At 60.5% G+C, this 57,270-nt stretch carries 46 protein-coding genes and 2 pseudogenes (1 of these 48 running past the window's edge); 18 read left to right on the top strand and 30 right to left on the bottom strand.

Annotation, left to right across the window (positions count from 1 at the left end; translation table 11 throughout):
• The 7 genes from tssH to tssB form a co-directional block, all read right to left on the bottom strand.
• A protein-coding gene (gene tssH / locus P0D96_RS23965) for a type VI secretion system ATPase TssH (protein WP_408315603.1) crosses the window boundary here: on the bottom strand, positions 1-1,257 show its 5' end (the start). Its footprint begins 1,434 nt before the window's first position; only the first 1,257 of its 2,691 coding nucleotides appear in the window; its start codon is at positions 1,255-1,257; its stop codon lies off the left edge, out of view.
• A gap of 21 nt (positions 1,258-1,278) precedes the next feature.
• Positions 1,279-2,424, bottom strand: coding sequence for a type VI secretion system baseplate subunit TssG (gene tssG, locus P0D96_RS23970; protein ID WP_408315605.1), 1,146 nt, complete (start codon positions 2,422-2,424; stop codon positions 1,279-1,281).
• Positions 2,379-4,142: a type VI secretion system baseplate subunit TssF gene (gene tssF / locus P0D96_RS23975; protein WP_408315607.1), complete on the bottom strand. Its 1,764-nt coding sequence runs from the start codon at positions 4,140-4,142 to the stop codon at positions 2,379-2,381. The genes tssG and tssF overlap by 46 nt, the downstream gene beginning before the upstream one ends.
• A 1-nt stretch (position 4,143) precedes the next feature.
• The gene (gene tssE, locus P0D96_RS23980; RefSeq protein ID WP_408183460.1) at positions 4,144-4,599 is read right to left on the bottom strand and encodes a type VI secretion system baseplate subunit TssE; all 456 of its coding nucleotides are present in this window, start codon (positions 4,597-4,599) and stop codon (positions 4,144-4,146) included.
• Between the two features lie 62 nt (positions 4,600-4,661).
• Positions 4,662-5,153 carry an Hcp family type VI secretion system effector gene (locus P0D96_RS23985; protein ID WP_408183459.1) on the bottom strand — a complete coding sequence of 164 codons (492 nt, stop codon included), beginning with the start codon at positions 5,151-5,153 and terminating at the stop codon, positions 4,662-4,664.
• 70 nt (positions 5,154-5,223) lie between these two features.
• Positions 5,224-6,720: a type VI secretion system contractile sheath large subunit gene (tssC, locus tag P0D96_RS23990; protein ID WP_408183457.1), complete on the bottom strand. Its 1,497-nt coding sequence runs from the start codon at positions 6,718-6,720 to the stop codon at positions 5,224-5,226.
• A gap of 51 nt (positions 6,721-6,771) precedes the next feature.
• Entirely contained in the window at positions 6,772-7,335 is a 564-nt protein-coding gene (tssB, locus tag P0D96_RS23995) for a type VI secretion system contractile sheath small subunit (RefSeq protein ID WP_408183456.1), read from the bottom strand.
• Positions 7,336-7,768: 433 nt separating this feature from the next.
• Between tssB and P0D96_RS24000 the strand changes: the two genes are divergently transcribed.
• On the top strand, positions 7,769-8,077 hold the full coding sequence (locus P0D96_RS24000; protein ID WP_408315610.1) for a hypothetical protein: 309 nt from the start codon (positions 7,769-7,771) through the stop codon (positions 8,075-8,077).
• A gap of 66 nt (positions 8,078-8,143) precedes the next feature.
• Here the strand turns inward: P0D96_RS24000 and P0D96_RS24005 are convergent, their stop codons facing one another.
• The gene (locus tag P0D96_RS24005) at positions 8,144-8,710 is read right to left on the bottom strand and encodes an ureidoglycolate lyase (protein WP_408315612.1); all 567 of its coding nucleotides are present in this window, start codon (positions 8,708-8,710) and stop codon (positions 8,144-8,146) included.
• A 48-nt stretch (positions 8,711-8,758) separates the two neighbouring features.
• Positions 8,759-9,703: a LysR family transcriptional regulator gene (locus tag P0D96_RS24010; RefSeq protein ID WP_408315614.1), complete on the bottom strand. Its 945-nt coding sequence runs from the start codon at positions 9,701-9,703 to the stop codon at positions 8,759-8,761.
• 296 nt (positions 9,704-9,999) lie between these two features.
• On the opposite strand from P0D96_RS24010, the gene P0D96_RS24015 reads away from it, so the two are divergent.
• Positions 10,000-11,154 carry a branched-chain amino acid ABC transporter substrate-binding protein gene (locus P0D96_RS24015; RefSeq protein ID WP_408315616.1) on the top strand — a complete coding sequence of 385 codons (1,155 nt, stop codon included), beginning with the start codon at positions 10,000-10,002 and terminating at the stop codon, positions 11,152-11,154.
• Between the two features lie 552 nt (positions 11,155-11,706).
• Here P0D96_RS24015 and P0D96_RS24020 read toward each other — a convergent pair.
• Positions 11,707-13,083, bottom strand: a complete 1,377-nt coding sequence (locus P0D96_RS24020) for a DUF1214 domain-containing protein (RefSeq protein WP_408315618.1) — start codon at positions 13,081-13,083, stop codon at positions 11,707-11,709.
• A 342-nt stretch (positions 13,084-13,425) separates the two neighbouring features.
• Between P0D96_RS24020 and P0D96_RS24025 the strand changes: the two genes are divergently transcribed.
• Together P0D96_RS24025 and P0D96_RS24030 are read left to right on the top strand one after the other, a co-directional pair.
• Complete coding sequence (locus tag P0D96_RS24025) at positions 13,426-14,889, top strand: DUF1254 domain-containing protein (RefSeq protein ID WP_408315620.1); 1,464 nt, start codon at positions 13,426-13,428, stop codon at positions 14,887-14,889.
• 766 nt (positions 14,890-15,655) lie between these two features.
• On the top strand, positions 15,656-15,907 hold the full coding sequence (locus P0D96_RS24030; protein ID WP_408315622.1) for a hypothetical protein: 252 nt from the start codon (positions 15,656-15,658) through the stop codon (positions 15,905-15,907).
• A gap of 238 nt (positions 15,908-16,145) precedes the next feature.
• On the opposite strand, the gene P0D96_RS24035 is transcribed toward P0D96_RS24030, so the two are convergent.
• Positions 16,146-16,448: a VF_A0006 family four-cysteine protein gene (locus P0D96_RS24035; protein WP_408315623.1), complete on the bottom strand. Its 303-nt coding sequence runs from the start codon at positions 16,446-16,448 to the stop codon at positions 16,146-16,148.
• Between the two features lie 364 nt (positions 16,449-16,812).
• Between P0D96_RS24035 and P0D96_RS24040 the strand changes: the two genes are divergently transcribed.
• Entirely contained in the window at positions 16,813-17,160 is a 348-nt protein-coding gene (locus P0D96_RS24040) for a BON domain-containing protein (protein ID WP_408315681.1), read from the top strand.
• Between the two features lie 317 nt (positions 17,161-17,477).
• Here P0D96_RS24040 and P0D96_RS24045 read toward each other — a convergent pair whose 3' ends face one another.
• Entirely contained in the window at positions 17,478-18,116 is a 639-nt protein-coding gene (locus tag P0D96_RS24045; RefSeq protein ID WP_408315625.1) for a dihydrofolate reductase family protein, read from the bottom strand.
• 356 nt (positions 18,117-18,472) lie between these two features.
• Positions 18,473-18,976, bottom strand: a complete 504-nt coding sequence (locus P0D96_RS24050; RefSeq protein ID WP_132381140.1) for a hypothetical protein — start codon at positions 18,974-18,976, stop codon at positions 18,473-18,475.
• Between the two features lie 239 nt (positions 18,977-19,215).
• Here P0D96_RS24050 and P0D96_RS24055 point away from each other — a divergent pair.
• Together P0D96_RS24055 and P0D96_RS24060 are read left to right on the top strand one after the other, a co-directional pair.
• Positions 19,216-19,349 (top strand): annotated as a pseudogene (locus P0D96_RS24055) (divalent metal cation transporter); the annotation flags it as partial.
• Between the two features lie 167 nt (positions 19,350-19,516).
• The gene (locus P0D96_RS24060; protein ID WP_408315683.1) at positions 19,517-20,230 is read left to right on the top strand and encodes a phosphonate utilization associated transcriptional regulator; all 714 of its coding nucleotides are present in this window, start codon (positions 19,517-19,519) and stop codon (positions 20,228-20,230) included.
• A gap of 19 nt (positions 20,231-20,249) precedes the next feature.
• Here P0D96_RS24060 and P0D96_RS24065 read toward each other — a convergent pair whose 3' ends face one another.
• The 5 genes from P0D96_RS24065 to P0D96_RS24085 form a co-directional block, all read right to left on the bottom strand.
• Positions 20,250-21,638, bottom strand: coding sequence for an FAD-dependent oxidoreductase (locus tag P0D96_RS24065; RefSeq protein ID WP_408315627.1), 1,389 nt, complete (start codon positions 21,636-21,638; stop codon positions 20,250-20,252).
• A gap of 94 nt (positions 21,639-21,732) precedes the next feature.
• On the bottom strand, positions 21,733-22,863 hold the full coding sequence (locus P0D96_RS24070; RefSeq protein WP_408315628.1) for a 2-aminoethylphosphonate--pyruvate transaminase: 1,131 nt from the start codon (positions 22,861-22,863) through the stop codon (positions 21,733-21,735).
• A 35-nt stretch (positions 22,864-22,898) separates the two neighbouring features.
• Entirely contained in the window at positions 22,899-24,626 is a 1,728-nt protein-coding gene (locus P0D96_RS24075; protein WP_408315629.1) for a putative 2-aminoethylphosphonate ABC transporter permease subunit, read from the bottom strand.
• Positions 24,623-25,714: a putative 2-aminoethylphosphonate ABC transporter ATP-binding protein gene (locus P0D96_RS24080; RefSeq protein ID WP_408179468.1), complete on the bottom strand. Its 1,092-nt coding sequence runs from the start codon at positions 25,712-25,714 to the stop codon at positions 24,623-24,625. Before P0D96_RS24080 ends, P0D96_RS24075 begins: the two co-directional genes overlap by 4 nt.
• A gap of 121 nt (positions 25,715-25,835) precedes the next feature.
• A complete protein-coding gene (locus tag P0D96_RS24085) occupies positions 25,836-26,891 on the bottom strand; it encodes a putative 2-aminoethylphosphonate ABC transporter substrate-binding protein (protein WP_132381150.1) in 1,056 nt (351 codons plus the stop codon).
• A gap of 227 nt (positions 26,892-27,118) precedes the next feature.
• Here P0D96_RS24085 and phnA point away from each other — a divergent pair, with 227 nt between their 5' ends.
• From phnA to P0D96_RS24100, 3 genes are all read left to right on the top strand, one after another.
• The gene (gene phnA, locus P0D96_RS24090; protein ID WP_408315632.1) at positions 27,119-28,354 is read left to right on the top strand and encodes a phosphonoacetate hydrolase; all 1,236 of its coding nucleotides are present in this window, start codon (positions 27,119-27,121) and stop codon (positions 28,352-28,354) included.
• A gap of 14 nt (positions 28,355-28,368) precedes the next feature.
• Positions 28,369-29,823 (top strand): phosphonoacetaldehyde dehydrogenase, encoded by a 1,455-nt coding sequence (gene phnY / locus P0D96_RS24095; protein ID WP_408315633.1) that lies wholly within the window; start codon positions 28,369-28,371, stop codon positions 29,821-29,823.
• A gap of 189 nt (positions 29,824-30,012) precedes the next feature.
• Complete coding sequence (locus P0D96_RS24100) at positions 30,013-30,507, top strand: LysR substrate-binding domain-containing protein (RefSeq protein WP_408315634.1); 495 nt, start codon at positions 30,013-30,015, stop codon at positions 30,505-30,507.
• A 250-nt stretch (positions 30,508-30,757) separates the two neighbouring features.
• Here the strand turns inward: P0D96_RS24100 and P0D96_RS24105 are convergent, their stop codons facing one another.
• Positions 30,758-30,934, bottom strand: coding sequence for a hypothetical protein (locus tag P0D96_RS24105; protein ID WP_408315636.1), 177 nt, complete (start codon positions 30,932-30,934; stop codon positions 30,758-30,760).
• A gap of 571 nt (positions 30,935-31,505) precedes the next feature.
• On the opposite strand from P0D96_RS24105, the gene P0D96_RS24110 reads away from it, so the two are divergent.
• Positions 31,506-31,724: a hypothetical protein gene (locus tag P0D96_RS24110; RefSeq protein ID WP_132381156.1), complete on the top strand. Its 219-nt coding sequence runs from the start codon at positions 31,506-31,508 to the stop codon at positions 31,722-31,724.
• 82 nt (positions 31,725-31,806) lie between these two features.
• Here P0D96_RS24110 and P0D96_RS24115 read toward each other — a convergent pair whose 3' ends face one another.
• Complete coding sequence (locus P0D96_RS24115; RefSeq protein ID WP_408315638.1) at positions 31,807-32,253, bottom strand: VOC family protein; 447 nt, start codon at positions 32,251-32,253, stop codon at positions 31,807-31,809.
• 1,065 nt (positions 32,254-33,318) lie between these two features.
• Between P0D96_RS24115 and P0D96_RS24120 the strand changes: the two genes are divergently transcribed.
• Positions 33,319-35,532 carry a beta-glucosidase family protein gene (locus P0D96_RS24120; protein ID WP_408315640.1) on the top strand — a complete coding sequence of 738 codons (2,214 nt, stop codon included), beginning with the start codon at positions 33,319-33,321 and terminating at the stop codon, positions 35,530-35,532.
• Positions 35,533-35,763: 231 nt separating this feature from the next.
• Here P0D96_RS24120 and P0D96_RS24125 read toward each other — a convergent pair whose 3' ends face one another.
• Positions 35,764-36,015: a TolC family protein gene (locus tag P0D96_RS24125; protein ID WP_408315642.1), complete on the bottom strand. Its 252-nt coding sequence runs from the start codon at positions 36,013-36,015 to the stop codon at positions 35,764-35,766.
• The gene (locus tag P0D96_RS24130; RefSeq protein WP_408315643.1) at positions 36,012-37,154 is read right to left on the bottom strand and encodes a LysR family transcriptional regulator; all 1,143 of its coding nucleotides are present in this window, start codon (positions 37,152-37,154) and stop codon (positions 36,012-36,014) included. Before P0D96_RS24130 ends, P0D96_RS24125 begins: the two co-directional genes overlap by 4 nt.
• A gap of 103 nt (positions 37,155-37,257) precedes the next feature.
• Between P0D96_RS24130 and P0D96_RS24135 the strand changes: the two genes are divergently transcribed.
• The 4 genes and pseudogenes from P0D96_RS24135 to P0D96_RS24150 form a co-directional block, all read left to right on the top strand.
• Positions 37,258-38,097, top strand: coding sequence for an SDR family oxidoreductase (locus tag P0D96_RS24135; RefSeq protein ID WP_408315645.1), 840 nt, complete (start codon positions 37,258-37,260; stop codon positions 38,095-38,097).
• Between the two features lie 57 nt (positions 38,098-38,154).
• Positions 38,155-38,628, top strand: a complete 474-nt coding sequence (locus P0D96_RS24140) for a (2Fe-2S)-binding protein (protein WP_408179482.1) — start codon at positions 38,155-38,157, stop codon at positions 38,626-38,628.
• 10 nt (positions 38,629-38,638) lie between these two features.
• Positions 38,639-40,885, top strand: coding sequence for a xanthine dehydrogenase family protein molybdopterin-binding subunit (locus P0D96_RS24145; protein WP_408315648.1), 2,247 nt, complete (start codon positions 38,639-38,641; stop codon positions 40,883-40,885).
• A 21-nt stretch (positions 40,886-40,906) separates the two neighbouring features.
• Positions 40,907-41,121 (top strand): annotated as a pseudogene (locus P0D96_RS24150) (Crp/Fnr family transcriptional regulator); the annotation flags it as partial.
• Between the two features lie 411 nt (positions 41,122-41,532).
• On the opposite strand, the gene P0D96_RS24155 reads toward P0D96_RS24150, so the two are convergent.
• Positions 41,533-43,308: a SulP family inorganic anion transporter gene (locus tag P0D96_RS24155; RefSeq protein ID WP_408315650.1), complete on the bottom strand. Its 1,776-nt coding sequence runs from the start codon at positions 43,306-43,308 to the stop codon at positions 41,533-41,535.
• A gap of 672 nt (positions 43,309-43,980) precedes the next feature.
• On the opposite strand from P0D96_RS24155, the gene P0D96_RS24160 reads away from it, so the two are divergent.
• Entirely contained in the window at positions 43,981-44,454 is a 474-nt protein-coding gene (locus P0D96_RS24160) for a ferritin-like domain-containing protein (RefSeq protein ID WP_408291805.1), read from the top strand.
• Between the two features lie 60 nt (positions 44,455-44,514).
• Here P0D96_RS24160 and P0D96_RS24165 read toward each other — a convergent pair whose 3' ends face one another.
• Positions 44,515-45,345: a 3-oxoadipate:acetyl-CoA acetyltransferase gene (locus tag P0D96_RS24165; protein WP_408315652.1), complete on the bottom strand. Its 831-nt coding sequence runs from the start codon at positions 45,343-45,345 to the stop codon at positions 44,515-44,517.
• 818 nt (positions 45,346-46,163) lie between these two features.
• The gene (locus P0D96_RS24170) at positions 46,164-47,381 is read right to left on the bottom strand and encodes a porin (RefSeq protein WP_408315654.1); all 1,218 of its coding nucleotides are present in this window, start codon (positions 47,379-47,381) and stop codon (positions 46,164-46,166) included.
• A gap of 1,159 nt (positions 47,382-48,540) precedes the next feature.
• Here P0D96_RS24170 and P0D96_RS24175 point away from each other — a divergent pair.
• Complete coding sequence (locus tag P0D96_RS24175; protein WP_408315656.1) at positions 48,541-49,506, top strand: alpha/beta hydrolase; 966 nt, start codon at positions 48,541-48,543, stop codon at positions 49,504-49,506.
• Positions 49,507-49,636: 130 nt separating this feature from the next.
• On the opposite strand, the gene P0D96_RS24180 is transcribed toward P0D96_RS24175, so the two are convergent.
• From P0D96_RS24180 to P0D96_RS24200, 5 genes are all read right to left on the bottom strand, one after another.
• Positions 49,637-50,707 carry a porin gene (locus tag P0D96_RS24180; protein WP_408315658.1) on the bottom strand — a complete coding sequence of 357 codons (1,071 nt, stop codon included), beginning with the start codon at positions 50,705-50,707 and terminating at the stop codon, positions 49,637-49,639.
• Positions 50,708-50,902: 195 nt separating this feature from the next.
• On the bottom strand, positions 50,903-51,931 hold the full coding sequence (locus P0D96_RS24185) for an ABC transporter permease (RefSeq protein ID WP_408179494.1): 1,029 nt from the start codon (positions 51,929-51,931) through the stop codon (positions 50,903-50,905).
• The gene (locus tag P0D96_RS24190; RefSeq protein ID WP_408315661.1) at positions 51,928-54,405 is read right to left on the bottom strand and encodes an ATP-binding cassette domain-containing protein; all 2,478 of its coding nucleotides are present in this window, start codon (positions 54,403-54,405) and stop codon (positions 51,928-51,930) included. Before P0D96_RS24190 ends, P0D96_RS24185 begins: the two co-directional genes overlap by 4 nt.
• A 74-nt stretch (positions 54,406-54,479) precedes the next feature.
• Positions 54,480-54,683 carry a hypothetical protein gene (locus P0D96_RS24195; RefSeq protein WP_408315663.1) on the bottom strand — a complete coding sequence of 68 codons (204 nt, stop codon included), beginning with the start codon at positions 54,681-54,683 and terminating at the stop codon, positions 54,480-54,482.
• A 1,240-nt stretch (positions 54,684-55,923) separates the two neighbouring features.
• On the bottom strand, positions 55,924-57,033 hold the full coding sequence (locus P0D96_RS24200; RefSeq protein ID WP_408315665.1) for a Gfo/Idh/MocA family protein: 1,110 nt from the start codon (positions 57,031-57,033) through the stop codon (positions 55,924-55,926).
• Positions 57,034-57,270: the final 237 nt, after the last annotated feature.

Below are 57,270 nucleotides of genomic sequence, written 5' to 3' on the forward strand. Positions count from 1 at the left end.
CAATTGGCGCCCGGAGATATAGCGCTGCGAAAGTTTGACCGCGTCGCGCACCGCTTCATCGAGAATCTCGACACCGTGATGCGCGGACAGCTTCGCCACCATGCCGCGCAGCATCTCGATCGCGACCGCTTCGGCCGGCTCTTCGACCTTGACCACCTGGAAGCGCCGCGCGAGCGCCGGGTCGCGTTCCACATACTTCTTGTATTCGGCCCAGGTGGTGGCCGCGATCGTGCGCAACTCGCCGCGCGCGAGCGCCGGCTTCAGCAGATTGGCCGCGTCGCCCTGTCCTTCGCTGCCGCCCGCGCCGATCAACTGATGCGCTTCGTCGATGAACAGAATCACCGGCACCGGCGAAGCCTTCACCTCGGCGATCACCGACTTGAGACGGTTTTCAAACTCGCCCTTCACGCCGGCGCCGGCCTGCAGCAACGCCAGGTCAAGCGAGCGCACCGAGACGTTGACGAGCGCGGGCGGCACTTGACCCAGCACGATCCGCTGCGCGAAACCCTCGACGACCGCCGTTTTGCCCACGCCCGCTTCGCCCGTGAGAATCGGGTTGTTCTGGCGACGGCGCAACAGCACGTCGATCAGTTGACGGATTTCCGCGTCGCGTCCGTAGATTGGATCGATCGCGCCCGAGCGTGCTTGCGCGGTGAGGTCGATCGTGTATTGCGCGAGCGCGGACGCGCGGCCGCCGTTGTTCAGATCGGCGGACGGCATCGCCGAAGACTGGGCCGCTCCGGCCGGTGCCTTCGACGCGCCGGCGCCAGTCGCCACGCTGCCTTCGGACGATCCCGCGAGAATATCGGATAGTCCATCACGCAGCGCGCCACGCGCGATCTTGAGCAAGGCCGGCGCCGAGTCCATCAGCATGCCGCGCAGGCTGTCCACCTCCAGCAGCGCCAGCACCAGCGTGCCCGAGCGGATCTGCTGCTCGCCGAGCAGCATCGAACTGAGCAGCCACGCTTCCTGGAAGAGCGGCGAAAAGTTCGGCGACAACGCCGGCGTGCGGCCATTGCCGCGCTTGAAATGGTCCACGGCGTTCTGCAACTGCGCGGTGAGATCGGCGGCGCGGATTTCAAAGCGTTCGAGAATCGCTTTCAGATCCGGTGCATCCGATTCGATCAACTGCAACAGCAGATGCTCGATGTCCACGTTGTAATGCGTGTGCCGCACGCACAGTTGCGCGGCCTGTTCCATTGCCAGTTTGCAGACCGGGTCGAGCCGGCTCAGCAAGGTTCGAATGTCGATATCCATGGGGTCTCAGTGGCCTTCGTCTTATCCGCGACCCATGGCCGCGGCCATGGAGTTCGCTGCTGCTCGCGTGTTGGTGTGGGCCGCCGTGGCGGCATGGAGCGGCGCCTCGGCCGTGCGCATCGCCAGCCGGACCGCTTGAGGCCGGGCATTGGCGGCGCGCGAAGTGTCACGCTGGCCGCCCACCCACGAGGTCCAGCCCAGCCGTGCCGCCGCCGCGCCGCCCAGCGTGCCCGCGCTCGCCGGTTTCGCGCGATGCAGCACGAACGACACCTCATGGTCCTGTTGCAGATAACTGCGCACGAGCCACGCCGCGAGTTCGTGCGCGTCGCCGCCCGGCAGAAGCGCGGTGAACAGCGTCTCGGACAGATCGAAGAATTCGATGCGCAGCCCCGCCGACTGACTCCACGTGCGCCGCCCGAGCACCGCGAGTCCGCCGAGTCGCGGTGCGCGCGTGCCGGGACGCGCGAGGCGCAGCGAATCGGCTGCATCGACCGTATGCCAGCCGCCGACGAATTGCGCACCGCGCACCGTCACGCCGAGCCGGTCGGAGAGCAGCGCGAGCAGGCCCGTCATCGAACGCGGCGCGCCGCCGAGCAAGCCGGCATGACGCAGCCACAACGACGCGCCGCGCGGACCACGCGGGCCGCCGTGCAGTCCGAGGTTGCCGAGCGCATCGAGGCACGCGGCAAGTTCGGCGTCGCGCGGCGAGCGGCTCGCCAACGACGGCGCAAGCTTCTGCCGGCTGCGGTAGAGAAACGACAGAAAGCGATGATTGAAGATGTCGAGCAGGTCGCCCATCGCGGTTTCGCGCGCGGCGCGGCGGGCCAGCACCATCTCCGTGAACGGCATCGGCAACGGACCGTTGGCACCGGCGAGCGTCATCACCGGCGTGGTCAGCGTGTAGGTTTCGCGCGGCTCCTGCGCGTCGTTCGCGTGCGGATGACACTGCGCGCTGCGGATATCGCTCGCTTCGAACGCGAGCGAGACGAAGCCGCGCAGACGCACTGCCTCGTCGGTGCCGTCGCCATAGCCGAGTGCGCGCGTCCACGGCTGCGCGCGTTCGAGCAGGTGGATCGCCTGAAACAGGTCGAAGCCTTGCGGCTGCGCGACGAGACGAGCGATCAGAGCGTTTGCTGGCTGCCGGTCATCGGCGCCCATTGCTTCCATGTCTCGTCTCCGCGGCGCACGACCAGCCGCACAAAGGAATTGACCGACGTGTACATCGCGAAGAAACGCGCGAGTACCGCACCCATCAGCAACGGCGAGCCGCCGACGAAGGTATCGGCGTCGAACTCGATGCTGACCTCGGTGCCACGACAGTAACCACGCCAGGCTTCGGTGCCGACGTGCGCGGTGATCGGGCGCGCGTCGATACTACGAATGCCGCGGATCTGTGCCTCTTCGCGTGGACCGTCGGATGCGAACAGCCGCAGCATGTCCTGCAGCTCGCGCCGGCCGGTCGCGCCGCCCACCAGCGAGTGATAGTTGCGCGTCAACAGCGACACCAGCCGCCACAGCGTCGCGCTGTCGAGCGGAGGATTGCGCTGCGAAGTCGGCTCGTACAAACAGCGCGCCCGCGCATTCTGTGAGACGCGCTCCACCAGCATGCGCGCGCCGACCGGCACCTGTTCGGCCAGGCGCCGGTTGGTGCACAGCACGTTGGCATATACCACCGGCGTATCCGGCTGGCCGGTCACGTTGCCGGCGTCGACGAAACCGAGATACAGATCGATGCCCGGCGCGTTGCTGCGCACGCTCTGTTCGCGGCGCGCCGACCAGTACATCGTGTCGGCCGCCGCGCGCGGATCGTCGAGGCGATCCGCCGCTGTAAAACACGGCAAGGTGACGGCGCGATCCTGCGCGGGATCGGAAGCGATCACCGACAGGATCGAATGAATTTCTGTGATCGCTTCGCGCTTCTGGTCCGCGACGAGACGGTACTCGTAATGGCGCCGGTCGATCACGATCGGCTCGCTCGTCTGCGAGAACAGGTTGACGATGGGCGTGCAGCCGAGCCGGAAATGCTGGGCGCCGAGCATGCCGAGTCCGCGCGGAACGCGATCCAGATGCAGGACGATCTCGCAGGTGCGCCCGGTGCCGAGCTTGCCGGCGGGCACGTGCAGATCGAAGAAATGAAACTTGCGCGGAAACGCGAAATACTCCTGCATCAGCGTGTACGCAGGATGCGCGTGCGAAGGCTGCGGCAAGACGGTGTCTTCCGGCGCATAACCGACTTCGCGCCACGCCGAGGGCGGCAGCATCGTGGCCGGTCCTTGCTCGGGACGCACGCCGACATCCGTCACGTTCGCGACCAGCAGTTCATAGAGCGGCATGGTCACGACCCAGTCGCCATGCAGATGCACGCGCAATTGCGTGAGTTCGAGTTCGGAAAAATCGACGCCCGCGTCGCATTCCAGCGTGAGCCGCAGCGTGGAGTCGTCGCCGAATGCAGCGCGGCTGATTCTGAGCGGCCACAACACGGTTTCCCACGCGGTACGAAAGCGGCAGGCATCGCCCGTCTCCGTCATCGCGGCAAGGCCGGTGTGGCGCGGTACGCGAAAGCCTGCCGTCACCTTGCCCTGCGTCGGATCGAGCTCGAACTGCGCGACGGTCATGGACGGCACCGTCTGAATCATCGAGGGGCACACGTTGTCGAGCAGCGCGCTGGCAATTTGCGGCGCGGCCTGGTCGAGGTCGCGATGCACGCGCGCGGCGAGAAACGCGGTCGCCTCGATCAAGCGCTCGGTGTGCGGGTCGAGCGATTCGGTGCCATGCAGCGCGAGGCGCGACGCGACCTTGGGATAACGCTGCGCGAAATCGGAGCCCTGGGTGCGCAAGTACGACAGCTCGCGCTTGTAGTACTGGAGAATGTCTTCGGCGGCCATGTCAGTCTGCGTCCTTCCAGCGTGCATCGGCGCTGCCGCGCGCGCCGCCCTGCAATTCGAAGAAGACGTGTTCGACCGACCGGTTCACGCGCATCTTGCCGTCCACCGTTAGCACGGCGTGGCGCTCGTCGCCGGATGGAAAGTTGAAGTCCACCTTGACGTCGGCCAGTCTCGGCTCGAAGAACGCGATCGCCTGGCGCACGGCGGCGACGATGGCGTCGCGGTCGCGCTGCGAGCGCAGCGACAGATCGGAGAAATCGGGCAGCCCGTAGTCCAGCACGGTTCCGTCGCTCATCGCGAAGGTTTCCATCGTCAGGCTCGAACGCGCATTGAGCAGACGCGACAACTCCCGCGCGACGGATTGCCGAAGCGCGTGCTCGCCTTGCAACCACGCGTCAGCGTCTTCTACAAGACGCTCGAACAGAGGAAGGGGAAAGCCGTTGGCGATTGCCGACATACGCAAAACCGGTTGAACCCTGACAGAGCGAAAACGCCCGCCTCGCGGCGGGCGGCGAAGCGTTACGCAGCGGGGCTGATCGCCTTGTTGGTGGTCAGATCCCAGCCGAACGGCGCGGTGCCGGCCAGCGTCGAATCCGCGTTCTGCTGGGTGTATTGCGAGGTCATCGCCGTGAAGTTGATGGTGAACGAGTCCATCATGCTCGAGCCGCCACCGCTCGTGGTGATGTTCGCAATCATCGCGTTGGTCAGCACGTACTTCATTTGCAGCATGAACTTGCCGCCTTCGTTACGGCCGATCGAGATCGTCGCGTTGCCGAGCTTCGTGCCGGCCGTACAGGCGGCGTACAGCGCGGGCGTCGACTGATCGGTGTCCTTGCTCAGATTGAATTCGCTGAACGACGGACGGCCGAGGGTGCGCTCGGTGTTCGACGTGTCGGGGTTCATCGTGATCGCCACGCTTTGCGAGAACGACGTCAGCTGAATGCCGTCCTTGAAGCCGTCGATCAGCGAGTTGCCCTTGACGTCCTTGAATTGCAGGATGATGGTATCCATAACTTGCCTGAATCAGATAGGTGAATGAAAGCGGTATGACGCGCGCGTGGCGCGCGTCATACATCGACGATTAAGCAGCCGCGCCCGGCAGATCCGCCACGAGGCGGATCGAGGCCGTCAGCTCTTCCATCTGGAAGTGCGGCTTCAGGAAACACGTGGCGCGATACGCACCGGGCTTGCCCGGTACTTCGGTCACGTCCACGCGAGCCTGGCCGAGCGGATAGCGCGCCTTCTGCTCATGCGAGGCCGACGCGTTGATCAGCACGTACCCTGCAATCCAGTTGTTCAGATAGGTCTCGACATCGGCGCGGGTCTGGAAGCTGCCCACTTTGTCGCGCATGATCACCTTGATGTAATGCGCGAAGCGCGACGCGGCCAGCACGAACGGCAGACGCGCGGAAAGTTGCGCGTTGGCGTTGGCTTCGTCCTTGTTGTAGGCCTTCGGCTTGTTGACCGTCTGGCCGCCGAAGAAGGTCGCGAAGTCCGAGCCCTTCGAGTTGACCAGCGCGATAAAGCCGAGATCGCTCAGTTCCTTCTCGCGGCGATCGGTGATCGTGACTTCCGTCGGGCACTTCAGCGTGATGTCGCCTTCATTCGTCTTGTACGCATGCGCCGCAATACCGTCGACCTTGCCGCCGCCTTCCACGCCGCGAATCGCCGTGGCCCAGCTGTACTTTGCGTAGGCGTCGGTAATGCGCAGGCCCAGTTGATAGGCGGAGTTCGCCCACAGGTACTTGCTGTGATCCGTACCGTCGACGTCCTCTTCGAAACCGAACGATTCGACCGGGTTGGTCTTCGCGCCGTACGGCAGACGCGCCGCGTAGCTCGGCAACACGAGCGACACGTAACGCGAGTCTTCCGATTCGCGGAAGCTGCGCCAGGCGGCCAGTTCAGCGCTTTCAAACGTCTTCGACAAGTCGCGCGCGACGCCGAGTTCAGTGTACGACTTCAGGTCGAACAGGCTCGGTGCGGCAGCGGCGATGAACGGCGCATGCGCCGCGGCGGCCACGCGCGAGATGCGCTCGAGCAACGCCATGTCTTGCGGATGACGGCCGAACGAATAGTCGCCGACCAGCAGCGAGAACGGGTGGCCGCCGAATGTGCCGTACTCTTCTTCGTAGATCTTCTTGAACAGCACGCTCATGTCGTGGTCGACAGCCGTCTCGAGGTCCTTGTGCAGTTCCTTCTTCGTGACGTTGAGCAGTCGCAGCTTCAGGTTCGTACCGGTCTCGGTGCCGAACACCATGTCGTGCAGGCCGTACCACGACGCTTCCAATCCCTGATAGGCCGAGTCATGCATGATCGCGTTGAGCTGGTCGGTCAGCAGCTTGTCGATTTCGGCGACGCGTTCGTTGATCATTGCCACGACGCCCTTGTCCGGGCTCGTGCGCATGCCTTCGTCGAGAATCTGCGAGGCGAGCTGGCCGATGAGCTTTCTCGCGTAGCCGCCTTGCGACGGCTCGACGGCCATGTTGCCTTCCTGAACGATGCGCTCGAGCAGGCTCAGCTCGGCGACTTGCGTGCCGGCGTGTGCGCCCGCGGCTTCGGCGGAGATATTCGTTTCCATCTGGGTCAGTCCTGAGAGGAGTGTCGCTTCAGCGACGCTGAAAATTGGCCGTCACTCGGACGGGGTGTCTTCCGTCGTCGGTGTGACTGCGCTTGCCTGGGCCGCCGTGGCCGCCGGCGCATCGCCGACGTAGGCCTGGCTCTTCAGCTTCTTCAGTTCTTCCGAGTTCTGAACGATGCGCTCCAGCATCGAATCGAGTTCGTCGTTGCCATCGAGCTTGGCAAGCAGATCGCGCAATTGCTGACGCGCTTCGAGCAGCTTGGCCAAACGCGGCACCTGACGCACGAGGCTTTCCGGATGAAAGTCGGCGAACTGCTGAAACTTCAGCTCGACCTTCAGATTACCTTCGCCTTTCATCGTGTCCGGCACCGACAGCTCGAGGCGCGGTTCGATCTTGCCCATGATCTCGTCGAAGTTGTCGCGGTCGACATCGACAAAGCGGCGCTCTTTCAGCTTAGGCAGCGGCGTGGCCGGGTGGCCGGAAAGATCGGCCATCAGCCCGACGACCATCGGCAATTCACGCTTCTCGATAGCGCCGCCGAGTTCGACGTCGTACGTGATCTGAACGCGAGGCGGACGATTGCGGCCGACCCATTTCTGCAAACTATTGGACATGAACATCCCCGAGATAAAGAGAACTCGAATTACGTTTTGACAAGGCGTCCAGAAGCACGCCCCTGACTCGATTCAGGTGCAACACATAGCGGGGATAAGTTGTAAAGCGAAGGACTCGCACTACGTCCTTAGGGTAATACCGAATACGCGCATTACTTCGGACTGCGCCCTACTGGTCCGCCCGTTGCCGTGTATCCGGTATGGTTGCAAGTCGATGCGAATCCCCGTCACGCATCAGCTCACGAATAGCAAATAAATTAAAAAAGTCCGGGAGGTTTATGACACGCGTTGGTCACGCGCGCGACATTTTCCTTTTGTCTGATGTTAGGCCTGGTTTATTTTTGATTACCAATTTTTTCCGATACTTAACTTTTTTTGATAACCGCCGCAAATAGCGCTGCAGTGGCGACGTATCGAGTCTCTCTCAGGCTGTTTGACTGAGAGCGCCAATTCTAAAGAGAAATTTTTAGGATTCAAGGAGAATTTATTCCCGCTTATCACACCGTCTCCCCCCTGTTTTCGGCACGGCGCGCGAATCCTGAAGGCCTGGAGTGCTAATCATTTTCGGCACGGCCGTTCTGAAAAAAGCGAGCGAGCCGACGTCTATGCACTTGCTGTTTATCAGAAAGCCAGTGGCGTCGATTCGACCGGCAAGGCTGCGGTGGCTAGCATTGCTAGCGTCACGGCGGCGTCTGGGAATCACGCGGTGCTGGCGCGTGCGGGGTTGCGCTTCAAGTTCTGAGGATGAGAGTTGGGACCGGCGGGGATATAGCGCTCTCCGCCTTCCCCGCGTGAGATGATGGACACTTCATCGAGATATAGGCGTCTGTTCGAGACCAGACGCGCCCACAACGCAATGAGGCGGAATCTGCCGGATCGCGCTTTCACCGGCGGGCGCACCTGTCAGCAGATGAACCGCCAGGTCGAATGTCGTGGACCGGCGCGTCAGCACCAAGCAGGTCACTTCGCTCTGCAATGCACGCGTGGCATGCCAACAGCGCGGCCGCATGCAGATTCCTTCGCCGACCGGCACTTCGAATGCCGCCAGTGAATCGAGGTCGGGGTGTCCATCCGAAGTACACGTCGCGACGATCTGAACGATTGGCCCCGTAAGCGGCACGACGGCCTGCTCGGTCAGCCAATGCGCTTCGAGTCTCGCCACCTCGGGTTGACGATCGCGATATCTGACCCAAAGAATCTCCGGATCTCCAGACACGCCAGCATCGAACAAATGCTCGCGCCAGAAATCGGAAGACGGGCTGCTGAACGATGGCGCCGCGCCATCCTCCGGGAACGGTTTGCCCAACATCCGGCCATAGGGGGCGAACGCGTCGGGGACAAGCGGCTGAACGGAAAGCGATGCGGTAACCGACATGTAATAACACTCGTTGATGATCGAAGGAAAAGACGCCCACTGCGGCGCTTATTGACGCGACAGCGCTTCGTCGGTATCTGGAAAGAGCGCTATATCCGGCCCGTACTCGAGGCTAAACTCCCGCATGACTTTCAACGCAAGATGCGTGATCGACTCGCATAGCAAACTATCGGGACTTCGGCGGAAGGATGCGAAGAGCGGAAGTTCCGGGACTCGATGCGTCACTTTCAGCAGTTGCAGATGACCCGACTCCAGTTCTCGCGTCACGAAAGCTGTCGGCAGAACCGCGATACCGAAGCCGTCGAGCACAAGCCGGATGATCGCCGCGACCGACGACACGCAATTGATCTGCACGCGCGGTTCGCCAGCGGCTGCGAACAACCCTGCAACGAACACATGTGGCGACGAATGGCGAGCAAAACTCACGATCGGAAAGCTCGCCAGTTCGACTTCCGATAGCGCTTCCGCCGACAGATTCAGCGACGGACTCGCCACCCATCGCATGGGCAATGCGCCGAGCGAAACATTTTCCGAGTCGGCTCCGGCGACCGCCGTGCTCAGGAAGGCGATATCCACATTCCCATTGACCAGTTGCACGGAAAGGTTCGTCGAGGTGTCGCAGGTCAGTTCGATCGTCAGGTTCGGGTATTCATCGCGCACTCTGCGCAGCAACTCGGGTAGCCATGTGTGCACGACTGATTCGATCACGCCGACCCGTAACAACCCGCTCACGTCCGAGCGGTCGCTCACGCTCGCGAGCATGTCGTTAGTGAGTTTGAGAATCTGCTCGGCAAAGACCAGCGCTTTGGTGCCTTCCTGCGTCAGCTTGACGTCGCGCGGGCCCCGATCGAATAGACGCACGCCGAATTCCTGCTCGAGCGCGGATATCCGACTGGAGATTGCGGCTTGGGTCGCGTGCAAGCGTTCCGCGGTCAAACGAAAATTGCGGAGCTTGGCGAGCCATACAAAGGTTTCCAGAAAGCGAACGTTCATCAGATACTCAGTGTAGTTACCGGACCTACCGACACATTCGACATACCACGCGGCATCAACCGAACTTCCTGAGCGCGCCAACGGAGTTTAGCGCTGCAAAATCGCTCGCGTGACAATAAAAACTGGCCGCCTGCGTCAACTTTTCGTTGTGACCGTTCCCGCTCAATCGCTGAGGTCAATCACGGGTAATCCCGCAGACCATCAAGTTTTATCTATTGCCGGTCAATAGAAAAAATCGTTGGACGGAAGAATTTGGCGTTCGAATACTGGCTTCACTGAAAAAACGGAGCCGCGTCATGTCACTCTCTTTCGACAAATTCAACCTGACACTGAAGGTCACCGCCGTGACGCTGCTGCTGACCAGCGGCGGCAGCTTCGCCGCGGAACCTGTCGTGGTTCTTATCGGCCATGCCGCTCCGTTGACCGGGCAACTCGCTCATATGGGCAAGGATAGCGAAAACGCCGCGCGACTCGCCATCGACGAGATCAACAGCCAGCATCCGGTCATTGGCGGCAAGCCGGTCCGTTTACAACTCGACGCCCAGGACGACGCCGCCGATCCGCGCACCGGCACGCAGGTCGCGCAAAAGCTCGTCGACGACGGCGTGGTAGCTGTGGTTGGCGATATTAATTCTGGCGTGTCGATTCCCGCGTCGAAGATCTATAGCGAGGCCAGTCTCGTTCAGATTTCACAGGGCTCGACCAATCCCGCCTACACGTTGCAAGGCTTCAAGACGACCTTCCGTGTCGTCGCAACGGACACATTGCAGGGACCGGCGCTGGCCCACTACGCGATCGATTCGATGCACGCCAAGCGGATTGCCATCGTCGACGATTCCACCGCGTACGGTCAGGGTCTTGCCGATGCCTTCGAGAAAGCCGCAAAGGCGCGAGGCGCGACGATCGTGACGCACGAATCGACCAACGACAAAGCTGTCGATTTCCGTGCGATTCTCACGAAAATCAAAGGAATGAAGCCGGACGCAATCATGTACGGCGGCTCCGATGCGACTGCCGGCCCGCTAGTGAAGCAGGCCGCGAACCTGGGCATTGCTGCAAAAGTACTTGGAGGCGACGGCGCGTGTACGGACAGCATGATCCAGCTCGCCGGTAGTGCGATCGGCAACGTGACGTGTTCTGAAGCTGGCCTCGCCTTGTCGAAGATGCCCAAGGGTCAGGAATTCGACAAACGCTATGTGGCACGTTTCGGGACGACGATAGATGCCTATGCGCCATTTACCTACGACGCCGTCTACGTGATCTACGACGCCATGAAGCGCGCGAATTCGGCCGAGCGGGCAAAAATTCTAGCGGCGATGCCCTCCACCAGCTATGAAGGCGTAATTGGACGCATCGCGTTCGACCCGCATGGCGACCTCCGCGACGCCGCGATCACGATCTATCAGTTCAAGGACCGAAAGAAAACCGTGATGGATGTCGTTCGGATGTGATTGCGGCCTAGTGGCTGCAAACTGAAGCCGCGTTTCACCGATTTCCTTGGTATGGGTTGAAGGACCGCGGGAATACGAGTCGATCATCAGTTCGTCCAATGTCGCTCGTAACGCAAGGATCATCAGGGATTTTCCAGACGACTGTTAGCGGTTGCTCGAGGCGTATTCACGGTGCTCGCTTTCGCCAGATAATGCCTCGACCTCGCAACGGCGGCACAGCGCTGCCCGGCAAGAAACGGCGGGCAGACGGCGAAGGGCGAATGCGAGCGCACAACCGAAGGCAGTCCCGGATGACGATCCGACTCATACAAGCGACACGAGAACGGCCATTGTCTGAGTTGCAGGTGACACTCGAACATCCGTAACTGGCCCCGGTGCCGCCTCATGCACTGGACGCTCGCGGCCGCTTCCGGCGCCGAAATCCCTACGAGCCGACCCCCGTGTCATTCCGGCTTGCAGCAGTGACCCCCGCCTGGCAAACGACAGAGACATCCGGTTCAGTCTATCGAAGTCGCACCTCGACAAACTGAACCGCGATTGCACGTTGCGTCGTTATTTCACGTTCACGATCGGTGCCGGAAACCACTGACCTTGCTGGACCTCGTCTTTCGGCACATAAGTACGGAAGTTCAATGAGAATCCCTTGCCATCCGGCGTAGGCAGCCAGTTGCCTTGCGGCACATTTTTCGGTCGAACGGGTGCGAGCCAGATACTCGTGCTTCCATCCGAATTTGCCTTCAGATGCGATACATTGTTCAGGTTATACCGATGCAGCGCGTTGGACACCACGCGATAATCCGGCACGCTATACAACGTGATGGACCAGAATCCATTGACATGTGCATCCGGCCTTTCACCCTTCGGAAAACGGATCTCGTAGGTCTTGCTACCGTCGAGGGGATGGTTATCGCTATCGTTTAGGCCGACAAAGTAGATTGCTTCACTGATGACATTGGCCCACAGGCCACCGTAGTTGACGATGTCACGTGCCACGTAATCATTGCCGAACTTGCCCGCGACATAAGTGACCGACCAGCCGCCCTTCTGCGTCCCAAATCCTTTGGCATGCTGTAAGAAGCCCGGAACCGCCTTTGCCTTGACGACCTCGTTCACCCGCTTGCGTGCCGCGTCACTGCTCTTCGCATAGTTAGCGACGTTGATTGCCGACGCCTGAAATGCGGCGGCCTTCGGCATGGCGTCAGGATACGTGGCCAGTGCTTCGCTCACGTGATCGAAGATCTCGGCTCCAATGGGCGCGGCCGGCGTGAAGGACGGCACGGGAAAAGGCGCGTCGATCTTTGCGTCCGGCGACGCAACGACAGTGAACTGATGTTGCAACTTCACGGCCGTTTTTGGCGAGCCTTTGAGTTCCACTCGCGCCAGCAATTTGGCCTTCGCCGACGGCAATTCGATCTTGACCGCGTCAGGCGGCACCGGCGGATTGGTACCCTTGATCACGAGCGCAAACTTGCCATACGGATGATCGGGATATGTGCGCTCATTGATGTTGGTAATGACTTCGCCCCACCCGTCTAGCAACTGCGCCGTGTAGTAGCGGCCCGTCACTTTGGGCACGTTCAGGATGACTGCGTGATCCGGATCGGCCGCCAGCCAGGCTTCCAGATAAGCCACGTCGAGATTCGGATTGACAAACTGGGCCGAGCCAAGCGGATTGTATTTAATTTTGTTGTAACCCGCCTTCTCGACGTTGATGTCGTAATTCTCCTGCTGCAACACCAGATAGCGCCCATACAGATAATTCCATGCGGCCACGATCTGTTCATCAGTCGGGGCGCTCGCATTCGCAGTCGTGCTTGCGGCCGGTGCCTGACTTCTACCCGGCGAACTGCAGGCCGCCACGCCCATGCCAATCAAACCTGCTGCAATTACGGAGAACGTCAATCTCGTCGCATTGGTAGTGCTTAGCATTGAACTAGTCCTCTTCTGGATGGATGACGGAAAGCTTACATTGATTAAGAAAATCTTGATAGAGTGTCACGGCAGTGAGTGCCGATATCCAGATCACACTATGCGACTCAGCTAAATTCGCAAAAACATCAAGCTGCGGGCGGGATCGGTGTTAATTGAACGACAGTGTTCTTTGCACTGCTTTCATGATGGATAACGCAACGGTGATAAGGGGTGCCCATCGAGCTTCAGTGCTGATCCGGCAATGCTACGAGTCCCCGTAATCCGAAGGGCGGCTTGCCGTTAGCTGCGGACATGACGACGCCTGGCCTGGCGTTCCAACATTCTCAACGAGGAGTCAATGTGAATCTGAGGCATATGATCGTGGGCTTAGGTGTGGGTGTGGGCGTTTCAACGATGTGTGTGGCGGCTGCAGCGCCGCCCTCTGTTGCGCAGTCCGCGTCCGAAATCCTTGGGACGCCCACCGGCACGGTGATGACCAAAGAGTATGTCGCTACGGTTGGCCGGTTCGCCTATCTCTGGGGCTGGGCGCTGGTGAATAACTACAACCGCTCGCTTGCCGTGAAAGACCTGCCGGAACCCGGCCGGATAGGCGGTGTGATTCCCGGTTCGCCGCACAACCAGGTTTCCATGCTGACTGATTACATTGATTCGGCCGAGAATTTTGTCACGTGTCCCAATCAGGATACGGTGTATGGCGCGGGATTTATGGAACTCGACAAAACCCCCGTCATTATCCAGGTTCCGGATTTCGGCAAACGCTTTTATACCTATCAGCTCTCCGACGCGAGAACTGATTCATTCGGCGAAATCGGCACGCAATACAGAACAAAGCCCGGGCTCCATTTACTGGTTGGCCCCGAATGGAAAGGGAATGTCCCGAAAGGGATTGTCGCGGTTCACCGTGCACCCACCAATCTCGTGGCCATATTTCCCCGGGTTTTTCAGGACGACACACCCGAAGACAAAGCAGCAATTCAACCTCTGTTAAGTCAGGTCATGGTGTATCCATTAAGCGAATACACCGGGAAGATGAAGATCAAAAACTGGAAGAGCACCCCCTCTTTCCCGCCGCCGGCTACCGACGGCAAGGGCGAAGTGAAGTGGGTCATCCCGGACAAGTTCTTCGACGAGCTTCCTCTGGTCATGAAGATGGTACCGCCTCGGCCCGGCGAGCAAGCGCTCTACGCGACGATCCAGTCTGTGCTGGACGCTGCGGCAAAAGACCCGCAAATCAAGGCAATGTTGAACGAGACGGCGGCGGCCTCGGAGGCCGATCTGATCAGCCCGCTCTTCGAATTTCGCAACAACGGCCGGCCGGTAGGCAACGGCTGGACGTCTCCGCCCAACGGGGCGCGCTGGGGTACCGACTACCTGTCGCGCACGGCATCGGCAAAGTCGAATATGTACGACAACGCGCCGCAGGAAACCCGCTATATCTATACGGACTTTGACGCGAGCGGACAACGCCTGGCGGGGGCGAATCGCTACACGGTGACATTTCCGAAGGGACAGTTGCCTCCGGTAAACGGATTCTGGTCATTGACGGTCTATAACAAGGAGCATCTGTTCGAGGCGAACAGATTGAACCGCTTTTCGCTCGGCACGAAGAGCAAATCACTGAAGTACAACGACGACGGCTCGCTCACGCTCTATTTCCAGAACGACTCGCCTGGCGAAGACAAGGAATCGAACTGGGTTCCTGCGCCGAAGGACGTGTTCTCGCTGTACATCCGCGCCTACTGGCCCAAGGCCGCCATACTGGATGGATCGTGGACGCCGCCACCGGTGGTACGCGTCAACTGAAGCGAGGTTCACGGGGCGCGTCGGCGCCTCGTGAACTTGTTGAACGTCCGCTTCCGGTCGCGAAGGTTGACTGTCTGCTCATGGCCGCCTTGGACGCGCGATCAGTTATCGCTCCGCCTGTTGCTCTCTCCGATGTCGAATCAGCACTGCCGCTAGCCGGACAATGATTGTCGCTAAAACGAAGATCATAACGAGTAACGCGCCGCGCAATGCGCTTTCTTCGCCCTCAGAACCGATGACGCCAAATAGATCGAACACTAGCGTCAGCGCAGCCCATACGGCATCACTACTGCCCCGAATCCGCTGCCTACGAGCGTCGAGAGCTTCTGGCCGTTGAGTGCAAAAGTACAGTGCCCTGGCATACCGATCCTTTGAGCCTGTGAGTGCCGTAAATTATGACAAATTGCGCGGTTTGCGCATTTGGTGTGTCGCGGTGCGCGAGAATATGCAGGGCGCATTGATAATCTACCGGCTACGAGACCACGCGACTCGATAGAATCGGCCTGAGGCGCCTTTCCAATGGCCGTTTTCGGGAGATGCAAAGGACCGGGGCGGGCCGTGAGCGGTAGGTCGCCCCCAAGGGCGCGGGCACTCAGACGCTGCCGGTAATTACAGGCCCGGGTGTGAGCATGAACGGTTTCTCGCTATCCATGGCGGGCGTCTGCTGACGAGCGGGCGGGGCGCGGCCATCCTGTACGGGAGCGGCGTTCTCAAGCAGTCCGGCTGACTATCGTGCGTACCAAACTTATGTGGGAAAACTAAAGTAATGAAGAAGACGAAAATTTCGATCATTCTGTTTGCGTTGACCCTGCTTAGCCCGCTGGCGTATGCGAGCCTGGCTACAGGCGCTCACGAGTTCAAGAACGATGTCAAGACGGCAGGAAAGAAGAGCGGCCACGCTGCGCGCGATGCCGCGCACGCGGTCGGCCACGGTACGAAGAAGGCCGGTCATGCCGTTGCCGATGCAACAAGGCACGGCTATCACGCGACGAAAAAATTCGTGACAGGGCACGGATAAAAGTCGCTTCGCGGCAACTGAGCCGGTGACTGCGGAGGCGGCCACAACCGCCAGCTTCCGTGGCATTAGGGGCCCTGCGGCTACGTCTGGTGGGGTTGGGTGCCCTGCAGTTGGTTGTGGCGGCGTCATCGGCAAAAGCCGACCCTCACCAGACCTTCGATTCCGCCGATAGCGATCGTTCAAAATCCTCTCGCGGGTCCCTTCCCCGTCTGGCGCTGTCCATCCCGGCTGACATAACTCACATCTGATTCTGGCGCTGGCATGCTCGCAGGATCTGGTTAACCGCATATGCGGCTCTCACGTTCTGCATATTCTGCAAAACACACACGTGATACGACTTTTCGCGCGGCAAGAGCAGCGCGCCGTTTCTGTAGAGCGCTTCGCACGAGCGTCTGATCACGTTTGCCGCAATGTTGCTTTGGCTGTTCGCCAGCGATTGCAGGATGCATTGATCGTAGTCTGGATTTTCGGTGCCCAGCGCCAGCGCCGAGAGCGGCGAGGCGAGCGTGATCGAGAGAAGCAGATAGGCGAGGTTGCGCATGATTGTGGGCAAGACGCAGGGATGACGGCGGCCAATCGTACCATGTCGCATTTTTCGATGCGAAGGGTGCAATTTAGACGACGCGAATGTCGCTCTCACTATTGAAATGCTGTGTCACCGTCATCGCTTCATCGGACAAGCATTGTGCGATTGTCGACAATTCATGCGACAAGGCCGACCGGCCGGAGCCGGCCGAACTGAACAACAAACTCACCTCGGAGCATGAACAGACTTGGACAAGTCGGCGCGGTCAAAGTTCACCACTCTGCACTATCATGGTGGACTCAAGGAGGGCGCACATGTCTACCTGCCAAGCCAACCCGAACGACGCCCGTTGTGCACGAATCGGGATGTCATAACCGACATGCGAAACGGTCGATACACCAAGAGCCGGTTGCTGATCGTCGCGGCGTTCGCGTTGCCCGCGTTCGTGTTCATCAACGGCTGCAAGTCGACGACGACGACGCCTGCCGTGACCGCGCCGGGGGAGATCGCCACTGACGACGCTGCGCTCGCCGCCCGGGTGAAGCAGGCGCTCGTCGCGGACCCGGGGCTGAGATCGTTGCCGATGAGCGTCGCGACGTATCGAGGCGTCGTGCAGTTGTCAGGATACGTGGATTCAGAGGTACAGATTCAGAAGGCGCTTGCCGTGACGCGCGGCGTGCCGGGGGTCCAATCCGTGAGCAACGATCTGCACCTCAGGCCGAAATGACGCGCATTCGCCGGAACACAGATGACGAACGAGTGCCGCAGAAGAGCGTGTCGAAGCGGGGGCTGCTTCACAATTAACAGAATTCGCGAGCGAGGTATCGATACCCGAATTGCGCGTGATCGGCAGTCCCGCCTTCGGCTTACTGCATCTGCGCGTTGACGACCATTCCCCCGCGCCATCACAGTCACCGGCATCAGGGCCGACCGTGATCGGCCCACAGCGGACAATTCAACAATTGGGAAGCAGACATCCAACGCTCCGGTTCAGCCGCGGGCCGCGCAGCGGACCGCCCGCTGCAACCGATTGTCAGGCCCCCCTCACTGACGCACATAGCGCAAGTGTGTGGCAGCTGGGCCATCAAGAACCTTGTCGATGCGAAACTGCGGCCCGGGCTCGCGTAGGTTCTCGAAGAGACGCCGCCCACCGCCGAACAACACGGGTGACAAGGCGATTTCCAGCTCGTCAACAACACCCATGGTCAGGTACTGCTGGATCACATCGGCTCCTCCAGCGATACGAATATCACGACTGCCTGCGGATCCCCGAGCCAGCTCAAGAGCACGCTCCGGCCCGTCATTGATGAAGTAGAAGGTCGTCTCACCCGGGCGCACCCAGGGTTCGCGTTTCTCATGGGTAAGAACGTATACCGGTGTGTGAAACGGAGCCTCCTCTGGCCAGGCGCGCTCGCCTTGGTCGAACATTCGCTTGCCCATAATGTTGGCACCGATGCGCTCCGTGGTGCTGCGAAGCAGGTCATTGACCGGGCCGGTCTCTCCCCCTGGTCCGAGCTTGAGGTTCTCGCGGAAGTACTGTTGATTGAGGATCCACGCCATCAGGGCACCCCACTTGGCACCCCAGCTCTTGTACTCAGGCGTGTCCCAATTCTCCATGGTCATTCCTTCCGGTGCCATGTAGCCATCGAGGCTAAGTCCAATGTTGACGAATACTCTGCTCATGATTCTCCTCTCGCATGTTCGGATGTCGGCCTAACTTCGACGACTGCCGGCTAACTCGGCAGCTAGAACTAGAGATATATTGAATTGGATTAGATCGCTGCGCGATTTTTGACTTCTGCCAAGTCCACTAAATGAAATGCATAAAGCAACATATCGGAGAATGGTCTGCAAATCATCCCTATATCCGCTCTGGAGCGATTGACTGAAAGCCGCCTGGTGGCCCGGTTGCTGCCACACTGTCTACCGACCCCATTGCGGTCGCCCGACAAACCAGCCTCACCGTGACAGAAGCTTTTCCGTACGAATCAGGCGCTTCGTGTCACGGCGGGCATTCGGGCAGCAGATCCCGCACTGGCCTATTGCACTTTCTTGTCTTCGCGTTTCGCGTCCTCCATGGCCTCCGGCTCTAACTCTTCCGCGGACCGATTCAGGTGGACGAACAGCCCCCATGAGGCAAGAAGCAAGGCTGTCGAAGCAAGCAGCCCGGCCGCATACCGAAGCTGCGATGGATCCTGGTGCAGCGCTTTGAACGTTGCCACGAGCCCTTCGATGGCAAGCGCGACGACGACAACCACTAAGAATCGCGACATGAAACGTCGTACCCGCGTCGGCGCGCTCACGTCAGCCTCCCGTATGACCTCTTCCTCTACGATGGTCTCGGCGATCTGCAAAGCGACAACGGCCCCAGCCAGCAGCCCCACAGCTTCAATGACGGATTGCGCGCTTGCCTGGTCCCATTGACTCGCAAATGCAGTCGAACCGATGCGAGCAGCAATCGCAATCAACATCAGCGCCGCGCAGGCGAAGAGAGCAGCCATCAGCCCATGGACGATCGTAAAGAACCGCAAAAGGAACTTCATTTCTTTTGGCTCCCTTGAATTGCAAGTGGGTGATTCGTGCCGTGTTCCATACATTCCTGAAAGTCGCGGCGACGACGGCTGATTGTAGAAGCGGACCGGATGGCCCTGGCAATGGGGCCAAACCCGCGCTTGGCAAATTATCGTGCCGGGGCGCCAGCGCCTGGCACAGGTCTCGGGCCTTTCCTCGCGTGCGCCCGATGCGCACCAGAGTCATCTGCCGTGCCAGTCTGGGATCAAACCAGGCGGGTGCCGACTACGGCTACGCGCTGCTGTGGGTGGCGACCGCACCAACGTCCTGGCGATGCTGGTCCGGTCGGTGTCGGCCAAACTCGGTCTCGTGACAGGGCGCAATCTCGCCGAACTATGCCGCGAGCAAGCCGCGGCGCAGCTCCCTTGCAGGCCGTCACGCCGACATCTTCGAAGATAAACGCATCAGTAGAAAATTGTCGTCCGATGGTTGTTGACAATAAACAACTTGCCACGCTATGTTCAGGAGACTCGATATATGCCCCTCCATTCACCGTTGCCAACCGCTCATCAATGACCACGCCAACTCCATCCAGCGCGATTGACTTGCTGCAGCGGCACTCCCTTGCCACGCTTGTCCAGGAAACACTCGAACGCGGCATCGTCTCTGGCGAATTCGCCCCGGGGGAGAAATTAAACGAAGTCGAAGTTTCCGCCCGGCTAAACGTGTCTCGCGGACCATTGCGCGAAGCGTTTCGTGCGCTGGAACAGGCGGGCTTGCTAAAAACCGAAAAGAACCGCGGTGTCACGGTGCGCGCGCTGTCGCTGCGCGAGGCGGAAGAAATCTACCAGGTCCGCGCGATGTTGGACGAGTCGGTTGCCCGCTCGTTGGCCGAACGGATGACACCCGAAACGCTTGCAACGCTCAAACGCATCATTGCTTCGATGAAGGCGGCCAAGAAAGATCACGACCTCACCTTGTACACGACATTGAATGTCCAGTTGCATGACGCGATGGTGTCGGGTGTCGGCAACCAGCATCTGATCGAAACGTACCGGCATCTCGTCCGCCAATTGGGTCTGCTGCGTCAGGCCGCCATCGAATCGGAAAAAAGCGCGCTGGCTACGTCGGTCGCGGAACACGAGAAGATCGTCAACGCGCTCGCAAAAGGCGACGCCGAGCGCGCGGTCGCCCTCGTGCGCGAACACGTTGCCCACGGCCTCGCCAGAATGCGGCGTGCCCACGAACGGTGGGCCGCATCCGTGGGCGGGGCAGCCAAAAGTTGAAACAGACTGAACGGCTGCGCTACGCTTTATCCGACTTGCCGGCCGCGTTGGCCAGCTTGCTGAGTAAGCGATCGACAAACCACGGCTGACGGTCTTCGTCTTCCGCGCGCTCTTTGCGCCGAATGGCGTCGCGCACGGTAATCGAGCCCACGAAGCGAATCGGTTCGGGCGGGAAATAGCCCAGAGGACCGTTTGTCAACGGACTGCGCGTCCACTCATTGTCGAGTTCGAGCACCAGCGACGACAAAATCTGGCCGCCCATATAAGTCGGTCCCACTCCGTTGCCGGAATAGCCGAAGCCGTAGAGCACGTTTGGCGCATTCTCCAGACGCCCAAAAAATGGAAAGCCGGTGACCGACCGATCCGACGGCCCGTTCCAACTCGCCGTCACCGGCACGTCACGCAGCGCCGGGAAAAAATCGTGCAGACCGCGCGTCAGATCGGTTTCATAAGGCGAGCGTTGATCGAACACCGGCGCGATCCGGCCGCGCCAGGCAAACGTATTGCCGCCCTTGCCCAGCATCAGTCGACCGTCCGGCGTGCTGCGATAGTAGTAGACGAAGATCCGCGAATCGAGCACCGACACGCCATCCTTCAAGCCCATTCGATGCAGCAGTTCGGGGCATTTCTCGGTGACAATCATGTCGCTGGAGACGACTGCCAGCGTGCGTTCGAACTGGCGGAAGCGGCTCGCCATCCACGCATTGATCGCGAGCACCAGTTTCGGCGCAGTCACGCTGCCGGCCGGCGTGCGTACGGTCACACGGTCACCCGCGGCAAAGTCGAGCATGGGCGTGCGTTCATAAATGCGAATACCCATTGCCATTGCGACACGGCGCAGTCCGCGCACGAGCTTGCCCGGATGAACCGTTGCGGCGACCGGCGAATACACGCCGCCGAGATTGCGCGCGGATCCGGACCGGCTCGCCACTTCGTCCGGTGAGAGATGTTGGTACGAGTTGATGCCATGCTCCTTCAACGCGGCTATGACCGGATCGAGCAAGCCGATTTGCGCGCGTGAAGTCGCCGTGTAGAGCGTGCCGTCGAGCCGAAGTTCGGCGTCGATCGCATGCTCGCCACAGAAGTCGCGAATCCGCCCGACAGCCGCTTCGGACGCTTTCACGAGACGGATCGCTTCTGCTTCGCCGAACAGACGACGCAGCGTGAAGAACTTAGTCGACCACGTGAGCAGACAGCCGCCGTTGCGGCCGCTTGCGCCCGCGCCACACAGATCGCTCTCGATGATCACGATGTCGAGATCGGGTTTTTTCTGCTTGGCCTGGATGGCAGTCCACAAACCGGTGAAGCCGCCGCCGACAATGCAAACGTCGGCAGTCGTGGCGCCTTGCAATGCGGGCGCCAATGAACCATCGGCAAAGAGTGCTTGTTCAATCCAGAAGGGACGCATAAATGGCTCACATTGATACAACGGTTTGACTCCGGGCACGAAGTCGGAGGCTTCTTCGCGTTTCACGCGCAATGAAGCCTCCGCGTCGGCTCGTTCAGGCCAACGCTTTCGCGGACACCCGCGTGATTCCCATCGCTTTCAGCGTGTCGGCAATCGCCGCGACCGCGCCCGGAATGCCGGACTCGCCGAAATGTCCAATACAGCCGACGCGGAATGTTTCCAGCTGCGTCAGCTTGCCCGGGTAAAGAATGTAGCCACGCTTTTTCACTTCCGTGTAGAACGTCTTGAAGTCGTAATTAGGATCGTCGGGAGCATGAAACGTGACGATGATCGGCGCCTGGATCGACGGATCGAGAAAGGTCCGAAAACCGAGTTCGGCCATACCTTCGATGAGCGCCCGGCAATTGCTTGCATAGCGGCCACCACGCGCTTCGAGGCCGCCCTCTTCCACGTATTGCGCAATGGCCTGATCGAGTGCCGCCACGACGTGCGTGGGCGGCGTAAAACGCCATTGTGTCGTGCGGTTCATGTAGACCCACTGGTCATATAGATCCATCGCGAGCGAAGGGCTATTGCCCTCGCAGCGCTCCAGGACGCTGCGGCGAATGATCACGAATCCCATGCCGGGCACGCCCTCCAGACATTTTCCGGAAGCGGCCACGACGGCGTCGAACGGGGTTCGGCGCGCGTCGATGTCGATTGCGCCGAAAGAACTCATCGCGTCGATGATCAGACTGCGTCCATGCTTCTCGACAACCTCGGCGATCTCGTGAAGCGGATTGAGCACCCCCGCGCCTGTTTCGCAATGCACGAGCGCGACGTGCGTGATGCCCGGATCGGCCGCCAGCGCGCAATCGACGTCGATCGCTTTGACCTGCGTGTCTTCAGGATAGTCGATGGTCTGGTGACGACGACCGAGCGCCCGGCAAATCTTCGCAATGCGCTGGCAATACGCGCCGTTGTTCGGCACTAACACGAGACCGTCACGCGGGACCAGCGTGCCGATCGCGGCTTCGACGGAGAAAGTGCCGCTACCTTGCAACGGTACGCATTCATGCGTGTCTTCGCCATGCACGATACGCAGCGTCTGCTGGCGGATACGGGCGGTGATCTGATTGAAGTCGCCGTCCCACGATCCCCAGTCACGCAGCATTGCCTGACGCGTGCGCTCGGAAGTCGTGAGAGGACCGGGTGTAAGCAGAATGGGTGCGGACGGCAGATTCACGGTGGCTCCTTGTAGATTCTGATAGAAGATTTGTTTCAGGCGCGGCGGGATGTGCGCCATGCCTGGGTTCTACGCAACACGCCATGCGACACGCCGGCAAACAGCAGGCACGCGAATGCCGCCGTCACGAGGACCAGCGTGGCCATCGCCGCGGCCGGTCCGATCTGTCCAGCGTCGTCGAGATTGAGAATGGCAACCGAGGCCGGTTGCGTGTCCGGTGAATAAAGGAACGCGACCGCCGACACCGTCGTCATACCGTTGACGAACAGATAGCGCGCGATCTGCAGGATCGATGGCAGGCAGACCGGCACGGTGACGCGCAAAAACGTCTTGTAGAAAGGCACTTTCAAGGATGCCGAGACCGCCTCGAACTCGTTGTCGATCTGACGAAGCGCAGTGACCGCCGTCAGGTGACTCGACGAGTAGTAGTGCACAACCGTGACGATAGCGAGCAACGCGAGCGTGCCGTACAGGCCGTTCAAAGGATTGGCGGGCGAGTTGAACAGAAAGATGTAGCTGATACCCAGCACGAGCCCCGGCACGCCCATCGGCAGAATCGCGCACAGATTGATAAAGCCACGCAACCAGCGCGGCCCACGCGTCTTCTCGACGAGATACGCGCCGCCGAACACGATGACGGTGCCGCCAATCGCAACGCAAGCGGCCATTTTCAGGCTGTTCTTGTACGCATCGAAAATCCCCGCGCCGATCAGCCCCATCTTGTAGTGCTGCAAGCCGAGGCTCATCTGATACGGCCAGAACTTCACGAACGAGGCGAACACCGAAATACCGACCACCGCCAGCAGCAAACCGCACACAACGCCGCAGTAGCCGAGCATCGCCATGTCGAATCCACGCGCGGGTTTCGGCTGATACGGCGTAGAGCGCGCACCGAGTTGCGATTGCTGCTTGCGCCGAATGAAGAAGTCGACGGCGAACGCAACCAGCGCCGGACAGAGCAGAAGCAGGCTGACCACCGCGCTTCGGTTGAAGTCCTGCAAGCCGATGATGAGCTTGTAGATGTCGGTGGAGAGCACCGAATAGGGTCCGCCGATGACGACCGGCACGCCGAAGTCGTTGATGCAGATCGTGAATGACACCATCGTCGCGCTGATCAACCCGTACTTCGCACCCGGCAACGTAATCGTGAAGAACTTGCGCGCGCGGCGTGTGCCCATCGCGTCCGCGGCCTCATAGAGACGGCCATCGGATAGCGACAGTGCCGTCACGAGAATCATCAGCACATGAGGAAATGCGGCATAGACCAGACTGCAGACGATCCCCGGCAGCCCGTAGATGGAATGGCCTTGCAGCAACGGTTTCAGAATGCCCGAGTTGCCGAACCAGTAGATGAACGACACTGCGGAGAGCAACGTCGGCGCGAGCAGCGGCAGTAGCGCAATCGTGCGGACGGCGTTCTTCATCGGCATGCATGAACGGGTTAGCGCGTACGCAAACGTGAAAGCCATGGGAATCACGATTGCCGTCACCAGGCATGCGACCGTGACCGAATGCAAGGTCGATTTCCATACGCCTGAATCCACCAGATAGCCCGTGAAATTGGCCATTCCAACAAAGTGACCGTCCGCATCGACGAAACATTTGCCGACGACCAGAGCAAGCGGCAATAGCAGAAACACGCCGAGGAACGCGGACATCAGTACGAGCGCCAACTGCGCGACACGGTCATGCCAATGGCTTTTCTGGCGTACCTCGGCGTGACTTTCGTCGCCGCTGCGACGCTCTATCAGAACGGCACTCATTGAAGTCGCTCCTTCGCGGCGGAAAACACGCATACGTGTTCGCGGTTGATGGCCAGATTGAAGCGCGCGCCTGCCCGCAGACTCGTGCGATGCATTTCATGAAACGACAGATCAGCGACGATCTCCTGCCCGCCTAGTCCGTCCACCTTGAAGCTGACCCGGCAGAACGCGCCGAGAAATTCCAGCTTCTCCACGGAGGCCGGTAGCAGATTGTCCGCTGCGCTGCCCGGTGCGCTGATATGAATGTCCTCAGGGCGCACGAAAGCTGAGACCTTCGAACCGAGCAGTGCTCGCTCCGTTCCGCACCCGTAGCGCAGCGCGACGGAGCCGGCTTTAAGACTGCCGTCGAGCGTCACCTCGGCGGGAATCAGGTTGACCTTGCCAATGAAGTCGGCAACGAACGGCGACGCCGGTTCGCGATAGATTTCGTGTGGCGTGCCGATCTGCTCGATCACGCCATGATTCATCACCACGATCCGATCGGCCATGGAAAGCGCTTCTTCCTGGTCGTGCGTGACCATGATCGTGGTCACGCCGAGCCGCTGCTGTAACTGGCGGATTTCCTGACGCAACCGCACACGCACGCGCGCATCCAGCGCCGAGAGCGGCTCGTCGAGCAGAAGCAATCCCGGCGACGTGGCCAGCGCGCGCGCCAACGCGATACGCTGCTGCTGGCCACCCGATAGCTGGTTCGGATGTTTGCGCTGCACATCGGGCAAGCCCACCAGCGCGAGCAGCTCGTTCACCCGATCGGCGATCGCCGCGCGCTTCATCTTGCGATTCACGAGACCATAGGCCACGTTGTCGAAGATGGTCAGGTTCGGGAACAGCGCATACGACTGAAAGACGATGCCATAGTCGCGAAGCTGCGGCGGGAGCCGCGAAATATCGCGGCCGTCCTGCATGATCTGGCCGGCGCTCTGCGTTTCCAGTCCGGCGATAATGCGCAGCAAAGTGGTCTTGCCACATCCCGACGGCCCGAGGAAGCAGAGCATTTCGCCCTTCTTCACGCCAAGATTGATGTCCTCCAGAACCGGCGTGTCGTTGAACCGCTTGTAAACGCTCTGCACGCTCAAATACGCTGTCATATGCTCCTCCGCTTGCCCTGCCTGCATGGCGGCGATGCACCGCCGAGCGCTGCTTCACCGTATCGATTGGGACGCGCGCGCGGCGCGCCCGGCATTCGTCAAGACCCGGCTGAATCCGCCCTCACTTCTGCTCCTTGCTGCCGTAGCGCTTCTGCCAGTCGCCGAGAATCGCGTCGCGGTTCTTCGCCGACCACGTGAAATCGTTCTTCACCAGAAGTTCCGAATAGTTTTCAGGTATGCCGGAGAGCTTCTTCGCGACACCGGGGTAGGCAACGATCGCCCACCATTGCGCGGTAATTTCATTGGCTTCCTTGCTGGCCATGAAGTCCGCGAGCTTTTTGGCCGCGTCCGGCTGCTTGGTGGTCTTCATGATGCCGGTCGCTTCCATATCCCAGCCGAGCCCTTCCTTCGGGAAGATCAGGTCGATCGGCGCGCCCTGGGCCTGCAATTCGTGTCCACGGAATTCGAACGAGATACCGATCGGAAACTCGCCGGTGCCCGCCAGCGTGCAGGGCTTCGATCCCGAGTGGACGTATTGCGCGACGTTTTTGTCCAGCGCGTCCATGTACTTCCAGCCTTTGTCGTCGCCGAACGTTTGCAGCCATGACGTCACGTCCAGATAACCCGTGCCGGACGACACCGGGCTCGGCATCACGATCATCCCTTTGTAGACGGGCTTAGTCAGGTCTTCCCACGAAGTCGGCTTAGGCAGGTGGCGCTTTTCCGCTTCGACGCGGTTGTAGCAGACTGTCGCGCCCCAGACGTCCATGCCCACCCAGTGCGGCGGCGTGTTGGCGTCGCTGTATTTGCGCGTCAGGCTGTCGAAGCCCTTCGGCGCGTACGGCATCAGCATTCCCTGCAGATCGAGCAGCGTGAGACTGGATGCCGCGAGTCCGAGCACCACGTCGGCGCGCGGATTGCTCTTTTCGGCGAGCAGCTTGGCGGTGACAGCGCCGGTCGAATCGCGCACCCAGCGGATTTCGATATCTGGATTGGCTTTTTCGAAAGCGTCCTTATACGGCTTCATGGCCTCGTCCTCGAGCGCCGTATAAACGAGCAACTGTGTTTTCGCATGCGCGAACTGAACCGCGCCGAGCGTGACGGCGGCGGCAACGAGCCAACGCAGCGCCACGTTCAGACGATTGCTGCAACCGTTCAACCCCTGCTTTTCCTTCATTTCCAGACCCCTTGAGAAAGTGGCGTCGCGGCCAGCGACGAAAACGACCGGTGCTGCGGGACTACTGCCTATTGCGAGCTTCGTGACGACTACTTTTTGTGGACTCGAGAATGTTGTCTGTTGTTGACAATCTACAAAGCATCAATTTTAATGTCAAGTATTGCCACACTTTGCCACATAACGCCTCACTCACAACACCCGACTTACCCTAGCCCAGAGGACACGTCATGAGCGAAACACCGGTTTCCATCGAAGTGAACGGCCGCAGCTACAACTGGATGCATCGACCCGTCGTCGTGGTCTGTGTGGACGGCTGCGCATATGAATATCTGGAGATGGCGGCAGCGGCGGGCGTTGCGCCGTTTCTCGGCAAACTGCTGGATTCCGGCACTGCGCTCAAGGGTGAGTGTGTCGTGCCGAGCTTCACGAACCCGAACAATCTGTCGATCGTGACCGGCGTGCCGCCCGCTGTGCATGGCATTAGCGGCAACTACTTTTTCGATCGCGACAGCGGCACGGAGGTGTTGATGAACGACCCGAAGTACCTCGTCGCTCCGACCGTGCTGGCCGGTTTCGCCGAAAAGGGTGCACACGTCGCGGTGGTGACCGCAAAAGACAAACTGCGCCGCCTGCTTGGTAAGGATCTCGCGGGCGTGTGCTTCTCGGCGGAGAAAGCCGACGAAGCGACGATCGAGGAAAACGGCATCGACAATCTGCTGGAGTTGGTCGGCAAGCCGGTGCCGAGCGTGTATAGCGCCGAGCTGTCGGAATTCGTCTTCGCGGCCGGTGTGCGTCTGCTCGAAACCCGCGCAATCGACCTGATGTATCTGTCGACCACCGACTACGTCCAGCACAAATGCGCGCCGGGTACGCCCGGTGCGAACGCGTTCTATCAGATGATGGACGGCTATCTGCGACGGCTCGACGAGCTGGGGGCGATTGTCGCAATCACGGCCGATCACGGCATGAACGCGAAGCACAACGAAGACGGCGAGCCCAACGTGATCTATCTTCAGGAACGCTTTGACGAGTGGCTCGGCAACGACGCCGCCCGCGTGATCCTGCCGATCACCGACCCGTACGTCGTGCATCACGGCGCGCTTGGATCGTTCGCGACCGTCTACCTGCCCCCTTCAGCCGAAATCGAAGAGATGCGCCGACGGCTTGCAGCAGAGCCCGGCATCGAACTGGTGCTGACGGGCGCCGAAGGCTGCGCACGTTTCGAGCTACCTCCCGCGCGCATGGGCGATCTCATCGTGATCTCGACGCGCGATGTGGTGCTCGGCACGCGGCGCATCAAACACGATCTGTCCGGCCTCGACGTGCCGCTGCGTTCGCATGGCGGCCTTGCCGAACAGATCGTGCCGCTTCTGTTCAACCAGCCGGTCGCGAAGTCGGTCGCCCAGCGCGCACGGCTGCGCAACTTCGACATAATCGACATCGCACTCAATCACCTTCAATGACCGGGGAAACGGAAATGAACGCCATTGCGGAAACGAAAACTCAATTGCAGGTGCGTCATGAAGCGCTGCGCATCGGCGGCGAAAAAATCTTTCGCGACGAAGTGATCGAAGTGCGCAACCCATACGACGGCACGCTTGTCGGCACAGTGCCAAAAGCCACGCTAGAGGACGTGCGTCATGCGTTCGAATTCGCTCGCGCCTATCGCCCCGCGCTGACCCGTTATGAGCGCGCCGCGATCCTTAGGCGCGCAGCCGATGCAGTGCGCGCGCGCACGGAAGAGATCGCCGCCGTCATCACCGCGGAAGCCGGCCTGTGCTGGAAGGATTCGACGTATGAGGCCGGCCGCGTGGCCGACGTGCTGGTTTTCGGCGCCGGCGAGGTGCTGAAAGACGATGGTCAGATTTTTTCTTGCGACCTCACACCTCACGGAAAGAAGCGGCGTGTCTACACGCAAAGGGACCCGCTGCTCGGTGTGATCTCCGCGATTACGCCGTTCAACCACCCGATGAATCAGGTCGCGCACAAGATCGTGCCGTCGATTGCGACGAACAATCGCATCGTGGTCAAACCATCGGAGAAAGTGCCGCTGTCCTGCTATCTGCTTGCCGACATTCTCTATGAAGCCGGTTTGCCCGTGCAGATGCTCCAGGTGTTGACGGGCGACCCTCGCGTCATCGCCGACGAGTTGATCACAAACCCCGCGATCGATCTCATTACCTTTACCGGCGGTGTCTCGATCGGCAAATCGATCGCCTCGCGCATGGGCTACCGTCGCGCGGTGCTCGAACTCGGCGGAAATGATCCGATCATTGTGATGGAGGACGCCGATCTCGACGAAGCCAGTTCACTCGCCGTGTCGGGCTCTTATAAGAATTCGGGCCAACGCTGCACGGCAATCAAGCGCATGCTGGTCCACGAGTCGGTCGCCGATCGCTTCACCGACCTCGTCGTGGACAAAACTCGCGCGTGGAGATATGGCAATCCGGCGGATAGTTCGGTGGACATGGGAACGGTCATCGACGAGGCTGCCGCGCAGTTCTGCGAACGCCAGGTCAACGACGCGTTGTCGCGCGGCGCCCGACTGCTCGCGGGCAATCGTCGCGATGGCGCGCTCTATTCACCGACCGTCGTCGATCGTGTCACGCCCGATATGCCACTCGTCAAACACGAGACATTCGGCCCCGTGTCGCCGATCATGCGTTTTTCCAATATCGACGAAGCGATCCGCATGTCCAACTGCACCGACTACGCGCTGTCGTCGTCGGTCTGCACGAACCGCTTCGATTACATTACGCGGTTCATCACCGAATTGGAGGTGGGGAGTGTGAACGTGCGCGAAGTGCCGGGTTACCGGCTTGAACTCACCCCGTTCGGCGGCGTAAAGGATTCGGGGCTCGGCTACAAGGAAGGCGTGCAGGAGGCGATGAAGAGTTTTACCAATACGAAGACCTACTCCTTGCCATGGTGAGTGCGAAACGCTAATGCGTCTCTCGTGACGAACTGTCTCTGCGCGCTGCGGACCACGAATATCGGTCGCTGCGGGCAGGGACATTAATTGATTTTGGAGGCTTACGCAGACTGAGACACGGCAAAGGCCTGCGCGACAGACCCGTTCGTTGCGCAGGCATCAAGCCTCGCCGGGGATCGACTGCTAAAATTGCGTCCCATCGACACCTATCACGACGACCGGTTGCGCGACAATGGCATAAAAGAGTACCGACATGCCCTCTTCAATCGGAACACTCGCGGGCTCAGCCTGACCGAAGCAGGCGAGAACTACTTTCAACGGATACTGCCCGCAGTGCGCGAACTCGCGCTGGACTCGGAGGAACTGGGCGCCGTCGCCGATCGCCCTGCCGGGCTGCTACGCATCAACGTAGCGCGCGCCGGGCATATGATCGTGCTTCAGCCTGTTTTGCGGCGGTTTCTGGATCGATACCCGGAGATACCGCTCGATGTCTGTATCGAGAACTCACTCGTAGATATCGTCGGTCGAGGATTGGACGCTGGGATCCGTTTCGGTGATCTGGTCGAGCGCGACATGGTGGCGATCAAGGTCGGGCCGCCGATCCGCGCCTGGATTGTCGCATGCTTGCAGCGCGCGGCGATGCGATCAGCGCATCCATCTGCTCGCGCGAAGGGATCGCCTTGAGCGCGCTCAAGGCGTACTTCCGCGAATTCGTGACGCCGCAGTTTTCGTTGGCAAGCGAGACAGCGGGACTGATGCTGTCCTCCGCAATGACATCGATGCACCGCCAATGATTCCCGCGTTCGCAGCTTGAATCATCGGCATGGAGCGATTCCCTACGCCGTATCCGTCGGCAACGGATTCGATGGTTTTTCCAACCCGAGCCGAGCGGCTATGTCTCGTAGTTCAAATCACAGGTGCCACGGCTACCACACTAGATCGAATTATTCTCGGGTCGTCGCTCCGCAGCTTCCCGATTCTCCGTCACGACTCGGCGAACGGCTTCCAGAAGGTCGGGGCGCGCCTCGGGGTCGGGGACTTCGATCAGCTTGCGTGGAGCCTTGGCGTGGGGCTTCAGCGTCACACCGTCAAGTTTTTGCGGCGCAGTCATAGTTCGTCTCCGGCTTCGATCACAGCTAATTCGGACGGCAGGCTCGGTCTTGCTTCTGGTTTCCGAAAATCACGCCTTCGGATCTTTACTGACTGGGGAACTGTGGACTCCGTGCGTCGCGCGTCTCCAGGCTTCGTCGGCGCGTTGCTGGGCCGATCTCACGGTATATGCGACCCCTTGCTTGCCTTTCGGAGCTGGCGAAAACGTCGAAGTCAGACCGGAAAATGTCCGGCGGACGGTCTTGCTGACCATGGCGCGCTCCGCGTTTGTGTCGGAATGGTAAGTCTAGGCCTTTACGCGCAACTCGCGATACTGTACGTTTACACAGTGCTTTGGCGAGTCCACTTTGGACGCGAGGGAACGCCTCAAGCGAAACCGCACCCGTACGATCACGTTGCGCCAAGGGAGTTCGCGTCAATCCACTACGCCCTTAAGAGAGTGCTAATGGGAATCAGGGAAGCTCGCCGGATTATCCGCAGCCTTTGGCATCAGCAACGAGAGTCAGGCGCACTGGAGTCGGTGGAGCGTGTCCAGTACGAAGAGGATGCGTTCGTCCGTCGGGAGGATTGAAATGACCGATGAGTTGCGACGGCAACTCCGCGAAGTTGAGCAAGCCCTGGTGGCGCTTGAAGGCGTGATTGCAGTGCGACGAGAGTACATCTCGCTGCTTCAGCGTCTGGGATCTCGTGAGAAGGAGCTCGCGTCCCTCGACGCGCTTTTGACCGCCTGGTCACGTCTGCAGTCGCAGCGAGACTGCCTTGCCGCCGCTATCGCCAGTGGGGCCCGGTGATTAGCGTCGGGGATGTCCAGGTCGCATGTCGATTGATATCGATTGCGGTTGAGCGCAAGGTGATGGCATGCGCGCCCCAGGGTTAGGCGCCATGCCCGAGCTCTTGAGCGAGCCCGATGAGGATTCCTTCGGGGCCCCGGATGTAGCAGAGCCGATACGTGTTTTCGTACCGGGTCACTTTGCCGACGAGTTCCGCGCCGCGTTTACCGAGACGGGCGAGCGTATCGTCGATGTCCTCCACGGTAAACATGACGCGTAAGTAACCAAGGGCGTTCACCGGGGCGCGACGGTGATCGGCGACCACAGGTGGCGCAAGGAAGCGGGACAGCTCGAACCGGCTGTGACCGTCCGGCGTACGCATCATGGCAATTTCGACGCGCATGCCGCGCAATCCAGTGACGCCATCTGCCCAGTCTCCTTCGATTGGGGCGCGCCCCTCCAGCTCAAGGCCAAGTTCAACAAAAAACTCAATTGCGGCATCGATGTCTTCAACCACGATGCCGACGTTGTCCATACGCTTCACCGTCATGATGTCTCCTTGGCGCCTGGCTCAAGCGCCGATCGTAACGCTGCAGACCTGAGCTACCGCTCAAGCCCTAGGGTATCCACGCGAGTGTCCTTCGGCTCACCGCCAGGCATCATCAGCAGAAACGTGTCGCCAATATCGATGTTGCGACAGTTCCCACAACTCCAATACTGAGCGTAGGGCTCGTTGTTATTGACACGGTAGATACCATCCGCTTGGTCTACCCAAGTCCGCCTTTTTGGATTCCAAGTGAAGATATATGCAGCCATGCCTTATAACCTTTGTTTTGATTTACCGTTTTACACGTTTTAATTACGAAGGCAAATGATCAATCCATCGTCCGCACTTTCGTGTGCATTGTCCCTCGAACCATGACGACATGCCTCACGCCGGATTTAGCATCGCCTTTAAGCCAAATGCGGCCCCAGACCGAATCTCCATCTCCGATTCATATGCACGTCTGCTTGTCTCGACGACAGCATATTGCTATTCAAAGTTACGGTGTATGTATGCCTTGGTTAGCCCTTCCAGCGTATTTTCACCCGACGCGAACTTTCGCAACTCGTCCAGCCGCAAGCTTGGGAGAACAAGTCGATTCGCCACATAGACGCAGAACTGGACGCCACTGAGCCGCCCTGACGCGTGACTTGTCAGCCGTTCGATGATTTCATTCATTTCGAATCTTCAAAGTCAACGGAATAAGGCGTCTCTGCTCATAACCTTCGCCGTCGCATTCCTCTTCCCTAAGTCTCAATCAGTACTCGTCGTGCTGAATGCACTGGGCTTTGTGCGTTTAACGCATTTAATCCCCAATAATTTTTAACGGCGACCATCATTCAGCATAAAAACGCATCGTATTAGTAAAAGTACTGATGCTGTAGTCAGACTACATTCCTACATTACTCAGCACGGAGAGTCGCTACAGTCAATCAGATGGTCCCGATTTCGTTCGGGCCGGCAAACGTTTGCGCAGCCACCCTGCGTCGCCAGCCTTCGTGTCCGGTATGAACCTATCGGACTCGCTCCGCTTCCGCATTCCAACAAAAGCAGAATCTCGGAGAGACACATATGCAGAAGAAAATATGGCCAGCGGTCGCGTTAGCGGCCGCCGTGTGCGTCGCGGCCCGTGCGGATGCACTCGACTTTCCACTCGATTTCGCGCCCACTTCAAGTGCGGTGAACGCGTTCGGATCGGCGGCCGCGCATCGGCGCGCCGACACCCTCGTCAGCAAGATGACGCTCGACGAAAAGCTGCAGTTCATTCATTCGGAATACGCAATGTCCGCCGTGCCGGGAGGCGGTGCGGGCTTCATTCAAGGGGTACCGCGCCTCGGCATTCCCGACCTGAACATGGTCGACTCCGCGACGGGCTCCGGCAGCACATCGCAGGCCAGCACGACCTTCCCGGCAACGATCGCACTTGCGGCAAGCTGGGACCGCCGCCTGTCTTCCAATTTCGGCAGACAGGTTGCGATAGAACTGCGTGCACAGGGCTTCGGAATGGGACTTGGCGGGGGCACGAATCTCGCGCGCGAGCCGCGCGGCGGCCGGCTGTTCGAGTACCTCGGCGAAGATCCGGTGCTCGCCGGCGAGATGCTCGCCGAGCGCACTGACGGCACGCAGCGCGAGAAGGTCATCGCCACGATCAAGCACTACGCCGGCAACGAGCAGGAACATAACCGGGGCGGCGGCAATAGCCAGATCGACGAGCGCACGTTGCGCGAACTCTATCTGTTGCCGTTTGAAATTGCCGCAAGACGCGCGCAGCCGGGCAGCGTGATGTGCAGCTATAACCGGCTCAACGGCGACTATGCGTGCGAGAACGCGCATCTGCTCAACGACGTGCTGAAGAACGATTGGCACTTTGAAGGACAGGTCCAGTCGGATTGGGGGGCGACGCATAGCACGGCGAACGCGATCAACGCCGGCCTCGACGAGGAAGAGGACGTCGGTTCCACCGTCTATCTGACACCCACGGCAGTTCGGCAGGCGATCGCGAGCGGCTCGGTTTCGACCGCGCGCCTCGACGACATGGTGCGACGCAAGCTGTACGTGATGATCCGCATCGGCGTGATGGACGATCCTCCGAAGGGCGGCGCCACGATCGACTTCGCTGGCGCGAACGCATTCGTGCAGGCGGTCTCCGAGCAGTCGATGGTGCTGCTCAAGAACGACAACAACCAGTTGCCGCTCTCCGCGGCCTCGCTTTCACGGATTGCGGTGATCGGCGGACACGCTGATGCGGCGGTGTTGACGGGCGGCGGGTCAGGCAACACACGTGATCCGGTCACGGGGGCATTCGCGGGTTGCGGCGGCTTGACGTTCGGCACATCGACCGGGTGCAGTTGGTGGACCAATCCGTGGCTGAAGCTGAACACGCCCATTGTTGCGGCGATTCGCGCGCTCGCGCCATCGGCGCAGGTGAGCTTTGCCGGCAATAGCGATCAGCAGACTCCCTTCCGTGCATACACTCAACAGGAGATCAACCAGGCTGCGGCGCTCGCGGCCCGCTCGGATGTCGCAATTGTCGTCGTCGCGCAGCCGGCGGGTGAAGACTTTGGCGATTTGCAGAGCCTGAGCCTTGCGAATCCGTCGAACCAGGATGCGCTCGTCGACGCGGTCGCGCACGCCAATCCCCGCACGATCGTGGTCGTGGAAAGCGGCAATCCGGTGCTGATGCCGTGGAAGGATCGCGTGGCGGCGATCGTGGAAGCCTGGTATCCGGGTGAAGGCGGCGGCAATGCGATCGCGAACGTGCTGTTCGGTAAGGTCAATCCGTCCGGCAAGCTGCCCGTCACCTTCCCCGTGCGTGACCAGGATACGCCGACGTGGGGACAAAGCGGCGCGTTCGAGCCGGATCCCGTCTACGCGGAGAAGCTGAACATGGGCTACCGCTGGTACGACGCGAAAAACATCACGCCGATGTTCGAGTTCGGTTACGGGCTGTCGTACACGCATTTCTCGTACTCGGGGCTATCCGTCAAACATCGTCCTGACGGCGCGATTGACGTGTCGTTCACGGTGCGCAACGACGGCCGCATGGCGGGCGCGGAAGTGCCGCAGGTGTATCTCGGCGTGCCCTACCGCGACGAGCCGCCGCGACGTCTGGTCGGCTGGGAGAAAATCGGCCTGAACCCCGGCGAAGCACGCCACGTTCGCGTCACGGTCACGCCGCGCATGCAGAGCGTGTGGGACACGTCGCGCAATGGCTGGCGGTATGTGCCGGGCGGGACCGTGTACGTCGGAGCGTCGTCGCGTGACATTCGGCTGCAAGGGAGCTGAAACTCATACTACCGTCACGAATCTGGGCGCATGCTGTTCCGCGCCTGGGAACATGGGCTGACCCGCTCGCCAGCAGGAGTTGGCGAGCGGCGCGCGGGCCGTCAACGATTTGGCTCACAGTGCCAACCGACCGTTCTTGGTTCACCATGACAAATTTCGACTCGAACCCGACACGGGACGGGCAACGAACCTGTCATCCGTGAGCGAGAGAACCCGCGCGGCTCATCGCGATTATGACTGCGCGTCGACTGCCGCCTGATAACCACCGCCCAGCGTCTTCGTGAGCGCAATGGACGCTTGAAGACTCTGGCCCGTCAGTTCAAGCAACGCAAGTTGTTCCTGAATCGCCGACTCGCGCGCCTCTTCCACCTGCAGCCTGTCGACAAGTCCGCGCCCATAGCGGGCCGATGCGCTGTCGAAAACAAACCGCACGTCCTGGAGCTTTTTCTGCTGCATCGCGGTACGCTCACTCAGGTCTTTCAACGCACTTCTAATGTGTTGCATCCACCGGATGAATCCGCCGGGCAAATCGGCCATTCGAATTTTGCATTCCGAATCGAATGGCCGTCGATACAGTCGGCGGTTGTTCCACTATCTAATAGTCGCGCGATGCTTACCTCCGTACGCGATCTATCGGCCCGACGCGGACTTTCGGCCGCCGAAAAAAATGGGCGTGCTACTACACGTCTTTCGCCGGCACCGTTGCTGACGTTCCAATCGTATCGGGGCTGGAATGCGCCAGCACGTAGTTCACCAGCGCCTTCAGCTTGGGCAGGCTGTTGGCGTCTGCTGGGGTAGTACAGGTAGAACCCCGGAAAAGTCGGTGAGAAGCTGCTCAAGACGCGCTTTAACTTCCTGGCCCGGATGTGAGGAAGCGCGAGCTGCTCGAACGTATACGCCAGGGCAATCCCATCCAGCGCAGCCTCAACCGAGAACAATGAGTCGCTGATAGTGAGATTGCCGCTGATCTCGTACTCGACGATACGGCCATCGACGGCGAGCTCCCACTTGTAAATTGCCCCGCTGCCTGAAAACCTGAATCGCACACAGTTGTGATGGATCAGATCGGATGGGTGCCGTGGCACGGGATGCTTCTTGAAGTAACGGGGGGATCCGACGATGGATACGCCAACCGGCCCACCGAGAGGCAGAGCGATCATATCTTTCTGAACACTCTCTCCCATTCGAATGCCAACGTCGAACCCTCTTTCGACGATGTCCACGTAGCCCTCATCATTCGTCAGCTCCACGTGGACGTCCGGATAGGCCTTCAGGAACCCGGCCAGCAGCGGCTGGAGGACCATGGCAGTCGAGATTCGCGCTGCGTTGATGCGCAGGATGCCCGATGGCCGACCCTGAAGCTCATGAAGCTGCTCCCCGGCTTCCAGCACGTCGCTCAACGCCGGCCCGATCCGGGACAGATATGCCTGTCCGGCTTCAGTGAGACTGACGCTGCGCGTGTTCCGGTTGAGAAGCCTGACGCCGAGCCGGGCCTCCAGGTGGCGGATCGCCTGACTGAGCGCAGAAGGCGAGACCTCGAGCGCTGCCGCGGCGGCAGAAAACCCGCGGTGCTCTGCGACCTTCCAGAATGCGAGCAGTCCATCAAGCTGATTGAGTCTCATACTTTGAAGAATATCTTCAAAGCGTGTTCAGTACCAGGGTGTTTTTCTTCTCAGTCAATCTGCCTAGAGTGAAGGGCAATGACTAAGGACTGGGAGTTTGAGCATGAGCAAAGTGTGGTTTATCACGGGTGCTGGCAGCGGGATCGGCGCTGGTACGGCCAAGGCCGCATTGAAGGCGGGTGATCGAGTCATTGCCACAGGCAGGAACCTGGACAAAGTGGGCAATGCCCTGAGCGACCTGGCCGGCGAGAACCTGGAGATTCTCCGGCTGGACGTCTCCGACGAGGTCCAGGTAACGGCGGCGGTCGAAGAGACGCAAAGAAAGTTCGGTCATATCGATGTGGTCGTGAACAGTGCCGGGTACAGCCTCTTGGGCAATTACGAGGAACTGGGAACGCAAGACATTCAACACCTCTTTGCGACGAACTTCTGGGGCGTGAGTCATGTCATGCGGGCAGTGCTGCCGGTCATGCGCAAGCAGCGGTGCGGGCACATCATCAACGTCAGTTCCGTGGCAGGCGCTGTCGGCCTGATGCACTGCGGCGCCTACAGCGCGAGCAAGTTTGCGGTGGAGGGCCTTTCGCTCTCTGTGGCTGAGGAGGTCGGAAAGTTCGGCATCAAGATTACGGTGGTCGAGCCGGGATTCTTCCGCACGGATCTGCTGGACGCCGCCAACGCCAAGTGGCCCGACAAACGTATCGACGATTACGCAGCCGCCGAGGTCGGCGCCGAGGCGATGTGGTCTCCCTACGCCGGCAAGCAACCTGGCGATCCGAACAAGCTCGGCCACGTTTTGGTAGAGCTTGTGGGCATGGACACTCCGCCCAGAGTGTTCGTGGCCGGAAGCGATGCACTGGCGGCGGTCGGGCCAGCTGTCGAGGCCCGATTGAAGGCAGTGCACGCCCATGAGGCGCTTTCCAGGTCCACGGACGGCAGCTTCTGATCGCGAAGCGAGGTGCCCTTGCCGCGACACACCTAACCTGCGAAGGACTGACCCATCATGAGCACGCTCCACGTCAACGGTGGTGAGCACACGGTCGACGTCGCCCCGGACACGCCCATTCTCTGGGCCTTGCGCGACACGCTGGGCATGACCGGCACGAAGTTCGGCTGCGGCGCCGCGCTGTGCGGCGCCTGCACGGTGCATCTGGACGGGCAGGCCATCCGCTCCTGCATTACGCCGATATCGGCGGCCCAGGGCAAGCAGATCACCACCATCGAAGCCACCACCGACGGCAGCGACAAAGTCGGCGCCGCCGTGCATGCAGCGTGGGTCAAGCACGACGTAGCGCAGTGCGGTTACTGCCAAAGTGGCCAAATCATGAGCGCCACGGCGTTCCTGAAGTCGCTGCCCCGCGGCGAGCAGCCTACCGCCGTCGAGATCGACTCGGCCATGGCCGGCAACATTTGTCGCTGCGGCACCTACGCCCGCATTCGCGCCGCAGTGGCCGATGCCGCCAAGGCCCTGACCTGAAGGAGCCACCATGTTGCCTGAATTCGACTACAGCGAAATGCCACGCGCCCTGCAGCACCTGCTGACCAGGTGTCGGGCTGGGGAAGCGGCCACGCTGCCGCGCCGCAGCTTCCTGAAGCTGGCGGGTGCCAGCGGACTGGCGCTTGGCGTGTTTCCCTACCTGGCCATAGGCCAAACCACCGGCAGCGGCCGGGCGGCCAGCGCCTTGAAGCCGACGCAACAGCCATCGGCCTTCGTGCAAATCGGCCCCAAGGGCGAGGTCACGGTAACCATCAACCGCCTGGAGTTCGGCCAAGGTGTGCAAACCGGCTTGCCGATGATCCTGGCGGAGGAGCTCGACGCGGACTGGAATCTGGTGCGCAGCCGGCAGGGCTCGAACGACCCCGCCTACGTCGACCCGCTCTTCGGCATTCACCTCACCGGTGGTTCCCAGTCGATCAAGAACAGCTTCACGCAGTACCGGGAGCTCGGCGCGCGTGCCCGGGCCATGCTGCTGTCCGCGGCGGCAGCACGCTGGAAAGTGGACGTGGCCACGCTGCGCACGCGGGCCGGGACTGTGCTGGGCGCCGGTAACCGCAAGCTGAGCTACGGCGAACTGGCAGAAGCTGCGATGGCGCTACCCGTGCCCGAGAAGGTCACGCTGAAGAGCCCCAAGGACTTCCGCATCATTGGCCGCCCCACCACGCGCCTCGATGCGCAGGCTAAGAGCAGTGGACATCAGGAATACGGCATCGACACGCATCTGTCCGGCCAACTCACCGCCGTGGTGGCGCATCCGCCCGTGTTCGGCGCGCGACTGACCACGGTGGACGACAGCGCCGCGCGCGCCATCAAGGGGATTAAGGCCGTGCTGCGCGTGCCGCTGGATCGCGGTGGTGAAGGTGTGGCCGTGGTGGCCGACGGCTATTGGCCGGCAAAGCAGGGGCGCGATGCGCTGAAGCTACAGTGGGACACGGCATCGGTCGAGAAGGTGGATAGCGAACGGTTGCTGGCCCAGTACCGCGAGCAGGCTGGTCGCCCGGGCGCGCGCCAGTTCGACGCAGATATGGCACCGCTAGCTACTGCCCCGCACCAGTTGGAGGCCGAGTTCGTGTTCCCCTACCTGGCCCACGCGCCGATGGAGCCACTGAACTGCACCGTCCAGCTGTCCGACGGGCGAGCCGAATTGTGGGTCGGCAGCCAGTGCCCCGGCCTGGACGCCGTCGCGGCCGCGCGCGTGCTGGGTCTCAAGCCCGAGCAGGTGAAAATGCATGTGCAGATGGCAGGCGGCGGCTTTGGCCGGCGTTTCGTGGGCACGAGCGACTACGTGGTCGAGGCATGCGAGGTCGCCAAGGCCGTCCGTTCCGCCGGCCTGAATGCGCCGGTGCGCACGCTCTGGAGCCGCGAGGACGACATCAAGGGCGGCTACTATCGCCCCATGCACCTGCACCACGCACGCATCGGCTTCGACGAGCGCGGCAAGGTGCTCGCCTGGGACCATGTCATTGTTGGCCAGTCCATTACCTCGGGCACGGTATTCGAGGAATTCCAGGTGAAGAACGGCATCGACGCCACGGCCACCGAGGGCATGCGTCACCCCTATCCGCTGCCGATGCGCCTGACCGTGCATCACCCCAAGACCAACGTCCCAGTGCTGTGGTGGCGCAGCGTGGGTTCCACCCACACTGCCTACGTGATGCAGACCCTGCTCGACGATATCGCGCGCGCCACAAAGCAGGACCCGGTGGCCTACCGTATGAGCCTGTTCGGTGACAAGCACTCGCGTCACCGCGCTGCGCTGAAGCTGGCGGTGGACAAGAGCGGCTACGGGAAGAAGCAGCTTCCCACCGGTCGCGCATGGGGCGTGGCTGTGCACGAGTCCTTCGACTCGGTGGTGGCCTATGTGGTGGAGGCCTCTTTGCAAGAGGGTCGTCCCGTACTGCACCGTGTCACGGGTGGGGTGCATTGCAACCTGGCCGTGAACCCGCGCAGTGTGGAGGCACAGGTGCAGGGGGCAGCGGTCATGGGGCTGTCGATGTGCCTGCCAGGCTCGGCCATCACGCTAAAGGACGGTGTCGTCGAGCAGAGCAACTTTGGCGACTTCACGGTGGCGCGCATCACCGACACGCCCACGTTCGATGTCCACATTGTGCCGAGCGCCGACGCACCCACCGGCATGGGCGAGCCCGGCCTGCCACCGCTGGCGCCCGCGTTTGCCAACGCCATTGCGAGCCTTACCGGCAAGCCGCAGCGCCAATTGCCGTTCAACCTGGCCTGACCCGACATAGTCAGCGGCGGATACACCCAGGCATTGATCACGCAGATGGCCCAGACGGTCGTTCGCAACCGGCATCACTCGATAGACCAGCAAATGTGCAGATGGCTCCGCTCACCGTCGACCGCCTACCGCTGAACGAACAGAAGATGACCCTTGAATTCATTGTGAACATGCTTGGGGTCCCAAGAGCCGGCATGACCGAAGCACCCGATCTGGACGACGTCATTCGCTTCAACGAAGCGATCGATCAGGCACTTGCAGAATCAGTTGCCTTTTTCAGCGCACAGGCGGAGCAGAGCCGTAACCTCCTGCTTGGCAGGCTGGGGCACGACATGCGCAGCCCTGTCCAGGCGATTCAGGTCACTGCTTCGTATCCGGCAGCCTTAATGCCGGGGAGCGAGTATCGGGAGCAGCAGCCCGCATGCAGGCGTTGCTTGACGACCTCACCGTTTTCAATCCGACAAACCTCGGCTTGGGCATCAACGTAACGCTCACGAGTGTCAATCTGGCGGATGTGCTTGCCGACGAGCCGGAGGAGTTGCGTGCAATTCATCCTGACAGGCAGATCGAGTTACACGTGAATGGTGCAACGGCCCACGCGACGCCAGCCGTGCCGGGACCCATGCAGCCGGGAACGCGACGACCGATCATTTCTTGCCCGACGGCGCGGGGCCGGCATCGCCGTTATGCTCCTCGGCTGCAAGATTGCCGAGATGGTCATCGACCGCACTGCCTATCGTGGGATGGAATTGCGCGTCCCCGAGAAGGTCCGTCATTTCGAAGCGCGTGAGCTTGTCCCGCACAGGGTCCTTAAGCTCGGCGAAGTGCAACTCGATGCCACGCGTTCCCAACTCGCGGATCAACTCGCGAAGCATATCGGCCGATGTCACGTCCACGCTCGTCACCGGCTCTGCCGCCACGACCACTCTGCGCACGCGTGTCGGCGATGCCGCGATGGCCTGTGACAGACGCTCCTGAAACAGCTCGGCGTTGGCAAAGAAGAGCGGGGCATCCCAGCGGAACAGCACGAGACCGGAAATCTGTTCACCGTGCGGATAGCGCTCCAGGTCATGGTAGCCGCGCAAGCCAGGAACGCGCCCGAGAATCGCGAAATGCGGTCTCCAGCCATCCCACAGAAATTCGATGATCGCTATCGCCACCGCGAGGCAGATACCGGGGATGGCGCCGAAGACAGCGACGCCTGACAGGCACGCGATGGATAGCCAGAATTCCCATTGCTGGATGCGGAAAATGCGCTTGAGGTCGTTGATCTCGAAGAGGCCGATGGCCGCGGCAATGACCACCGCGGCGAGCGCGCTGGTGGGCAGATAACGCAGCAGGTCCGGTGCCACCAGCAGCAGCACCGCGACCGCCACGGCGCCTACGACGCCCGTCAACTGCGTCTTCGCGCCTGCGGCTTCCGCGACGGGGGTGCGGGAGGAGCTGCTGCTGATCGGGAAGCCGTGGAACAGTCCCGCCGCGAGGTTGGCGGCCCCCAGGCCGATCATCTCCTGGTTCGGATCGACCCGGCTGTTTGCGCGCGCAGCGAAGGTTCGCGACAGCACGCTGGTATCGGCGAAAGCGATGAGCGCGACCGCGCTGCCGCCGAGGACGATCTTCGCCAGATCAGCGCCGCTTGCCCACGGCAGTGCGAACGCCGGCAGTCCTTGCGGAATCTTGCCGAGCACCTTGACGCCAAGACTGTCGAGGCCGAATACGCTGACACACAGCGTCGCCAGCACGACCGCGATAAGAATGCCCGGAAGCTTTTCGAAACGCTTCAGAAAGAGGATGAGTACGAGGCTTCCTGCGCCCACCGCGAAGCTGGTCCAATTGGCCTTGCCCGCGGCTATGGCCTGCACAAGGCTGGTGAGGTCCCGAAGCGGTCCTTGTTCTTCGATGGAGATGGCGAACAGCTTGGGCAACTGGCTGATCAGCACCGCGAGCGCAATGCCGTTCATGTAGCCGTAGCGGATCGGCTTGGACAGCAGTTCCGTGATGAAGCCCAGCCGCAAGATTCCCATCACGATGCAGACCACACCGGAGACGATGGCCATCATGCTGGCAACCGCGATCGCGCGAGAGGGATCGCCGGCGGCGACCTGCGCAACCACCGCCAAAATGGGTGCGGCGAGCGCGGAGTCCGGCCCGAGCACCAATATTCGGCTGGGCCCGAATACCGCATAGGCGAGCAGCGGAACAATCGTCGCGTACAGGCCGCACACCCCCGGAACGCCCGACGCCTCCGCGTAAGCGATCCCGACCGGCACTAGCATCGTGGTCAGCACCAGACCCGCGGCCAGATCCTTCGGCAGCCAGCTTGCCCGATACCCTTTGACGACCTGAATGACGGGCAACGAGCGAAGCCATCGTTGTGCGCGTCCTGCGTTGCGCTCCGAGTGGATGGGGCTATCGGTTCCCATGATTCGCACCTTCAGACAATTGAGAGGCATGGATGGCGACAGTATGCTCTTGACCCTGCAGCCAGAATGGCACTTGCATTAACGGCGAGTTGAACCGACTCCGTGCCGGGCATCTTCCCGGACACCATTATTCTTTGCCGGGTGCGTCTGAAGGGGAATAGCTGACTGCAAAAGGGCCCGGACTGAAGCCAATGGCTGATTGCAGCATCGGCAGCTCCTTACTTGCTGAATCAGCAGCCCCCGGTTCTGTTGACGGGGTGCGAAGTTACCGCGTAGTACATTCCGATAGACGGTTAGTTGCGTTTCTTGATTCGCGAAAAAGGACCGAGAGGTGAGCTAACACGGGAAGCAACATTGCTCCTTCTGTCATGCCTGAATCGGACCCGGCAGATTCCCGATCCGGCTATCGGCGATTCCTTCGGTCGCAGCCATCAATGCCTCCCGCGCCGGAATACCGGCGGCCGGTCAGCTTACGTAGACTGCGTTCTAGCCCTGCAACAGATGCCCTTCCCTCTCGCCACTGGCCGACGCAAACGCGTCCGTACGAACTAACACCTTGCGCGATCGCCTTGCGGGACTACATTTAATCAATATCCGTCAAGACCATGTGACGTGATACGAGCGGCGAATCTCGGAATGTGTCTGCGGCGGTGCGATAAAAGGAGATACCAAATGGCAGAGATAGACAAGGAAGACGTCGTTGCGGTGCTGAACCGGATTCTCGAATCCGAGCTGGCCGGCGTCGTTCGATATACGCACTACTCGTTTCTTGTTTTCGGATTCGGACGCATTCCGATCAGATCCTGGCTGCGCGAGCAGGCCGACGAATCGCTGTTGCACGCACAGCAGGTCGGAGAGTGGATTACCACATTGGGCGCCTATCCGTCGCTTGCGATCGGTCCCCTCCTCGACTCGCACACGTTCGATATCTCGTCGATCCTCCGCGAATCGCTGCAAGCCGAGAACCTAGCGCTGACGCTTTATCGCGAACTGCTCGCGCTGGTCGAGGACCGCTCCGTTGCACTCGAGGAGTTCGCCCGCCAGATGATCCATATCGAAGAGATGCACGCGGGCGAAGTCGACAAGATGCTGCGCCGCCCTGGAGAAGTGACGACGTCGACTGAACGTCAGGCGGGCCAACCCTGATCAAACGGACTATGGCGGCATGTGCGGGGCGCGCCACGGACGGTGGCGCGCCCCTTCGGGCTATCTGGCAGGAAGACCCAGCATGACACGCGCATGGGCGGCGCTCGCCACCGGCCGGCCATATTCGCCGCACAACGAGGCCACCCGCGCAACCAGTTGCGCGTTGCTCTTCGCCAGCGTGTCCTTGTCCCAGCGCACATTGTCTTCCAGACCCGTGCGGCAGTGGCCGCCCAGTTCGAGAGTCCAGTGATTGACCTCCAACTGATGCCGTCCGATACCGGCGGCGGTCCACGTTGCATCCGGCAGTAGCGCCTTGAGTTGTTGCACCTCGAACTCAAGAATCTCGCGACGCGCGGGCAGCGCGTTTTTTACACCCATCACGAACTGAACGTGCACGGGAGATTTCAGCAGCCCTTGTTGCACGAGGTCCCCTGTGCTGTACAACATCGCCAGATCGAAGATCTCGATCTCCGGTTTGACATCGTGGTCGAGCATCATTTGCGCAAGCGCACGCACAAAGTCCGGCGGATTTTCATAGACAGTCGTCGGAAAATTGACAGAACCCGTTGCGAGCGATGCCATATCCGGGCGCAGATCGAGCATCGCGCCGCGTTGCTCGAACGAACGGCCACGACCGCCTGTCGAAAACTGAATGATGATGTCAGGACAGTGTTTCCGGATGCCGTCCTGAAGAGAGGCGAAGCTCGACCGGTCGGAACTGGAGTTCTCCTGCTCGTCACGCACGTGCAGATGAACCAGCGATGCTCCGGCTTCGTACGCTTCGTGCGTGCTTTCAATCTGCTCGGAAATCGTGATCGGCACAGCCGGGTTATCCTTCTTACGCGGAACTGAGCCTGTGATGGCAACGGAGATAATGCACGGTTCGCTCATGGCTCACACTCCAGTTCAAGGTTTACGTCCCGCCTATAGGGCGAGGGATCATGACCGCGTGCCCGGCGAAATGCCCGTACACCACGTGTTCCAAGTCTAGTTCAAATGCGCGCGATGAGGACCGCGTATTGGGGACAGACGGAACGCGAGAACGCCCGGCAGCGTGTCCGCGTTACCACAACTCATCAAGGTGCATCCCGTTGAGATGGCATTTGAACAGCAAAAGGTAGCGCATGAAGTCGCTTCGTCAAGCCTATCGCCGACAGGCCTGGCTTAGCGAATCTGCCAAAGTCAAACCGCCGGCGACACGCTTCGCCGCCGTGAGTGTTGTCCCAACCTCGCATCCAGTTCGAGCGACTCGGCGAGTCTGCGATTAGGTACCTCGAGACCCTATGGAATGCCCGGAGGCAAGGCCTCGATAAACTCGCGCAGCAACAAGCCACCCTCGCCCGGCAACAGACGGTCATAGCGTGTTTCTTCGGAAATGGCCGCCGTAGTCGCAGGCCCCGTCGCGCTGGCGTCACAGAACTGCGCGTCCCGGATTCGTGCCAGCAACGCGAGGCTTCCAGACCTCCTCTAGACAATCCCCCTCGATAATTTTCTTTAGCAACACCCGCCTGCACGTCAGTCACTTAAACCGGCCCGGATTGGGCAGGTTCACTCCGCAAGCAGTCGTAACGCACCTCGTGCATCACAACTGCCCGCGCCCTCGATGTCTCAAGGAAAATCCCTTGCCCGCCGGTAGCACAGATGCGTTATTGCCTGGCGTTTCGCTTGAGGGCCACTCTAGGCATGTCCTTCGCACCGCAGTGGCGAATCTAGAAGCGGTGCGATACCGCGATGGCGCATGCAAACTGGCTGCGACTCGACGACGGCGCCGCGTTGAAGCCGTCGCCGATCGTCGCGGTCGCATTGATGACGTTGCCGGCGCCGGCGGTGCCCAGTGTCTGGCCATGCGCCCGCTGGAAGCCCTGCAGCGCGTACAGCATCGTGCGCGCCGATAAGTTGTACGATTCCGCCAGATTGAACTGCTCGTACTGTGCCGCGCTGGTGATGCTGTTCGCTTTGGTCGCCCGCGTGATGCTATAGCCCGCCGCCAGGTCGGCTGCCACGGTCGCGCGAAAATGCAGCACGGCGCCGACCGTGTTGAAGATCGCCTCATCCCGGAACGCCGAGCCCGCGCCAGGAATGTATTGAACGTTCGAATAGGATACCGACACATTCCACGCCGCCGAGAACGCGTAGGAGCCTGCGACCGCGACGCGCTGCTGGGCGGCCGCCGTCTGATAGCCATTGGTGAGCGCCGATACGCCAGGCTGGCCGCCCGAGTTCAAGGTCGAGTTTGCCCCCCAAGCGCCGCCTCCCAGCGTCGAGTTGTTGAATCGCTCGACGCCTGCGGCGACGCCCAGCGGCCCGCTTGAATACCGCAGCGCCGCGCTCCAGCTCGAACCCCGGCTTAAACTGCCAGGCACCGCGCCAGGCGAGTACGAGCCGCTGACGGTGAGGCCGTAAAACGCAGGCGACTTGTAGACAAGGGAGTTATTGACGCGGTATATCACGTCCAAATTGTCGATGTCACCAGCGTGCGCTCCGAAATAACCGGTTAGCCAGGTCGTGGGGCCATACGGACCCACCAGGGTGTAGTACGAGGTGTACTGACGGCCTGCAGTGAGCGTACCGTACCTCGCATTGGTCAGGCCCACGAACGCCTGTCTGCTGAACCCGGCATTCGCGAACTGCTGGGTGCCGCTAAGGAGGTTAAACCCGGACTCAAGCGTAAACACGGCCAGTGTGCCACCCCCAAGATCCTCAATCCCCTTGAATCCAAGGCGATTGCCATTCCAGATATTCTGACCAAGCTTGACGTTGGAATGGCCGTTGACCGTCGAGCCGAGCGACGTCTGGCTGCTCTGGTAAACGAGCCCTGCATCGACAATCCCGTACATCGTGACACTGCTCTGCGCGAACGCGGGTGCGGCAACGCATACGGTGCCGAAGATAAAAAGCGCGCTGATATAGGCACCGTTGCTTTTCATTCAGATCCTTTTGCGGCGGAGGTATCTGTCTAGGCGCGCTACCGTAGGCCTGCGGCAGATCAGGAAGGGCGCACTGCATGATAGGCAAGTTATGCAGCGGGTGCTACCGGCGAAACAGGCGAATGTCGCGAAATTGGCGTAAGAAACGAGCTGCACGAGGCGCGAGTTGCCAGGGCGACATTCCAACATGCGCTGCGCTGCCGATCGCGACTTTAGGCTGGCGGCAGTCAGTTTGGGGAAGTTGATCGGAACAATCGCGCGGCAAAACCGTCAGTCGCTCGAATTGCGGACATCTCCATCGCGACCGAATTCCATCACAGTCAATGTCATACGCATGCCTCCCAACCATACGAATGATTCGCTCAATTCCGGGTTGCCGCAATAACACAGAGGATTGTCAGCGCGCACAGCCTATCGGCATGAACAAGAGATCAACCGGAGAGTGGTCCTCGCGGTGGGTTCGGCGCTCTTCCCTTGTCCGTCGACAAACGTCCTCCAGGTAAGGCAAAACGATACATCAATTGGTTGCACCACCTTGCATCTCGGAAGATGTCGATGTGACAACAGGCAGGGAAAACCTGACCTGCTCTCACGTCTCGATCTCGCAAACAGGCGACAGGAAAACCACGCATTCTGTTGCTGACCCGGTGGCGTTACTGTGTTTTCCACATCTAGCAAGGCTTTACCGTACAACTCGGCTCCAATAGCCGGAAGGACAATCGCACGACGAGCCACAGTATTCGAATCGCGCCACCAGCGTTGGACCGGACTTGCTTCACAAGCGCATCACCGTACGTCACCACCCGTGCCACAACGCGCAATCCCATGGCGGATGCAAATCGTCCGATGCGCGAAACGAAGCTTCCCAATTTAGTGACTTGTCACCTGGCTGCCCCCATGGCCAAATGACGTCTATGATTTCAATTGATCCGCTGCCGCAGGTGAGCGCCGTTGTCGATGCAAGCGTGTCGCGCCAGCTCGCTGACTGCAACGGAGACGTTCGGACTGGAAGGAGCACCGAGTTTGTCCTGAGTTCTCACCTGAGGTTCCGCGTGGCCGCTCCCGGCAATTGCTAGTTGAGGAAAAACGCCAAGGCGCGGCGACGAGAACCGGTTGTGATCGGCAGGACGATCAATGGATCTGTGTATAGGAACTGAACATGCAAAATTCATCCAATGGCGATCTGTCGAGCGCTTTCATCGTGACACACCCGCTTGACCCGGAAGACGGGAAGATCACCGAGGCAATGCGCGCCGTGACCCGTTCCGCCAAAGGCATGCAGCGGGGAGTCGAGGGACGTGGCGCGTTCGATGCGATGATGGAACGCGTTTTACCCTACACGGGCGTGACGTTTGAATCCGGATCGGTCGGCGGCATTCCTGGGCTCTGGGTCAACCCTGAAAATAGCCGGCCTGACGAAGCGATACTCCATCTTCACGGCGGTTGGTTCAACTTTGGATCCGCCAACGCATTCCGCCACCTCGTCGCCCAAATCGCCGGGAGGAGCGGAGTCAAGGCATTCGTCCCAGATTATCGGTTGGCGCCTGAACATCCTTTCCCCGCGGCAGTGGATGACGTGCTGTCCTGCTATCTTGGGCTCGGCGAGAGCGGCATTTCCCGGATTGCGGTTACCGGCGACTCGGCGGGTGGCAATCTTGCCTTGATCCTAGCTTCGCGCATCGCCAACGGAGAAGTCGCCGCGAAGGCGACACTCGTGGGCGCGGTTGCGTTGTCACCCGTTACGGATTTGACGCTCTCCGGCCCGACGTACGAAACCCGTGCGGACGCCGATCCGCTTTTCACGCGCGCGCAAGTGTCGGAACTCGTCCATGCCTACTTGCGAGACGCTGACCCCAAACATCCCTTGGCTTCGCCGCTTCACGCGCCCGTGACCGGCTTGCCGCCCGTCCGCGTTCACGTGGGAGACGATGAAGTCCTGCTGGACGATTCGCGCCTGTATGTCGAGCGTGCGGTCGCCGCAGGCGTCGATGCGCGAGTTGATGTCTGGTTGGGCATGCCGCACGGATTCCATGGCAGCATCGGAACGTTGAAGGCCTCGGCACAGGCTCTCGATGCCATCGGCACGTTTCTTACGGAGAGACTGCAGTTGGGTAGAGGCTCGTGAAGGGGCACCCGCGTGGATTGATCGACCGGGGAAGCCGCCACTTGAGAGACCATGTCTGCGCCCCGGATCGTGACCTCGCGAACGTCGCGCCCATCGACCGCCGGCCGCGCGTCAAGGTCATCAATTGCACTCAGAAGAAGTGCATGATGCCAAAGTAGCCACCTTGCTGGTTGTGCCCCGGCAGCGGTTGCGAATCGGCCGTTTCAACTGGGAACGCTGACGGCTTTCCGTTGAACATGGCCCCGACCGTCAGGTAGAGGAACGTCCGCTTGGACAGGTTGTAGGTTGAGCCGATGGCAGCAAGATTTCCGGTGCCGCCGCCGTGATTCACGTTGCCGTGATACCAGCCAGCCTGCAAGGCGAGTGCAGGGGTTGCCTGATAAGATGCACCAATCCACTCTTGCTGGCTCCGCGTCGCCGCGTAGGGGTTAAAAGAGTCGGCAACCGTATCCTGCCCTGACGAGACAAGTTGCTGATAGCCCGCGTACAACTTCAGCCCACCGAGCTGGTAGGTGGCGCCTGCCATGTATTCACGCGACGCGGTGTACAGCCCCGAGAACTTTCCGTTGTCGTCGCGGAGTTCTTCGTACACTCCGTACGCAGCAAAGTTCACGAGCGTGTACTGTGCACTCACACTGAACTGACGTCCGCCCCGGAAGTTACCTGCCTCGTTGCCAAAACCGTCTTGTACCCGGAAAGAGAAGCCAGCCCAGATCGGCGAGTTGTAAGTAATGACGTTCGATCGGGGACCCCACGCCCGTCCGAAAGCGAAGTTTGCAATGCCTGTTCCCACCTGTTCTCCGAGCGGGTCAATGTACCAGCCAGTTTCGTCGGTGAGACTCATCGCCCGTCCAAACCAGATGCTTCCAAACTTGTCGTTGGACAGGCCTACATACGCGTCACGGGTAAAAAGCGAGTTGGGAAAAATCTCACCGGTTCCGGAAGTGAAGAGGCTTTCGAGTTTGAAGACTGCATGCAGACCTCCTCCGAGGTCTTCGTCGCCTTTCAGGCCGAACCAGCTGTATCCATACTGATTGCTGCCGAACCTGAAGTTGTTTTTTGACTGACCGTTCGGCGTCGCAACGTTGGTCACAAAGTCAATGCCCGATGCGACGCGTCCATACAGGGTCACGGTGCTCTGCGCGTAACTATTGCAGACACCGAGTGCCATGACAGCCGCGCAGAAAATGATCTTTCTCATTTCGTCATCCTTACTTTAAAAAAGAGTCTCCAAAAATCGCTTGACGACCTCTTTCGGGTCGCTGCAATCGGCTTGCAACGGCAGGCTGGTCGTAACCGGCTTCCCGCTCCAAGGTCCCAACCCCGAAACTGCCGCTTTTCGAGCTACCACGGGCACCCGGAACATAATGGCGCGGACACCCGCTACTACTTTCCGCTACGACCTCTTGCGAAACGTTTTTATCGCGGATGGCAGATGGCGGACGGTGGTTGCGAGCAGAATCGCGCAGGCCTGAACGAGGAGCTGAGCAGCGGGGCCCGCACCAAGCGCCAGCACGAGCTGACCGAGTTGCGCCATGAACAGTGCGGCCACCGCACTCGCGACGACGCTGCCTCTGCCGCCCGTGAACGGCGTGCCTCCGACCACCACGGCCGCGACCGCCGGCAGGAGATAGTCATTACCCGACGTCTGCGAAGCGCTTCCGATGAATCCGGCGAGCAGCACCCCCGCCGCGGAAAAGCAAACGGCGGAGGCGAGGTACGCCCCAATCTTGTACTTCAGCACGTTGACGCCTGCGGCTTCAGCCGCGCGCGGGTTCACCCCCACAGCGACGAACCTGCGCCCTACCGTGGTCTTGCGGGTAATGATCCACGCGGTCGTCACGAACGCGAAGGCGAACCAGACGTTGGCCGGGAGCCCAAGGAACTGGGCGTGCGAAATGGTTTGCATGACGGTTGGGACTGCAACCGGAACGTTACCGGTCAACGAGCGGGCGCAGCCGATCAGCAGCGCGTTGACGGCAAGCGTCGCCACCAGCGGCGTAATCGCGACCCTCGAGATGAGCGCACCATTGATGATTCCGACGATCCCGCCGACGCAAACAGTAAAAATGACGGCAAGGACGATGGAATTGAATGCGAATCCCGTCCTGGCCATGACAATGCCGGCGAGCGAAACCATACCGATTGCCGACATGTCCAACCCGCGCTGCTGAATGACCAGCGTTTGGCCCGTCGCGACAATCGCAAGAATGCCAGCGAACGGAAGCATGGCCAAAATTGAGCCTCGCGTCATCGTGCCCGGCGCGACGATGGAACTGCACGCAAAGAGCAGGATCAGCCCGACCCAGATCCATGAGAATTCATCAACCGCTGGTAGCCGTGCCGGCTTTGCTTTTGATTTCGACTTAGAGGGCTCAAGGAATTCCGACATAACTTCCGCCTGATTGTGCATTGCGTTTTTCATTTCGCCACCACCATTTCTCTGCTCTTGGAATAGAGCGCGACTGATGCGAGGATCATCCCGCCCAACAGGTACGACTGCCACGAGTCGCCAATATCGAGGAATGAGGTGACGACATTCACCTGAATGATGAGGAGCGCGCCCAGCAGCGAACCGACGAAGGAGCCGCGTCCGCCAAACAGGCTTGCACCGCCGATCACCACCGCTGCGACGCTTCCGAGCGTGTAGTTGATGCCGGCGCTCGGGTCGCCAGTGCCGACCTGCGCCATCATGGGCACGGCAGCGACGCCCGCAAGAAACGAACACCCCATGTACGCGGCGAGCGACGTCAGTTGCGGGCGGGCACCGGACATCCGCGCAGCTTCGACGCGGGAGCCCACGCCGCGCAGCGTGAGACCGGCCCTCGACTTGAACAACGCGATTTCGAGCACCACGGCAATCACGATTGCCACGATCGCGACAATGGGCATGACGCCGAGCTGGGCACCGATCGACTCCACGATGGGATCCGCGATCAGGCCGCCCGGAACCGGGCGCAGGAGCAGCGACACCGCTTGAAGCGCCATGTACGTCGCGAGTGTCGCCACCATCGGATGCAACCGGAACGGGCCGACAAGCATCCAGTTCACGAGTCCGACGGCAAGGGCGACGAGCAACACGATCACCCACCCAGAGAGCTGATGGCCTAGCGAGGCGCCATCCGTCAGGAAGAACGACTGTATGACGACGATCAGCCCCATGAGCGGCCCGACCGAAAGATCGATCCCGCCAACCAGCATGAGCATCTGCTGCCCGTATGCGACGATGGCCAGTGTCGCCACGAGCGCCAGCATGCCGCTGAGGTTTCGCGCAGAAAGGTAGGTCGGATTGACGTGCGCCGCATACATGCCGAGCGCACAGACTGCAACGGCAAGCATCACGAGCGGCGCCCAATCCCCAGCAGCCCACTTCCAAACGCCGGAGGTTCGGGAAGCGCCCTTCTCCCGCTCAGTCGTTGCGGTCAAGACGGCAGACGTGATGTTGTTCTCACTGACGGCGTCGTCGTCCAATTCCTTGACGACATGGCCGCGCGAGAAGATGAGCACACGGTCACAGAGTCCCGCCACCTCGTGCGCATCCGACGAAACGACAATCACGGCGGTGCCTGCGGCCGCGGCCTCGCGAAGCACCTTGTAGATTTCCATCCGTGCGCCAATGTCCACGCCCTGGGTCGGCTCGTCGACCAGCAACACCTTGGGATGACTGGCGAGGACACTCGCCAGCACAAGCTTCTGCTGGTTACCGCCCGACAAGGTACGAATAGGCGTGTCAATGGACGGCGTCTTGACAGCGAAGCGCGTCACGGCGTCCCTGGCGCGCTTTGCTTCGCTGCGCTGGCTCACCCATCCCTTGATCGAATCGAATGGGAGACTACGGATCGAAAAATTTTCGCGCACCGACAATTCGCCGAAAATTCCCTCTCGATGACGATCGCCCGGCAGATAACTGATGCCCGAATCGGCGGCAGCCTGCGAGTTGCGAAGCTTCGCGGGAATGCCGGCCACCGTGACGCTACCGCGGCTTCGCGTCTGTCCCGCGAGGGCTCGCATGAACTCTCGCTGGCCGTTGCCGTCGATCCCCGCGAGGCCGACAATCTCGCCTTTCCTGACCCGAACCGATATGTCGGTAAAGCCGGCACCACGCAGCTTCGTCACGTCGAGAACGACGCTTGCGCCACCATTGTTGCCCTTGGCCGGGAAGTCGCGGTCGAGCGCACCGCCAACGATCAGTTCGACGATCTCCTGTTCGCTGAGGCCCGCGGCCTCATAGGTGCCCTGACCCTGACCGTCGCGAAGAACCGTCAGGCGATGCGCAATTTTCTGCACCTCGCGGATCCGGTGCGAGATATAGACGACCGAACAACCCGAAGCCGTTATCTTGCGGATGCGCTCGAACAGACGTTCGACGTCTTCCGTCAACAGATGTTCGGTAGGTTCGTCGAGGACCAGAACCTTGGGCTTTGCAGCAAGCGCTTTGACGATTTCGACGATGAACCGCTGCTCGGGGCCCAAGCTCACCACGCGCTCGTTCGCATCGATTGCAACATCGGCGCTCCATTGCCTCAGGAGGCCTCGCGCCCATTGCGCGACCTCCATCAAGGACGGACGCTGCTCGGCAGGCACGCCGAGATAAAGGTTTTCCGCTACGGTCAGGTCAGGCATGAGCGCCGGTTCCTGCCGTACGATAGCCAACCCCAACCGGCGTGCCTGCTCCGTGTCTCCTCGCGTTTCCGTGCCGTCGATCACGACGCGTCCCTTCTCCGGAACAAGGGCGCCGGACGCGACGGCCATGAGCGTGGACTTGCCTGCCCCGTTCTCGCCAACGAGACCGTGTACCTCGCCTTCGACCACCGAGAACGTCACGTCGTCAAGCGCCCGGACTCCGGGGAAGATCTTGGTGACACCATCGACCTGCAGCAGCGTTTTCTGGTCATTCATGATTCGTCTCGAACAATTACTGTGCAAATACTTCCTTGAACTTGTCGGTAGGAAGCGCGGAGGAGAGATCTGCGTCAGGCGGAGCGGCTCTGATGGTTGGTCGCGGAGTCGCCCGCCGCATATGCGGCCGTCCCGAAGACGCAGGCGCTAAACGCCGTGGCAATCTTCGCGAGTGCGCCGCCGAATCGGTACGCTGCATCGACTTCAAACCTGTCGAAGGAGGCCTTCATGAAATCGCGCGGGTCTTCCGTGTTTTGCGTGCCAGTTATCCAGGCCATAGGCGAGTCGAACATATTGATCCTTGATTCCGTTGTTGAATGTTGCCAATGCGCCCACTAGTTGCATTGCTATGTCCTACGAACTATTGACAAGAGAACGTGCCTTTCTGGTTCTTTTTTTTGTCTGCATGAGATTTATTAAGTAGAATTTGAATTCCGGCAGTGAGTGCGGATTGCTTCGAGAGCGGAATGCAATAGTTCGAAAACGAACAGAGGAATGCGGGGCGAGGTGTGACTTGCCGGCATAGCCCAGGATTCGACTGCTGAATTGCATCGCCTTTGCCTCCACCCGGAGCCTTGCAAACACGGAGACCGGATAGGCCGTCCTCCGTTTGGGCCACTCGAAAAGCACGAATCCACTGCGGGCCGGACGACCAGCCTGAATTTCTTTCTGCCCGACAGATTCTTGTCGGAATTACAAATAAGTAACTAGCAATACCGACACACAAGAGGACCGACGGCAGTTGGTCAACGAGAAGCCATCAGGATGCGCAGCATCACATCCGTGCTCTCGGCATATCATTTCAAATACGACGATGCTATCTACGATCGATTTATATAGGATGATGTGTTTCGGAATGAACAAAGTCAAGGGCCCTAGGGAATCTCCCTACCCATGTCGCATGGGTCACGGATTTCACATGGGTGTCGTCTCAAAGAGGGCGCGACTGCGAGCGGCGATGCCGCAACTGACCGCGTGACGCATCTTCGCTGCACTCCGTGATCGCCTGGTTATTCTTGAGCGTGGTGCAAAGCAAAGACGGATGAGCCCGCCAGCAGTGTGGGCTCGCGGGTTGGCGTGCAGATAGGGAAGATGCGCAAGTCGTAACTGGACACGCTCGCGGGAGCGGTGCCAGTCGATCGTCGAGCGGGCGACGACCGAGACGGCGACAGTGTTCGGGCTATCGCAGATATCGTGTGCACGCGCTGTGCGAGGCTCGGCGGTTCGCCGCGTTGACGACCAGGTAGCGGCATTGCCCCTCCTGGACCTCGAATATCATCTCGTGCCGTGCGCAATCGTTCCGTTCAGGCCGGCTACGTGCTCAATGCCATTCAAGGCAACAGACGTCCTCCCTCTCCCGGCACGACACGATGGCATCGCCGAATCTTCAGACATCAAGCAAACGAGGATTGAGCTCCCGTCAAACAAGATCGTCGATCCTCTTTTCGAGGATCTCTGTCATTTCTGATAAAACCATTCTTTGCCGACCGCTCAACGAATCCACGATCTGGACGCCGGTCATTCGATTCGCACCTGCTTGCGCGTCTGATCCGACCTCTCGATGGCATCAATCACCTTGTGAAGGGCTACCGCGGCATCAAAATCAGGGGCAATGTTGGTTCCCTGAACCAGATCCTCGGCCATCTGCCGATAGATGGCCGCCACGTTCCGCGCAAAGTCCGTGTCCGCGAAATCGAAGTAGTGGGACTTCGCAACCTCAACCTCGCTATACGCCTGTTCGCCCCTGCGGCCAGCCTCCACGCGCAATGGCGAGATATTAATGACGGGAGCCTGGTCATTCGTCGCGGTAATGCGCAAATCGCCCAGCGTTCCGTTGATTTCCCACAGCAGGCGCGTGCCGCGCGGCAGGCCCCCGCGAAGCTCCAGGGACAACGGTGCTCCCGACTTCAAAACGGCATTGACCATCACATGATCGTGTGTTTGCATCGGGATCGAGTCGCCCGTCTCGACGATGCGCACGGTCTTCCGGCGCTGCGACACCACGCCCTCCATCTCGTAGACGGGGCCGAGCACACTTTGCACGGCAGCAAGCGCATGCCCACCGATGATCGACAGCATGGTTGCGCCGTTGCGCGAATCCATGGCGTACGAGTCGCCGCGCGTGACTTCGTCACCCCAGGTAGGGCCGCAGCCAAGATAGGTCGACGACAACACGTCGCCTACGTATCCATCAGCCACGATCTTGCGCACGAATTCGACCTCGGGCGACGCAGTGGCCTGGGTGCCCACCACCGCCCGTACCTTGGCCTGCTTGGCGAGCTCTGCAAGCTCGATCGCTTCTGCAAGGCCGTTTCCGAGCGGCCATTCACAATAGACATGCTTGCCCGCCTCCAAAGCCGCAGTGACAACTTCACGATGATGGGGAACTTTGACTGTTACGGCCACGACGTCGATATCCGGGGAGGCCACCAGCTCCGCCACGTTCGCGAACGCGCGCGGAATGCCGAAGGCAGCAGCGGCGGCCTTTGCGCTCGCGAGACTGGTGTTTGCCACGCCGGCGGTCTCGAATACATCGGACAGCGCACGCAACGCAGGAATATGAGCTGTCGTGCCCCAACCGCGCTCCGTGCTCACTCCCACGATTCCCACTCGAAAACGTTTTTTCATTGCATCCTCGAAACCATTCAGTCATTTGTAGAAAGGCCGTCCTTTTTTTGTCAGGTACGGCTCGAACAGAATCCTGCTCGATGCAGACCTGAAACAGCGGGATAAAGGCTTAACGAATTAACTTCACTCATTCAAGACGGCTGATGGTGCCTTCAATGGTGCATCGCATGTCCGAGCGTCTGGGCTGTTACGCCTCAAGGACATCGACGCGTAACGTCACACCGGTCATTTGCCCAC

Origin of the sequence: Paraburkholderia sp. RL17-347-BIC-D (assembly GCF_046027915.1) — a bacterium.
GTDB lineage: Bacteria > Pseudomonadota > Gammaproteobacteria > Burkholderiales > Burkholderiaceae > Paraburkholderia.

What these genes read in the sequence shown, in the direction of transcription:
- P0D96_RS24175 (WP_408315656.1), top strand. Translation starts at nt 48,541, where the DNA reads ATGCAAAATTCATCCAATGGCGATCTGTCGAGCGCTTTCATCGTGACA.
- P0D96_RS24005 (WP_408315612.1), bottom strand. Translation starts at nt 8,710, where the DNA reads ATGTCGGTTACCGCATCGCTTTCCGTTCAGCCGCTTGTCCCCGACGCG.
- phnA (WP_408315632.1), top strand. Translation starts at nt 27,119, where the DNA reads ATGAGCGAAACACCGGTTTCCATCGAAGTGAACGGCCGCAGCTACAAC.
- P0D96_RS24155 (WP_408315650.1), bottom strand. Translation starts at nt 43,308, where the DNA reads ATGGGAACCGATAGCCCCATCCACTCGGAGCGCAACGCAGGACGCGCA.
- P0D96_RS24060 (WP_408315683.1), top strand. Translation starts at nt 19,517, where the DNA reads ATGACCACGCCAACTCCATCCAGCGCGATTGACTTGCTGCAGCGGCAC.
- P0D96_RS24015 (WP_408315616.1), top strand. Translation starts at nt 10,000, where the DNA reads ATGTCACTCTCTTTCGACAAATTCAACCTGACACTGAAGGTCACCGCC.
- P0D96_RS24160 (WP_408291805.1), top strand. Translation starts at nt 43,981, where the DNA reads ATGGCAGAGATAGACAAGGAAGACGTCGTTGCGGTGCTGAACCGGATT.
- P0D96_RS24020 (WP_408315618.1), bottom strand. Translation starts at nt 13,083, where the DNA reads ATGCTAAGCACTACCAATGCGACGAGATTGACGTTCTCCGTAATTGCA.
- P0D96_RS24135 (WP_408315645.1), top strand. Translation starts at nt 37,258, where the DNA reads ATGAGCAAAGTGTGGTTTATCACGGGTGCTGGCAGCGGGATCGGCGCT.
- P0D96_RS24010 (WP_408315614.1), bottom strand. Translation starts at nt 9,703, where the DNA reads ATGAACGTTCGCTTTCTGGAAACCTTTGTATGGCTCGCCAAGCTCCGC.
- phnY (WP_408315633.1), top strand. Translation starts at nt 28,369, where the DNA reads ATGAACGCCATTGCGGAAACGAAAACTCAATTGCAGGTGCGTCATGAA.
- P0D96_RS24200 (WP_408315665.1), bottom strand. Translation starts at nt 57,033, where the DNA reads ATGAAAAAACGTTTTCGAGTGGGAATCGTGGGAGTGAGCACGGAGCGC.
- P0D96_RS24085 (WP_132381150.1), bottom strand. Translation starts at nt 26,891, where the DNA reads ATGAAGGAAAAGCAGGGGTTGAACGGTTGCAGCAATCGTCTGAACGTG.
- tssG (WP_408315605.1), bottom strand. Translation starts at nt 2,424, where the DNA reads ATGGAAGCAATGGGCGCCGATGACCGGCAGCCAGCAAACGCTCTGATC.
- P0D96_RS24080 (WP_408179468.1), bottom strand. Translation starts at nt 25,714, where the DNA reads ATGACAGCGTATTTGAGCGTGCAGAGCGTTTACAAGCGGTTCAACGAC.
- P0D96_RS23985 (WP_408183459.1), bottom strand. Translation starts at nt 5,153, where the DNA reads ATGGATACCATCATCCTGCAATTCAAGGACGTCAAGGGCAACTCGCTG.
- P0D96_RS24065 (WP_408315627.1), bottom strand. Translation starts at nt 21,638, where the DNA reads ATGCGTCCCTTCTGGATTGAACAAGCACTCTTTGCCGATGGTTCATTG.
- tssF (WP_408315607.1), bottom strand. Translation starts at nt 4,142, where the DNA reads ATGGCCGCCGAAGACATTCTCCAGTACTACAAGCGCGAGCTGTCGTAC.
- P0D96_RS24110 (WP_132381156.1), top strand. Translation starts at nt 31,506, where the DNA reads ATGACCGATGAGTTGCGACGGCAACTCCGCGAAGTTGAGCAAGCCCTG.
- P0D96_RS24185 (WP_408179494.1), bottom strand. Translation starts at nt 51,931, where the DNA reads ATGAAAAACGCAATGCACAATCAGGCGGAAGTTATGTCGGAATTCCTT.
- P0D96_RS24045 (WP_408315625.1), bottom strand. Translation starts at nt 18,116, where the DNA reads ATGAGCAGAGTATTCGTCAACATTGGACTTAGCCTCGATGGCTACATG.
- tssC (WP_408183457.1), bottom strand. Translation starts at nt 6,720, where the DNA reads ATGGAAACGAATATCTCCGCCGAAGCCGCGGGCGCACACGCCGGCACG.
- tssE (WP_408183460.1), bottom strand. Translation starts at nt 4,599, where the DNA reads ATGTCGGCAATCGCCAACGGCTTTCCCCTTCCTCTGTTCGAGCGTCTT.
- P0D96_RS24105 (WP_408315636.1), bottom strand. Translation starts at nt 30,934, where the DNA reads ATGACTGCGCCGCAAAAACTTGACGGTGTGACGCTGAAGCCCCACGCC.
- P0D96_RS24140 (WP_408179482.1), top strand. Translation starts at nt 38,155, where the DNA reads ATGAGCACGCTCCACGTCAACGGTGGTGAGCACACGGTCGACGTCGCC.
- P0D96_RS24170 (WP_408315654.1), bottom strand. Translation starts at nt 47,381, where the DNA reads ATGAAAAGCAACGGTGCCTATATCAGCGCGCTTTTTATCTTCGGCACC.
- P0D96_RS24030 (WP_408315622.1), top strand. Translation starts at nt 15,656, where the DNA reads ATGAAGAAGACGAAAATTTCGATCATTCTGTTTGCGTTGACCCTGCTT.
- P0D96_RS24180 (WP_408315658.1), bottom strand. Translation starts at nt 50,707, where the DNA reads ATGAGAAAGATCATTTTCTGCGCGGCTGTCATGGCACTCGGTGTCTGC.
- P0D96_RS24190 (WP_408315661.1), bottom strand. Translation starts at nt 54,405, where the DNA reads ATGAATGACCAGAAAACGCTGCTGCAGGTCGATGGTGTCACCAAGATC.
- P0D96_RS24050 (WP_132381140.1), bottom strand. Translation starts at nt 18,976, where the DNA reads ATGAAGTTCCTTTTGCGGTTCTTTACGATCGTCCATGGGCTGATGGCT.
- tssB (WP_408183456.1), bottom strand. Translation starts at nt 7,335, where the DNA reads ATGTCCAATAGTTTGCAGAAATGGGTCGGCCGCAATCGTCCGCCTCGC.
- P0D96_RS24165 (WP_408315652.1), bottom strand. Translation starts at nt 45,345, where the DNA reads ATGAGCGAACCGTGCATTATCTCCGTTGCCATCACAGGCTCAGTTCCG.
- P0D96_RS24115 (WP_408315638.1), bottom strand. Translation starts at nt 32,253, where the DNA reads ATGACGGTGAAGCGTATGGACAACGTCGGCATCGTGGTTGAAGACATC.
- P0D96_RS24130 (WP_408315643.1), bottom strand. Translation starts at nt 37,154, where the DNA reads ATGAGACTCAATCAGCTTGATGGACTGCTCGCATTCTGGAAGGTCGCA.
- P0D96_RS24035 (WP_408315623.1), bottom strand. Translation starts at nt 16,448, where the DNA reads ATGCGCAACCTCGCCTATCTGCTTCTCTCGATCACGCTCGCCTCGCCG.
- P0D96_RS24040 (WP_408315681.1), top strand. Translation starts at nt 16,813, where the DNA reads ATGCGAAACGGTCGATACACCAAGAGCCGGTTGCTGATCGTCGCGGCG.
- P0D96_RS24120 (WP_408315640.1), top strand. Translation starts at nt 33,319, where the DNA reads ATGCAGAAGAAAATATGGCCAGCGGTCGCGTTAGCGGCCGCCGTGTGC.
- P0D96_RS24145 (WP_408315648.1), top strand. Translation starts at nt 38,639, where the DNA reads ATGTTGCCTGAATTCGACTACAGCGAAATGCCACGCGCCCTGCAGCAC.
- P0D96_RS24075 (WP_408315629.1), bottom strand. Translation starts at nt 24,626, where the DNA reads ATGAGTGCCGTTCTGATAGAGCGTCGCAGCGGCGACGAAAGTCACGCC.
- P0D96_RS24195 (WP_408315663.1), bottom strand. Translation starts at nt 54,683, where the DNA reads ATGGCCTGGATAACTGGCACGCAAAACACGGAAGACCCGCGCGATTTC.